Source organism: Skermanella aerolata KACC 11604 (assembly GCF_000936425.1).
GTDB lineage: Bacteria > Pseudomonadota > Alphaproteobacteria > Azospirillales > Azospirillaceae > Skermanella > Skermanella aerolata.
Genome location: NZ_AVFK01000045.1, coordinates 1 through 50787, shown reverse-complemented (window position 1 = coordinate 50787; position 50787 = coordinate 1). Strand labels below are relative to the sequence as shown.

General features: G+C 60.6%; 49 protein-coding genes and 2 pseudogenes. 28 read left to right on the top strand and 23 right to left on the bottom strand.

The window, feature by feature from the left end:
- Positions 1-11: 11 nt before the first annotated feature.
- From N826_RS46065 to N826_RS32325, 4 genes and pseudogenes are all read right to left on the bottom strand, one after another.
- Positions 12-389: a recombinase family protein gene (locus N826_RS46065; RefSeq protein ID WP_084721363.1), complete on the bottom strand. Its 378-nt coding sequence runs from the start codon at positions 387-389 to the stop codon at positions 12-14.
- Positions 390-731: 342 nt separating this feature from the next.
- Positions 732-1834, bottom strand: a pseudogene (locus N826_RS43610) (IS3 family transposase); the annotation flags it as partial.
- A 128-nt stretch (positions 1835-1962) separates the two neighbouring features.
- Complete coding sequence (locus N826_RS32330) at positions 1963-2478, bottom strand: PIN domain-containing protein (RefSeq protein ID WP_044435865.1); 516 nt, start codon at positions 2476-2478, stop codon at positions 1963-1965.
- A complete protein-coding gene (locus tag N826_RS32325; RefSeq protein WP_044435863.1) occupies positions 2466-3557 on the bottom strand; it encodes a helix-turn-helix domain-containing protein in 1092 nt (363 codons plus the stop codon). The genes N826_RS32330 and N826_RS32325 overlap by 13 nt, the downstream gene beginning before the upstream one ends.
- A 146-nt stretch (positions 3558-3703) precedes the next feature.
- Between N826_RS32325 and N826_RS42205 the strand changes: the two genes are divergently transcribed.
- The 8 genes from N826_RS42205 (at position 3704) to N826_RS32290 (ending at position 13712) form a co-directional block, all read left to right on the top strand.
- A complete protein-coding gene (locus tag N826_RS42205; protein ID WP_244619772.1) occupies positions 3704-3886 on the top strand; it encodes a DUF2188 domain-containing protein in 183 nt (60 codons plus the stop codon).
- A 23-nt stretch (positions 3887-3909) separates the two neighbouring features.
- Positions 3910-5040, top strand: coding sequence for an anti-phage 6A-MBL system MBL-fold protein (gene mblB, locus N826_RS32320; protein WP_044435862.1), 1131 nt, complete (start codon positions 3910-3912; stop codon positions 5038-5040).
- A complete protein-coding gene (gene cap2-3 / locus N826_RS32315; protein ID WP_044435860.1) occupies positions 5040-7316 on the top strand; it encodes an anti-phage 6A-MBL system cap2_3 protein in 2277 nt (758 codons plus the stop codon). Before mblB ends, cap2-3 begins: the two co-directional genes overlap by 1 nt.
- A 5-nt stretch (positions 7317-7321) precedes the next feature.
- Entirely contained in the window at positions 7322-8545 is a 1224-nt protein-coding gene (locus N826_RS32310; RefSeq protein ID WP_280178513.1) for a patatin-like phospholipase family protein, read from the top strand.
- 270 nt (positions 8546-8815) lie between these two features.
- The gene (locus N826_RS32305; protein WP_044435856.1) at positions 8816-9634 is read left to right on the top strand and encodes an IS6 family transposase; all 819 of its coding nucleotides are present in this window, start codon (positions 8816-8818) and stop codon (positions 9632-9634) included.
- 1800 nt (positions 9635-11434) lie between these two features.
- Complete coding sequence (locus tag N826_RS32300) at positions 11435-12163, top strand: XRE family transcriptional regulator (RefSeq protein ID WP_147041325.1); 729 nt, start codon at positions 11435-11437, stop codon at positions 12161-12163.
- Entirely contained in the window at positions 12163-12771 is a 609-nt protein-coding gene (locus tag N826_RS32295; protein ID WP_044435852.1) for an RES family NAD+ phosphorylase, read from the top strand. The genes N826_RS32300 and N826_RS32295 overlap by 1 nt, the downstream gene beginning before the upstream one ends.
- A 647-nt stretch (positions 12772-13418) precedes the next feature.
- Positions 13419-13712 carry a hypothetical protein gene (locus N826_RS32290; RefSeq protein ID WP_044435850.1) on the top strand — a complete coding sequence of 98 codons (294 nt, stop codon included), beginning with the start codon at positions 13419-13421 and terminating at the stop codon, positions 13710-13712.
- A gap of 927 nt (positions 13713-14639) precedes the next feature.
- Here N826_RS32290 and N826_RS32285 read toward each other — a convergent pair.
- The 4 genes and pseudogenes from N826_RS32285 to N826_RS32275 form a co-directional block, all read right to left on the bottom strand.
- Positions 14640-15670, bottom strand: a pseudogene (locus N826_RS32285) (IS3 family transposase).
- Between the two features lie 466 nt (positions 15671-16136).
- On the bottom strand, positions 16137-16508 hold the full coding sequence (locus N826_RS45485) for a recombinase family protein (protein WP_244619759.1): 372 nt from the start codon (positions 16506-16508) through the stop codon (positions 16137-16139).
- 2 nt (positions 16509-16510) lie between these two features.
- Positions 16511-17122, bottom strand: coding sequence for a DUF2513 domain-containing protein (locus N826_RS42200; protein WP_084721362.1), 612 nt, complete (start codon positions 17120-17122; stop codon positions 16511-16513).
- Positions 17119-17640: a P-loop NTPase family protein gene (locus N826_RS32275; RefSeq protein WP_044435846.1), complete on the bottom strand. Its 522-nt coding sequence runs from the start codon at positions 17638-17640 to the stop codon at positions 17119-17121. The genes N826_RS42200 and N826_RS32275 overlap by 4 nt, the downstream gene beginning before the upstream one ends.
- 156 nt (positions 17641-17796) lie before the next feature.
- On the opposite strand from N826_RS32275, the gene N826_RS32270 reads away from it, so the two are divergent.
- The 3 genes from N826_RS32270 (at position 17797) to N826_RS32265 (ending at position 19726) form a co-directional block, all read left to right on the top strand.
- The gene (locus tag N826_RS32270; protein WP_044435844.1) at positions 17797-18471 is read left to right on the top strand and encodes a GNAT family N-acetyltransferase; all 675 of its coding nucleotides are present in this window, start codon (positions 17797-17799) and stop codon (positions 18469-18471) included.
- Between the two features lie 544 nt (positions 18472-19015).
- Complete coding sequence (locus tag N826_RS43605; protein WP_157599386.1) at positions 19016-19174, top strand: hypothetical protein; 159 nt, start codon at positions 19016-19018, stop codon at positions 19172-19174.
- A gap of 72 nt (positions 19175-19246) precedes the next feature.
- The gene (locus tag N826_RS32265; protein WP_044435842.1) at positions 19247-19726 is read left to right on the top strand and encodes a VOC family protein; all 480 of its coding nucleotides are present in this window, start codon (positions 19247-19249) and stop codon (positions 19724-19726) included.
- A gap of 81 nt (positions 19727-19807) precedes the next feature.
- Here the strand turns inward: N826_RS32265 and N826_RS32260 are convergent, their stop codons facing one another.
- The 4 genes from N826_RS32260 to N826_RS43600 all read right to left on the bottom strand — a co-directional run bounded on the left by N826_RS32260 (position 19808) and on the right by N826_RS43600 (position 22088).
- A complete protein-coding gene (locus N826_RS32260) occupies positions 19808-20383 on the bottom strand; it encodes a hypothetical protein (protein ID WP_044435840.1) in 576 nt (191 codons plus the stop codon).
- A gap of 246 nt (positions 20384-20629) precedes the next feature.
- A complete protein-coding gene (locus N826_RS32255) occupies positions 20630-21073 on the bottom strand; it encodes a ComEA family DNA-binding protein (protein ID WP_044435838.1) in 444 nt (147 codons plus the stop codon).
- 348 nt (positions 21074-21421) lie between these two features.
- On the bottom strand, positions 21422-21718 hold the full coding sequence (locus N826_RS40780; RefSeq protein ID WP_052832439.1) for an IS1 transposase: 297 nt from the start codon (positions 21716-21718) through the stop codon (positions 21422-21424).
- 4 nt (positions 21719-21722) lie between these two features.
- The gene (locus N826_RS43600; RefSeq protein WP_147041249.1) at positions 21723-22088 is read right to left on the bottom strand and encodes an IS1 family transposase; all 366 of its coding nucleotides are present in this window, start codon (positions 22086-22088) and stop codon (positions 21723-21725) included.
- Between the two features lie 97 nt (positions 22089-22185).
- Between N826_RS43600 and N826_RS32240 the strand changes: the two genes are divergently transcribed.
- Positions 22186-22707, top strand: a complete 522-nt coding sequence (locus N826_RS32240; protein WP_280178508.1) for an NUDIX domain-containing protein — start codon at positions 22186-22188, stop codon at positions 22705-22707.
- Between the two features lie 662 nt (positions 22708-23369).
- Here N826_RS32240 and N826_RS32235 read toward each other — a convergent pair.
- From N826_RS32235 to N826_RS32220, 5 genes are all read right to left on the bottom strand, one after another.
- The gene (locus N826_RS32235; protein ID WP_044435836.1) at positions 23370-24464 is read right to left on the bottom strand and encodes an IS630 family transposase; all 1095 of its coding nucleotides are present in this window, start codon (positions 24462-24464) and stop codon (positions 23370-23372) included.
- A 78-nt stretch (positions 24465-24542) separates the two neighbouring features.
- The gene (locus N826_RS43590; protein WP_157599385.1) at positions 24543-24680 is read right to left on the bottom strand and encodes a hypothetical protein; all 138 of its coding nucleotides are present in this window, start codon (positions 24678-24680) and stop codon (positions 24543-24545) included.
- A 157-nt stretch (positions 24681-24837) separates the two neighbouring features.
- The gene (locus N826_RS32230) at positions 24838-25266 is read right to left on the bottom strand and encodes a hypothetical protein (protein WP_044435835.1); all 429 of its coding nucleotides are present in this window, start codon (positions 25264-25266) and stop codon (positions 24838-24840) included.
- A 335-nt stretch (positions 25267-25601) separates the two neighbouring features.
- Positions 25602-26165: a DUF3102 domain-containing protein gene (locus N826_RS32225; RefSeq protein ID WP_052832435.1), complete on the bottom strand. Its 564-nt coding sequence runs from the start codon at positions 26163-26165 to the stop codon at positions 25602-25604.
- Positions 26162-26788 carry a ParA family protein gene (locus N826_RS32220; protein WP_044435834.1) on the bottom strand — a complete coding sequence of 209 codons (627 nt, stop codon included), beginning with the start codon at positions 26786-26788 and terminating at the stop codon, positions 26162-26164. The genes N826_RS32225 and N826_RS32220 overlap by 4 nt, the downstream gene beginning before the upstream one ends.
- A 165-nt stretch (positions 26789-26953) precedes the next feature.
- On the opposite strand from N826_RS32220, the gene N826_RS45480 reads away from it, so the two are divergent.
- Positions 26954-27052 carry a DDE-type integrase/transposase/recombinase gene (locus N826_RS45480; protein ID WP_373866660.1) on the top strand — a complete coding sequence of 33 codons (99 nt, stop codon included), beginning with the start codon at positions 26954-26956 and terminating at the stop codon, positions 27050-27052.
- A gap of 774 nt (positions 27053-27826) precedes the next feature.
- Entirely contained in the window at positions 27827-28819 is a 993-nt protein-coding gene (locus tag N826_RS32210) for a hypothetical protein (protein WP_044435832.1), read from the top strand.
- Between the two features lie 180 nt (positions 28820-28999).
- On the opposite strand, the gene N826_RS32205 is transcribed toward N826_RS32210, so the two are convergent.
- Positions 29000-29203, bottom strand: a complete 204-nt coding sequence (locus N826_RS32205; RefSeq protein ID WP_157599384.1) for a hypothetical protein — start codon at positions 29201-29203, stop codon at positions 29000-29002.
- On the opposite strand from N826_RS32205, the gene N826_RS32200 reads away from it, so the two are divergent.
- A complete protein-coding gene (locus N826_RS32200; protein WP_282183080.1) occupies positions 29143-29880 on the top strand; it encodes a reverse transcriptase domain-containing protein in 738 nt (245 codons plus the stop codon). The genes N826_RS32205 and N826_RS32200 overlap by 61 nt on opposite strands.
- Positions 29881-30594: 714 nt before the next feature.
- Here N826_RS32200 and N826_RS43580 read toward each other — a convergent pair.
- Entirely contained in the window at positions 30595-30765 is a 171-nt protein-coding gene (locus N826_RS43580; RefSeq protein WP_157599383.1) for a hypothetical protein, read from the bottom strand.
- A gap of 353 nt (positions 30766-31118) precedes the next feature.
- Here N826_RS43580 and N826_RS32190 point away from each other — a divergent pair, with 353 nt between their 5' ends.
- The 8 genes from N826_RS32190 (at position 31119) to N826_RS32155 (ending at position 39974) form a co-directional block, all read left to right on the top strand.
- Entirely contained in the window at positions 31119-32567 is a 1449-nt protein-coding gene (locus N826_RS32190) for a DUF6880 family protein (RefSeq protein ID WP_044435830.1), read from the top strand.
- A gap of 171 nt (positions 32568-32738) precedes the next feature.
- Positions 32739-33635 (top strand): LysR substrate-binding domain-containing protein, encoded by an 897-nt coding sequence (locus tag N826_RS32185; protein ID WP_211099438.1) that lies wholly within the window; start codon positions 32739-32741, stop codon positions 33633-33635.
- 373 nt (positions 33636-34008) lie between these two features.
- Positions 34009-35400: an NAD(P)H-dependent oxidoreductase gene (locus tag N826_RS32180; protein WP_244619765.1), complete on the top strand. Its 1392-nt coding sequence runs from the start codon at positions 34009-34011 to the stop codon at positions 35398-35400.
- A 78-nt stretch (positions 35401-35478) separates the two neighbouring features.
- Complete coding sequence (locus N826_RS32175) at positions 35479-36498, top strand: DctP family TRAP transporter solute-binding subunit (RefSeq protein WP_063772349.1); 1020 nt, start codon at positions 35479-35481, stop codon at positions 36496-36498.
- On the top strand, positions 36495-37064 hold the full coding sequence (locus N826_RS40775) for a TRAP transporter small permease (protein WP_052832431.1): 570 nt from the start codon (positions 36495-36497) through the stop codon (positions 37062-37064). The genes N826_RS32175 and N826_RS40775 overlap by 4 nt, the downstream gene beginning before the upstream one ends.
- The gene (locus N826_RS32165) at positions 37061-38332 is read left to right on the top strand and encodes a TRAP transporter large permease (protein ID WP_044435827.1); all 1272 of its coding nucleotides are present in this window, start codon (positions 37061-37063) and stop codon (positions 38330-38332) included. Before N826_RS40775 ends, N826_RS32165 begins: the two co-directional genes overlap by 4 nt.
- A gap of 6 nt (positions 38333-38338) precedes the next feature.
- Positions 38339-39244, top strand: a complete 906-nt coding sequence (locus tag N826_RS46060; protein ID WP_211099440.1) for a DDE-type integrase/transposase/recombinase — start codon at positions 38339-38341, stop codon at positions 39242-39244.
- A 508-nt stretch (positions 39245-39752) separates the two neighbouring features.
- The gene (locus tag N826_RS32155) at positions 39753-39974 is read left to right on the top strand and encodes a CDGSH iron-sulfur domain-containing protein (protein ID WP_044435826.1); all 222 of its coding nucleotides are present in this window, start codon (positions 39753-39755) and stop codon (positions 39972-39974) included.
- Between the two features lie 207 nt (positions 39975-40181).
- On the opposite strand, the gene N826_RS32150 is transcribed toward N826_RS32155, so the two are convergent.
- Complete coding sequence (locus tag N826_RS32150) at positions 40182-41081, bottom strand: LysR family transcriptional regulator (RefSeq protein WP_044435824.1); 900 nt, start codon at positions 41079-41081, stop codon at positions 40182-40184.
- Positions 41082-41407: 326 nt separating this feature from the next.
- Between N826_RS32150 and acnA the strand changes: the two genes are divergently transcribed.
- From acnA to N826_RS42185, 5 genes are all read left to right on the top strand, one after another.
- Complete coding sequence (gene acnA, locus N826_RS32145) at positions 41408-44047, top strand: aconitate hydratase AcnA (protein WP_044435823.1); 2640 nt, start codon at positions 41408-41410, stop codon at positions 44045-44047.
- 94 nt (positions 44048-44141) lie between these two features.
- Positions 44142-45122, top strand: a complete 981-nt coding sequence (locus N826_RS32140; RefSeq protein ID WP_063772348.1) for a Bug family tripartite tricarboxylate transporter substrate binding protein — start codon at positions 44142-44144, stop codon at positions 45120-45122.
- Between the two features lie 105 nt (positions 45123-45227).
- Positions 45228-46532, top strand: coding sequence for a lactonase family protein (locus tag N826_RS32135; protein WP_244619769.1), 1305 nt, complete (start codon positions 45228-45230; stop codon positions 46530-46532).
- Between the two features lie 598 nt (positions 46533-47130).
- Positions 47131-47403, top strand: coding sequence for a type II toxin-antitoxin system HicA family toxin (locus tag N826_RS42190; protein ID WP_308518335.1), 273 nt, complete (start codon positions 47131-47133; stop codon positions 47401-47403).
- Positions 47400-47720 (top strand): type II toxin-antitoxin system HicB family antitoxin, encoded by a 321-nt coding sequence (locus N826_RS42185; protein ID WP_244619768.1) that lies wholly within the window; start codon positions 47400-47402, stop codon positions 47718-47720. The genes N826_RS42190 and N826_RS42185 overlap by 4 nt, the downstream gene beginning before the upstream one ends.
- A 293-nt stretch (positions 47721-48013) precedes the next feature.
- Here the strand turns inward: N826_RS42185 and N826_RS45815 are convergent, their stop codons facing one another.
- From N826_RS45815 to N826_RS32125, 3 genes are all read right to left on the bottom strand, one after another.
- Positions 48014-48148 carry a hypothetical protein gene (locus N826_RS45815; protein ID WP_280178511.1) on the bottom strand — a complete coding sequence of 45 codons (135 nt, stop codon included), beginning with the start codon at positions 48146-48148 and terminating at the stop codon, positions 48014-48016.
- Positions 48149-48325: 177 nt separating this feature from the next.
- Positions 48326-50101, bottom strand: a complete 1776-nt coding sequence (locus N826_RS32130; RefSeq protein ID WP_044435820.1) for a type IV secretory system conjugative DNA transfer family protein — start codon at positions 50099-50101, stop codon at positions 48326-48328.
- Positions 50098-50787, bottom strand: a 690-nt coding sequence (locus N826_RS32125) for an ATPase, T2SS/T4P/T4SS family (protein WP_169789449.1), incomplete at its 5' end; no start/stop codon positions are given. The genes N826_RS32130 and N826_RS32125, both read right to left, overlap by 4 nt.

Genomic DNA, 50787 nt, shown 5'->3' with positions numbered 1-50787 from the left:
ATCCGCTGTCCTCAACAAACCATCAAGGCGGCCTTCGTCGGAGGCTTACCGCTAACCAAGTCACGCAGCCGATCCAAGGCGGGGCGTTCGAGAGTCGTGCCGCTGTAACCGTCGTCGATACAAATCATGTCGGATGGTAACGACAAACCGCGCTGTTCGGCCGCTCGGCGCAGGGCGTCTACTTGGCTCTCGATTGTCTGCTCTTTTTCCTGCCGCTCTGACGACACCCGCGCATACGCTGCTGCGAGGCTCAAAGGTCGCTTCCTGTCCGACGCGCCGGTACCGGTGTTGATACCTCGGCCGCCTGGTTGCGCGAAGTCTTCAACCTCCTGGACTGCTGACCCAGAAGGTCGAGGGCCTGCCAGATCCGTTGCTTGGCTTCTCGGCATGGGACTCGCTCCCCGATAATATTCACCGCCTGTAGCGGTGCATCTTCAGCCGCTCGGCAAGCGCCGCTGATTTTAGACGACATGGGCTTTTCCTTCGCACGTCCACGTGCGCAAAGAGAACCGCAGTCAGTCTATGCTAATCACATTGACCTGTGACTTCAGGGTTGATGTGATTGGCATCGCGGTGGCAGTGGTCGTGTGACCTCGAAGCACAGCCGGTTTTCGATTATGACCATACCCGTAGGTGAGCATTTCCCCGGTTCCCGATCTTGCTCGGGAAGCGGGGGAAGCGGAACCGTTCGGCGCAGCCGATCGTCCCGATGTCCACGGGCATTGGATCTCGTAGATCTGCCGGGGCGTCCGGTAGCCGTGCGCCTGATGAAGGCGTTCCTCGTTGTAAAAATGCAGCCAATCCCCAATGCCCGCCTTGGCCTCAGTAATCGAAGCGTAGGCGTGCAAGTACACGTTCTCATACTTCAAGCTTCTCCACAGCCGCTCAACAAAAATGTTGTCCATGCACCGGCCCTTACCGTCCATGCTGATCTTGATACCGTGGGCCTTCAGCACGCCGGTGAAGTCAGTGCTGGTGAATTGACTGCCCTGATCGGTATTGAAGATTTCCGGTCGCCCGAACCGCCGCAACGCTTCTTCCAAAGCATCGACGCAGAAGTCGGCGTGCAGTGTGTTCGAAATCCTCCAGGCCAGCACTGCCCGCGAGTGCCAGTCCATGATCGCCACCAGGTAGATGAAGCCCTTGGCCATCGGAATGTAGGTCACGTCGCTGCACCAGACCTGGTTGGCCCGGTCGATCGTCAGGCCGCCGAGCAGGTAGGGGTATTTGGCGTGCTCGGGCGCCACCTTGCTGGTGTTGGGGCGCTGGTAGATAGCGACCAGTCCCATCAACCGCATCAGGCGCTGAACCCGCTTGCGATTGACGGGGAAGCCCTGGGTGGCCAGCCACGCCGCCATGCGGCGCGACCCGTAGAAGGGCCGCGCCAGGTACTGGCGGTCGATCAGCTCCATCAGCCGGAGATCGTCCGCGCTGACCGGAGCCGGACGGCGGTAGACAGAGGCCCGGCTGACATCCAGCAGGTGGCACTGTCGGCTGACGGACAAGGTGGGATGCGCGCGGTCGATCATCGCGCGACGCTCGGCCCGGCCTACTTGCCGAGCCTCCTGGCCAAAAAATCATTCTCGACCTTCAGCTGGCCGATCTGGCGGTAGAGTTCGCCGACCTGGACTTCGCTGATCTTGTCGTCCCGCTCGCTGCCGTTCTCGAACACGCCGGCCGCGCCGTCGAGCAGCGCCTTCTTCCAGGCGTGGATCTGGCTGGGATGGACACCATACTCGCCGGCCAGTTCGCCAACCGTGCGATCGCCCTTGAGCGCTGCCAAGGCCACCTTTGCCTTAAACGTCGCGCTGTGCTTCTGCCGAGATTGCTTCATGACTGCTCCTGTTTCTGAGCCGTTTATAGAAGCAGGACTCTCGCATCGTCACCTGTCTCAGATCCGGGGTCCATCTCAAGCACCGCCTGCGAACAGACACTTGCAAGTAAACCGCTGTTTCGCAAGGTCTAGCTCATCAGCCGGCGAAGCGCCCGCAGGCGCTTGTCGATCTCCTCGGCGGGCAGGAAAACCGCCGGATCGCCGCGCCAGGTTTCGAGCGCGCTGACGAGCAGCTCTAGTGGTCGCCATCCAGCGTCCTGCAGAAGATCGATAATCCACAAGACACCATGGACCTCGATACCCATCTCGCCGGCGCTTTTGCGCAAGAGCTGATCCCCTGTCAGCAGAACCGCATTGTCGTGCCGCGCCGTCGCGACCAGGCAAAAACAGTCATTCGCGGACAGTCGGCCGCGCTGTGCCTTGATCGCCAGCGCCTCGCTCACGGCGTCGGGCGGCAGGTCGAAAGTTTCGACCCCGCTGTCATCCAGCAGCTGCCACTCTTGTGCCGTGAACTCTAGCAGTTCGGAAGCGCGCACTGGATAGGGAACCACGAAACGGTGCGGCAACGACAGGGCGGCATGCAGAAGGCGCGCCTTGCGCAGGTCGATCAGGCAACAGGCATCGTTGACGATTACGCATGCCACTGCTCGCGAGGCCCCCTGATCCCCCTTTCGATCTCCGGAAGCGGTTTTCCGAGAAGCTGCGCCGCGCGCACGGGTGAAATTAACTGCTCAGCAAGCGCGCGGTAAACCAGACCCTCGAAACGCGCTGGCCGCTCGAACGCGCCCAACCCTTCGCCATCCTCGATCGGCTCCGGCTCCTCAAACCGCCACCTGTTCGCATAGGTGCGGAAAGCATAGGAGGTCACGGCTTCGGGAAGAATACCGACATCACGCAGGCGCACCAGAATTGCTGCCGCCGAGACGCCGTAGAACTTCTTGAGCTGCATGATTTCGCGGTAAGCGACGCCATGTCGCCGTGATCCGACTTCCTGCTTTAGATGTTTGCCTGGGACGAGGAAGGCACCGGCGAAACGATTCATTGCGGTTTCCAGCTTGATGGCGGTGCCCGCCACGCCCTTTATGACGCGGTGCGCCAATTCGTGCGCTAGGGTAAATCGCTTGCGCTCGATATTGATATGCAGCGCAATGACGATCGCATGGATGGATGAGCGGTTGCTAGTACGCCGCACCTCACAGGTGAGCCCGGATATCTTCTCCGGGAAATCCGCTTCAATGACCTTGATGCCAATTTCTTCCAGTAACCCAGTCATGCTCGGAATGGGATCGAATCCGAGATGCCATTTCTCGCGAAGCATGTCGGCCAACTGCTCCGCCTCTTCATAGCTCGCGACGCGATCGCAGCGGACGGCTGCGAAAGGATCATCCACTGGCGGCAGGTCGAGAATGTCTTCCACCGCGAGGTAGTTTTCGAGCGCCTCGGTCACGATCACCTCTACGCAGGCGCGGTCGCGTGCGGAAGCGCCTGAGTGTTTGCGGAACTCAATGCCCGCCAGCTCCTCGACTTCGCCGCTCATCAGGAAGTCGAGCGACACGCCGAGCGCCTTACCGAGCCCGACAAGGACGCGCGAACTCGGCATCATCTCTCCCGACTCGTACTTGCTGATCGCCTGCGCACTCACTGGCGGGTCCATGATCTCGGCAAGCGCCCGCAGCGAAAGGCCCGCCTTTTTCCGCGCGATCTTCAGCCTCTCCCCCAACATGGCGGTCGCTCCTTTCTTTAGCGGTTGACAAACCGCATTTTTATAAGCAACTTGTAAACATGAGGTTGATAAAAGTCAAACCTTTTTGGACGGAAGGACGGCGAAATGTCCAACAAAAATAAGTATGTTGCTGCGCATCAAGGTGGATGGATCGTGAAGGGCGCGGGCAGTGCCAAAGCTACGTCTGTCCACCGCGCCAGCAAGAAGCCATTGATACCGTACGCGGCATCACCATCAACCATGGCAGCAAAATGCTGATCCATGGTCGCAATGGGCAGATTCGCGAACACAACACCTACGGCAACGCCTCTTACCCGCCCAAGGGTTGAGCCTTTGAGGAAAGGAGACCATCATGGTCGCGCAAGCTCACTTTTTTCCGCTGGGTAACGCCGACACGCTGCGACTCGACATCGCCGACGGGCGCAAGGTGCTCATCGATTATGCCGACATGCGCTGCGCCGACGACGAGGATGATATGCGCTGCGATCTCCCACGGGAGCTTCGCCGCGACCTCGCCAAGGTCCGTCGCAACTATTTCGATGCCGTCTGCATCACCCATCTCGACGAGGACCACTGCAAGGGCTTCGGCGAATTTTTCTGGCTTGAACACGCCGGCAAGTATCAGGACCAGGAGCGCATTCGCATCCGCGAGCTGTGGGTGCCAGCGGCTGCCATCCTTGAAGACAACCTCGGTGGCGATGCCTGGCTGGTGCGGGCCGAGGCTCGGCACAGGCTCAAGGAAGGCAAGGGCGTATTGGTGTTCTCCCGTCCCGAAGCGCTCAGGGCTTGGATGGCGGAGAACGGCATCGACTTCGAAAGCCGCCGGCACCTCATGGTGGACGCCGGCAAACTCGTGCCCGGCTATACGAAGGAGGGGCAGGCGCAGGCCGAATTCTTCGTCCACAGCCCCTTTGGCTGGCGGCAGGACGAGAACACAGTGATCGATCGCAACCAGGATTCGATCGCCATGCAGGTCACGTTCCGGGAAGGCGGCAACGACACCTATGCGCTGCTCGGTTCCGATCTCGACCATGAAAGCATCTCGGCAATCGTGCAGGTGACCCGGAATAGGAGCAATGACGACCGGCTACTCTGGGACCTGATGAAGCTCTTCCACCACTGCTCCTACCTATCGCTCTGTCCGGATCGCGGGACCGACGAGACGAAGGCCGTACCTGACGTGAAATGGCTCTTCGAAAAACAGGGGCGCAACGGTGCAACGATTGTTTCCCCAAGCTGGCCGATCCCAACCAAGGGCTCCAAGGAGGACAATGACGTGCAGCCACCGCACCGGCAGGCAGCCAATCACCATCGCCGCGTCGTGAAGGGGCTCAACGGTCAGTTCACCGTCACAATGGAGAACCCTTCGAAAGCACGGCCGTTGACTTTCGGCTACGAGATCACCGCCTTTGGCCTCGCGCCAATCATCTTGGCACCGATGGTCAGTGCCTCCGCTGCCGCCGAAACTCCGCGGGCTGGCTGATGAGCGTCAGCGCTTGGCTCGAGGAGTTCAACGAGACGCTTGACGTTTCCGGCTTCCGCCATGCGCCGGCCAGAAGCGTCGTTCCTTATGTCCAGCGATACGCCGCGCAGGCTGGCGCCTTTGTCGAAGGTCGCCGCGACGGCGAGCGCGAACTCGTCATTCTCGATTTGCGGACAGGCGCGCCGCAGCGGCCCTTTTACCCGATCAAACCCGCCGAGCGCATCGGCATTCTTTTCGTGCGGGAGGATGTCCAGCCATTCGTCACCATGCTGCGCGACGACTTCCCCGATACCGAGCACCAGCTGCTCGTCCCGGAAGGTGTTCCGGCGACCATTTGCATCGATGACCGGCCGTGGGGCGAGGCGCGTCTCACCTGGACGCCGGCGGAGTTGATCGAACGTATCCTTTCCTGGTTCCACCGCGCGGGACGTGGCGAACTGCACGATGCGCGCCAGCCCATCGATCCTGTGATGATAGGATCGCATCTCAGCTTTTACATCGCCCGGTCTGTCCTCAACGAGGCGGATCAGGACCTGATCGCCTTCCACCGCGAGAATGACGGCAGGATGCTGCGGGTCGAACGGGCGCAGCCTAGCCGCTATCCCGACAATGCCGAGCCTTTTTCGGTTGTCACCTACCGCGTTCCGCCCGGCAATATGAAGCGCCTCAAGTATGCGCCGGACAACCTTGCGCGGCTCAGCGCCATGCTGGAGGAGCGCGGCATCCAATTGTTCCATGACCTGAAACAGCGCCTGCTCGCCTGGGTCGATCAGGGCGAAGGCGCGACCTGGCGGCTCCATGGCCGCTTCGCCATCATCGTGGAAATGCCAGTCGTCTCCCCGCGCGGGGAGCAGCAGGACGGCATCGATCACCGCGCCTTCGTCACAGGGAAGACGGCCGGCGACATTGCCGTCGGGCTTGGCGTCGCGCAGCCGTCTGGCGGGCACGGCAAGGTTGGGTATGTGAGGACCATCGGTGCAGGCGCACCGGATGAGGCTGCCATCGCCGATATCGAGATTTTCTGCGCCGAGGTCAACCTTGCTTTCGAGCCCGACCTTGCGGCGCGGCTTGCCGGCCGAGGTGCGCCGGACGGGCGCGCGGCCGTTCTTATCGGGGCGGGGGCGATCGGCTCTCACGTTGCCGACTCGCTTGCCCGCGAAGGGCGGTTTCGGTGGACGATCACCGACGATGATCGCCTGTTACCGCATAATCTCGCGCGGCACGTGGCGACCGGCACCCGCGTGATGGATCCAAAGGCCGAGGTGCTCGCTCAGCACCTGAACAGCATCAATCACGTCGCACACTGCGCGAGGCCCATCGTCGCCAATCTGTTCGAAAGCAGCGAGAAGGGCGAAGAAATCGAAAAGGCGGTTGCCGAGGCCGATATCATTATCGACGCGACCGCCTCGGTGGCTGCCGCAAGATACCTTTCAGATCACCCGGCGGCGGCACGGCGCGCCAGCGTCTTCTTCAATCCTGCGGGCGAAGGGGCGGTGCTGCTGGCGGAGCCAGCCGGGCGGACGTTGACCCTGCGCGATCTCGAAGCGCAGTATTTTGGCTTGGTGCTGCGCACCGAGCATCTGCGGGATCATCTCGGCCGCCGCGCCGAGACGGTGGCCTATACTGGCGCCTGCCGCGCCATCACCAATCGGATTCCGCAATCCTGCGCTTCCATCCTCAGTGGCCTTGCCGCGTTGGGGCTCTCGGCGGCGCTGGATGGCGAGGATGCCGCGATCACCGTCTGGAGCCTTGCGCCCGATGGCGCCGTGAGCGTGGAAGCGGCGACGCCCGAAGCGGTAACCGCGTTCCGCGCCGGAGACTGGCAGATCGCATTTGATGCCGGACTGATTCGGCGCGTTCACGTGATGCGCGATGCTAAGCTCCCCGCCGAGACGGGCGGCATTCTCTTAGGCCTTGTCGACATTCCGGCCCGGCGTATTCATCTCGTCGATGCCACGCCTGCGCCGCATGACAGCTGCGAGGAGCTAAGCGGCTTCGTGCGTGGGATCGAAGGCGTTTCGGCGATCATGGATGAGGTGCGCCTGCGCACGGCCGGACAGATTCGCTATGTCGGCGAATGGCATTCCCACCCGCCGCACAGTTCCGCCCGCCCTAGCGCCGTGGATGGCGTGCAGATCGATTGGCTCGCGGCGCTCCTGGATATGGATACGATGCCCGCCCTGATGCTGATCGCCGGCGAGGGCGAGACGGCCATCATTTTCGCGGACCAGAAGGCGGATGCGCTGCCGCAGGAGCCAAGCGTGAGAGGAGCATAACGGATTTGCATGAGCTTAGAGTAGGAATTGCGCTCTCGGGCGGCGGCGCGCGCGCCATGGCGTTTCATCTCGGCTGCCTGCGGACCTTGCAGGAGCTCGGTATTCTAGACCAAGTCAGAGTGCTCTCAACCGTCTCGGGCGGCAGTGTCATCGGCGGGCTTTATGCCGCGCATGACGGCTCGTTCGAGCAGTTCGAGGCGCAGGTCCGGGCCGTCCTGCGGCAGGGTCTTGCCCGTCCAACTCTCCGCGCAGCGTTCACCACCAGCGAAGGCCTCAAGGCGCTCGCCTGCTGGGCACTCCTTGGCACCGCCAACCTGCTGCTGATCGCCCTGAAATGGTCGTTCTGGCTCGGCAGCTTTCTTCTGCCGGCTCGCCTGCGCCCGAACTGGCGGATTGCGGACTGGCATCTGCCATTCCGGCGATTTGCCAGCCGGACCACCATCTTCCGACGGGCGGTGGACGATGCGCTCTTCAAGGGTAAGCGGGTTGGCGACCTGAAGGACCGAACGCCCCTGCTGATCGTCAATGCCGCGGAGCTGCGCACCGGGTCAGCCTTCTATTTCACGCCGCGCGAGTCCGGTTCCTGGCGCCTGGGGCGGCTTGCGCAGCCGGACATCAGCCTTGCGCATGTGGTGACCGCATCGGCCGCCTACCCGATGTTCCTGCCGGCCTTGGACGAGGTGCTTCCCTTCGACAAGCGTGACGGGTCCCGGCGGATCGAACGGGTCATTCTCACCGATGGCGGCGTGTACGACAATCTCGGCCTCGCCCCGCTCTGGCCGGACCGCGACCCGACTGTCAGCCTTAATGTCCAGGAGATTGACACCATCATCTGTTGCCGTGCCGGGTACGGGCTGCGTCACGATCCACCTAGTCAGTTTCTAATCGCTCGCCTGCAGAGCGCTATCGCCTGCATCCACGACCGGGCGCAGAACGCTGGTATCAAACGGCTGTTCGAGTTGCAGGCAGCCGGCAAGCTGCGCAGGGTCCTGCTCCCCTATCTCGGCCAGGACGACAGGCAGCTGAAATACCCGCCTGCCGATCTGGTAACGCGGGAGGAAGCCTACGCCTATCCTACGGATTTCTCCGCCATGAGCGAGGACTGGATCGACCGCCTGAGCCGGCGCGGTGCGCAGCTCACCAGGGCGCTGATCGCCGAGCACGTTCCTGAATGGATGCAACCGCCGGTTTCGCCAATGACAACGAAGGACGGCTCCTGTGCCGGATGATGATGACGGCCGGGAAAGATCACGCATGATTTTGGTGCGCAAACTGGCATAACAGCGGAGTCCATCGGGGGGACGTCCCCACCAGTTGTCAAAGAGCTGAATAAGGCTGATGGTATCGAGAAACAGTGGGTTTCCGGTGAACCGTGCCGCACCCGGCCGTCATCGCCCCAATGCCGTCACCTTGGTTCTGTCAGATCTCGGGGCAGCTTGCCGAGAGCGCTTCCAGCGGATAGGTTCCCGAGCCCATTTTGAGAGATCAAGAGAGCCGCCATGAACTGCCCGCACTGCCACTCGTCGGCGACTACGGAGCGGGAGGGGCGAACGGTTCATGGCTTCCGGCGGTTTCGGTGCCGGGATTGTGGGCGGCGGTTCAACGAGCGGACCGGCACGGCGCTGAACCGGGTCCAGGTCCCGACGGACATCGTGTTTCTCGTGGTCTTCTGGAGATTGCGTTACAAGCTGAGCCTGCGTGATCTGGCGGAGATGTTCCTGATCCGGGGCATCGTGTTCACCCACGAGGCGGTGCGAGATTGGGAAGCCAAACTGGTGCCGATGTTGGCCGAGGGTCTACGCAAGCGCCGGGCCGGTAAAGCCGGCCGGTGCTGGCACGTCGACGAGACGTATCTCAAGATTGCCGGTAAATGGTGCTATCTCTACCGGGCGATCGATCGCGACGGTAACCTGGTCGACGTCTACCTCAGCAAAAGCCGCGACATGGCAGCGGCCAAGGCTTTCCTTCGCTCCGCCAGGTCGGTCACCCAGGTCGAGCCCGAGCAGGTCACAACCGACGGCCATACCAGCTATCCCAGGGCTATTGCCGAGGAACTCGGCACGGACGTCGATCACCGCACCAGTCAGTACAAAAACAACGTGATCGAGCAGAGTCACCGGAGCATAAAAGTACGCTATCGACCGATGCGCGGCTTCAAGAATTTTGATGCGGCTCATCGCTTCTGCCGCGCCTTCGACGAGGTCCGCAACTTCCTGCGATCGGCCAGCTACATCAACCAGAACGTCTCCCTCGCCCGCCGCCGGACCATTCAAGTGCAGCGGGTGGCCGCGTTGCGGGATCTGATCTCCGTCGCCTGATACAGCTTCTGGTAGTCAGACGTCTGTTCAATGCTCAACTTGCCCCGAAGGCTGACAGATCCCTGTGCCAGAAGAGGTCGGCGGAGCTTTCGGAGGTTGAAGTTGGTCAGGATGGAACGCGAATTTTCGCCGAGCCAGGCGAAATTCCGGTGATCGTGGAGGGATGTTCCGCTGATCCGGGTGGAAATGCTCGGTTTTCCGGTGAACCAGGAAAAGCGACAGCCGTTGTCAGCTTTCCTGAATCACCGGACACAAAAGCTTGATAAAACAATGTGGTCCGTTTTCCTGGATCAGCGGAATTCTACCAGGATCGCCGGAAATCTGTCCAGGTTCGGCGGACCGCGTGGCATGGGCTTTCCCCGTAGAGGTGCTGGCGTGGGGCAGGACTGGGTCGAATCATCAGTCGGCCAGCGATAAGGCTTGGCGGGAAGTGGAGCGCCGGGAGCGCATCATCCGGCCCCTGGCGCAGAGGACGCGATATCGTACTTGCCGGACGGAATGGCGGTGGCCGACGAGCGGCTTCTGCGCCAGAAGAGGTCGGCGGGGCTTTCGGGGGTTGAAGTTGGCCAGGACGGGACGGGAATTTCCGCCGAGCCAAGCAAAATTCCGGTGATCCTGGAGGGATGTTCCGCTAATTCGGGCAAAAATGCTCGAGTTTCCGGTGAACCAGGAAAAGCGACAGCCGTGCCACCATCGCCCATTCCCGCTGCTCCTCATAACTTCCGATAATGTAACGTTATCGGAAGTTATGACACCAGTGGGCGCAATCAGCGGTGTGTCAATGTAAGATTGACTTAACTTGGATGAGCTTCAGTATCCTGCTGTTCAAATTGGACTATCCGCTGACGCAAGCGCTCAACCTCGGCTTGGAGTTGGCCGATTAGTTCGTCGCGCTGATCAATTTCCCTGGTCATCTGCCTGATCCGCTCGTGAGCGGTCCGTAGATCGCGCTCTGTTTCGACAAGTCGTTCATTCACCATTGATTGTCACCGATGCTAAATCGCCGGGATAGGTTGAACACATACAACATCAGGACAGCACCATGACGTTTGCCGAGGCTATCGCCACCGAGACCCGAGGCAAAACCCAGCGCGATCCCGATGAGTGAACGCCGGAGACTGCGCCGATAACACAGGCACAAAAGGATTAGCAGTGCGACCCGCCATTGCGTCGTTCAGTCGCCACTGACAGTCTGATCATCAAGCATCAGAAGGAGGCAATTAAGTTCAAAACAATATTTAAGGTCGTCTCGATTGTGCGCGACGTGGTTCAAGTGGTGAAGGGCATCATGGCAGCTATTAGAATCTACAAGACCGTTATGGCTTAGCCTTACTCTAAGCGCGAGGATCTGAAACTCGGCTTACGGCCAAGCAGGCGCGCTTACGACAAGGGCTTTCTATCTGAGTCCTCATTTACGCCTGCCGTTATATTCCGCCATTTATTTCCATATGACGAGTTCGGCGGTCGGTTTCAAGGGCGATTGCCTTGTGATTCCAACGGCCCCCGTACCGCGCGAACTTATTCCGGCGTTTGGGGCCGGTTTCTTCCCCCATTGACACAAAATCTGGTGCGGCGAGCGGTTGAGAGAAATGGATGCAGACTGGCTCAGCGTATAGTCCTGCCCATTCTATGGTATCCCCCTCTACGATGATGAAGGGCGCTGCCGAGGTGAGCAAGGCGGGATGATATGAACCTATTCACCAATGGTAATCATCTCCGCAGGTGTATCATTCCTTAACCAACTTAACGGACTTGACGCCCTTGCCAAATTTAGCCACCTTCCACAGGAAGGAGGCAGCGATGATCAGCATGAAGAACTTGCAGAGAACGAGTAAAGGCGGACGGACTAGGCGAGTCGGAGGTTCGCTCGTGCTTAAAAGCGCGACTGGTCGGATGCGCGAGCAAAACCTTGCTGTAACGCTCGCCCCCGATGTGCTAAAAACGTTGTCGCCGAAGGTCGACACTGTCCAGAAGATCGCCGAGGTGCTCGGCCGAGTCATCCGTCGTAGCGAGAAAAGCGGTCAAGCTGATGGCTTCACCTTCAAGGTCGATGCCGCCGGCAATTACAAGATTGAACCGCTCGCAGGCATCGAGCAGGTTCAGACAGCCTCGGATGACACGGATCAGATCGAGCGGGCTTTCGACGCCGCGCGCGCGCGCGGCCGCATTCGCGCGGCGCAAATCCTCGACCAGGAGGATATGTTAAACGCCGATGCTTTCGCTGAGCGTCTCGGGGTGTCGCGCGTCACTGTCAATGCCCGGAGACAGAAGCATGAGCTTCTTGGGCTTGATGGTGCCAAGCGCGGCTATCGCTTTCCAGCTTGGCAGGTCGACGAAGATGGCAAGGCATTCGAGGCGCTGCCGCGGCTGTTCGAGATCCTCGGATCCAGCCCTTGGGGCGTCTACCGGTTCCTGACACAGCGCCACAATGCACTGCGTGGGTCAACCGCGAAGGACGCTCTGCGAAGGGGTGATACTGTCCGCGTCCTTGATGTGGCGGAGAGTCTTGCTCGCGGCGACTTCGCTTAGTGGCTGGTCCGGCGCCGACTACAGCTTTTGCCGGAGGGAAGCTCGATATTGAGACGATCACTACTGGCCACTCGTTCGGGCGCATCCACCGCTGCGCCTATCCAGAACCGCTTGGCTTCGGTAAAAATGCCTCTCGCTTCAGCGATCCGCGGCGGCGCGCGCCGGATAATCGCTTCGGGGTGCTTTATCTCGGCTCTTCGCTGAAAGTCTGCTTCGTCGAGACGATCCTGCGTGATGCCCGCGACGGTGTGGTCGGCGACGTTGAAATCGAGGAGGTCGAGATCGATGATCGGCTCTATTCGCAGGTTCAGACCGCGACTCCCTTGCGCTTGGTCAATCTACGCGGTGATGGCCCGTTGCGGATGGGCATTCCCTCCGACGTCGTTCGCGGGCGAACACAGTGGCTAGCCCGCAAATGGTCGCTTGCGATCTACTCACATCCCGCTGCCGTCGATGGAATCATCTATCCATCGCGCCTGAACGGTGAAGTCAATATCGCCGTATACGATCGGGCGGTGTCAAAGCTGATGTCTTCTTCGACAGGCGATCTGCGACGTGCAAGTGGCATCGATCAGGTGCTCGAAGACTTTCTTGTGGCGCTCATCTGACCCCATGCCGGCCAGGTTCCGAGCCCAGAACCATGCTCGTTGTCCGGCACTGTCCTGCTCGCCTAAGGCAGGATGCACAGAGTCTATCTAGACGCCACCGTCATGACGATTGCCAGACTCGTCATGACGACCGTGTCCACATCAGGGACACGCGGAGGGACACGGCAAAAGCCAACGCCGACACGGAGAAGGTCGGGCTATGTCTGCACGATTGTGGAGACGTTCCTTTATCTGGCTGGCTGGACGATTGCACTACTCACAATAATCACAACTGAGAACATTTCGCAACTGCCATGAAGAAGCCAATGGACGGCACGACCAAGCGCTGCCAAGCAGATATTCAGCCCATCGGCTTGATGATCATCACGACAACTTTTCTCGCCTTTATGAAACTGACCTGAAGGAGCTGTTATGGATTTCGGTGGCGGTCTTGTTATCCCATGGCCCGGCATCATCGTCGGAGTCATTTGCGTGTTTATACTCGTTGTAGTGGCATCTTGAAGATAGCCGGTGCCCCATGGAAAAAGCCGGCCTTGGTCACCCAGGGTCGGCTTCAACATTTTAACTTTGGGGTAACCGGCCATCGGCATGATCCACCAAACCATGCCGAAGCCCCCATGCACGTCTGAACTCTGACCAGCCAAGTTATGACACTTTCGTCACAGGTCGATGAACTGAACCTGATGTCGGAGTGCGGCACCTACGCCAGCAACGAGAACCTTGTCGCTCAGAAAAAGCTCGACCTGCAGGTTCTCGCTTCCTGCGGTCCGGATGCCCTGCGCGCCATCCTGGCCGAACTGCCGCTTTACATCAGCAAGGAACACCTGAAGCTGATCACCGTGATCTGGCTGCGGCTGATCGATCCCGAAGTTCAGATCGGCTTGGCGCCCAGGCGATCTGTCCGGTATCGGCCGTTTTCGGACAAATGTGACTTTCATTAAAGGCGGCACGGTTTCATGTGAATACTTGACTAGCAGTTTTGAAATTATAAAAAAATTATAAAATTATGTTATCAATTACTAGTGTTTCGTTGTCGTTTTGTTAAGAAAATATTATCAAAAAATGTATAATATGCAACTAAAGTGTTGTACAGGAGAAATTTCTATGACATCAACCTGAGTGACCTCAGCCTCTGCAGTGAAGCGTTTCAATCGCTTGTTATTTCTCGATCCGTAATCTGACCGGCTGCATCTACCATGGAAACTCGAACCCGTCGTGTTATCAACGATCTTAGGCTGATTGCTTTTGCTACCTCAGACTTAAACAAGCGGGAGAAGGTGCTGAAGATCATCGATCGCATCTCCAATCAAGAGGCATGGCCGAACGAGGATGAAATCATAAGCCTCCGCTTGAGTTACCTCACAAGATAGGTATCGTCAGTTCTACCACTTACCTAAAGTTGGTTGTTGGCTGATGAAACAGCCCTGCTGTACAACTGAAATGAATGGCGGTTGAATCACAGAGACGCCAATCATGCACAACCAAATCCGCCGAGCTATTGAGGATCTAACTTGGTTGAGTCAGATGGTGAGTGGATATGAAAGAGATCGTGTTCTTAGTACGATCGACCACTTCAGGGCCATTCTTGAAGAAGAAAGAATATCATCTTCCTGTGAAGGACTATCAGGAGACACCCTTGAGATCCCAGCCATAAGCTGGAAGGATCTGTGAGGAAATCAAACTATTGGGCTTGACGAGCTGTGGTTGCAACCTTCGACAGATCTGAGCAGCAGGGCTAACTCTTAGATCTGCGCAACCTGCCGCCGCGCAGCGGAGTCATAGGCCAGTAGCCCTCGACAATAGCAATCCGTAACGTAGGCAACTAAATGTGACCTTGCCCCCGTGCAGCGCCTCCCATAGCGCCTGAGTTATGCCGCCAACGTTTCCTGCTGGCGACGCCAATTTTCCTCGAACGCCATTGGGCTTGTGTAGCCTAAGGTAGAATGCATTCTGTTCCGACTGTAGAAAATCAGCCAGTCAACAACCTCATCTTTGGCTTGGCGCCGTGTTTCAAAACGCATGTCGTGAAGTCGCTCGACCTTCAACGAGCCGAAAAGCGTTTCCGTCACCGCATTGTCCCAGCAATTGCCCCTGCGGCTCATCGATCCGCGCATGCCGTAGCGGCGCAAGGTTGCCTGGAAATCGGTACTGGCATATTGCGAGCCTTGATCCGAATGGAAGATCAAACCTTTCGCCGGCTGCCGCCGGAACCATGCCATGGTCAGGGCGTCGATCACGAGGTGTCGTGTCATGCGCTCGCCCATCGCCCAGCCGACCACCTGCCGGCTGAACAGGTCGATGACGACGGCCAGGTACAACCAGCCTTCCTGCGTAGCAATATACGTGATGTCGCCGGTCCACACCAGATTCGGGTGCTCCGGCTGGAAGTTACGGTTCAGCAGGTTGTCCGAGACCGGCAAGCCATGATTGCTGTCGGTCGTCGCTTTGTATTTCCGTTTTGACCGCGCCCGAATGGCGTTGTCGTGCATCATCTTGCGCACCCGTTCCTTACCGACCCGAAGACCTCGTTGCCGCAACTCGCGCCAGATCCGCGGCCACCCATAGGCGCCCCTGGTTTCGGCATGGATCGCCTTGATGTGGGTCAGCAGGGCCATGTCACTGACACGTCCCGCGTCTTTGTCGGGCATTTTCTCGCGGCCCAGGTATTGATGAAATCCTCTGGCACTGACATCCAGGACAGAGTTTGTTCTGCGCTGACTGCCGGTGTAGCAGAACTTTTCAATCCGCCATTACCCGCCGCCTTGATCCAGTTATGCAGCGTCTGCTCCGACAGGCCGAGATTCCTGGCGACCGTCGCCACCCGCTCGCCACCGGTGACCAGACGAACGGCTTCTTCCTTGAACTCCAGCGTGTAGCGCGCCCGTGTTGATTTCGTCATTCCGCCTCCATCCTCTCGCCGATCTTACCCGGCTATGGGAGGCGCTGCACGGGGGCAAGGTCACACGTATCAATAAGGGTGTAGAACACTCAAAAGCCCTTAGCTAAGTCCGCTCAATGATGCTTTGTAGCACAATGCCTATAGTTGATGCCCAACCTTACTGCAATCAATGATTCTCCTGCTGCAACTTTGCCTTTAGCCTGCCAGCAGCTTCCGCAATGTCTCAGGATGCCATGCCCGACCACGTAGCGGCGGCACTCCTTCGGCCGTCAACGCGGCCGCGATGGCCCGTAGGGTCATGCCTTCGCCTTTCAGCCTTTGGATGATGGGAAGGGCCTTCTCGCGCGTCGGCGCGGCCTCTGCCGCCAGCACGGCCCGACCGAGCGCGGCGGCTGCTGCCGGGTTGGGATTACCAAGCTGAACACCTCGCGCCTTCGCGGCGGCTAAGGCAGCCGTGGTGCGAAGGCTAAATCTGATCCCGCTCATGTTCCGCGAAAGCGGCCAGCATGTGCATCAGGAGCTTGGTAGCATGGGGATTGTCCACGACGACGAACTCCGCACCGCTTTCCATCAGTCGGGAGATGAAAGCCACGTTGCGCGCCAGCCGGTCGAGCTTGGCAATCACCAGCATGGCCTTCTGACGGCGGCAGAGATCAAGCGCAGCGGCGAGCTGGGGCCGGTCATTCTTCCGACCGCTTTCTACTTCGGTGAACTCCGCGACCAGTTCACCCCTGCCCGCCACGAAGCCTGCCACGGCGGAGCGTTGAGCGTCGAGGCCAAGGCCGCTTTTGCCGTGGCGGTCGGTTGAAACACGGGAATAAGCGACGAAGGCAACCACGCTTATACCGGAATCCCAAGCTTCTCTTTCGCATAGTATTTTATTAGACTTCCCAATACATCCGCACTTAGGCCACCTGTAACACCAAGAACTTTTTCTTTTGATTTATTCCACAAATTTTCATCTTTGGCGTTTTCTAAGAATTCATGACCTTTCCATGTTAAACCAAACGGGTAAACCTTATAGATGCGATCAGGGTTTGAACTACTTCGTTGAGGTTCGAAATCTATAAATCCAGCTTGAGCTATCAAAACTAAATGATAAGCAATTTCATCCTCGCTATAGCCATCAATCGTGACGTTCTGATCCACCGAAAAAGACTGCTTATCTTCGAAGTAGAAAAGCAGTTTCCTTACTAAATCCATATCTCTTTTCATGCTTGCCACTCCCTTCTCTTGGTTGGCCACTTTAAGCCGTCTTTGCGCTTTGTCCACTCTCAAACGGTGGTTTGAGAGTTGACAGAAGGTTCTGCCGTGGATAAGCAGGTCGGGATCCGATCGGGCAGGTAGCCGCCATGATCCTGCGGGCCTCGCGCTTAAGCGCATGATTGCTGGCTGAAGAGCAATTGGCGGGACCACAGGACGTCGCCGTTGATGCGCCGGATCGCCCTTCATGCAGCGGTGAGCCTTTCCCGCCTCATTCCGGTGAGATAGCCAGCGACGGCGGATGGGTTCCTCAGAATGACCACTGTGCCTGTGAAGCCATCAAGAGCCTTCAGCACTTGCGGTCTGCGGTCACGCTGATAGTTGTAGACATACTTCAGGAAGGACCAGTCAAAGCGCTCTAAACAGCCCTTGGCCATGTCATCGCGCGTGCGGCCGATATGACGCAGCGTTCGACAGAGCACCCGCCAGAGACACAACGTCGTTGGCATGTCGAGGAAAACGACGGTATCCGCACGACTGAGCCGCCCGGCAAGGGTGGCGCTGTAATTCCCGTCCATGATCCAGCGAGGCTGGGCCACAAGTGAGGCAATCTCAGCGGCCCATAAGGCCTTGTCAGGTTCCGTCCAGTCCGGACGCCAGTAATGCTGGTCGAGATGAACAGCCGGCAAGCCCGTGATCCTGGCCAGCTCGCGTGCAACCGTGCTCTTGCCGGAGCCGGAGCAACCGATAACGAGTACGCGATGCAAAATGCTCCTCCCATGAATTGTGCTCCCGATTTTCGGTCTGGACGTTCTGCTTTTCCACGGAGTAACCTTATCGAAACTTCGGGTGACCGCTGATGTCTGTAGTGCTCCGCTTCGTTATGCCTGGCCCAGCACACACCTGACCGAGCGTAAGGAACCATGTCCGAGAACCTTCAAAATTGGCAGCCCCGCCCGCGTCCTGAGCGCGTGGTGCTGGAGGGGTATTACGTGAGGCTCGAACCGCTGAGCGCCGCCGCGCACGGCCATGGCCTCTTTACGGCCTCAGCCGTACCGGACGCCGAGGCCAAGTTTGCCTGGCTTTACGAGTATCCCCCGACCAACCGCGAAGACTTTCTGGCCTGGGTCGATCAAGCCGGGCGCGGCACAGACCCCCTGTTCTTCGCTGTCATCGACAAGGTCAGCGGACAGGCGGCGGGAAGGCAGTCTCTGATGCGGATCGACCCAGCCAACGGGGTGATCGAGATTGGCAATATCTACTGGGGACCGCTGATCTCGCGCAGGCCTGCCGCGACCGAAGCGCAGTTCCTGTTCATGAAGTACGTCTTCGAAGAGCTGGGCTACCGCCGCTATGAGTGGAAGTGCAACAACCGCAACGAACCTTCAAAGCGTGCCGCGACTCGGTTTGGCTTTCAGCCAGAGGGAGTTTTCCGCCAGCACCTCATCGTCAAGGGCGAGAACCGCGATACGGCATGGTTCTCGATTATCGACAAGGAGTGGCCAGTCCTCCGAACTGCCTATGAACAATGGCTGGACCCCTCCAATTTCGATATTAACAGAATGCAAAAGCGCCGGCTGGAAACGTATTGGGCTTAAGGGGCGTTTTGCCTGTCATTACAACGCGCTCGCGTGCCGCGCTGCCGCATGGCCCTCATGTGAAGGCATGACGGCCATGCGGCTCCTGTGACACAAACCCTGGTACCGCACAGGCGGTTATGGCCAAGCACCCGCACCAGATGCACCGCCAGCCACCGAACAAAGAAAGCGAAGCAGGAAGCAGGAAGCAGGAAGCAGGAAGCAGGAAGTCCCTCGCCGGGGAGGCATTCCCTCCGCTCCCTTGGGAGCAAAGGGAAGCCGACAGGGTGTTCTTCGGGTGTGGGCGTCAAGTGGCATCCACCCGCCTTCAGCCGGTTCAGCACCTCTGACTCCCGGCGGCACGGCGACCGGCTTGCAGGCGGCTCCCTGCGATGCCTCTTGACGACGATCGCGGACGAATTGGTCGGCCGCTCGATGGCGGCCTCGCCCGGCCATCGGCGCTTCGGATCAGGCGGTACGGCGCTAGGGTGTGTGGACAAGCCGTCGCCCGGCGGGCGCCTGGGTCCGAAGTGGCCGCTTTTCGCCAGGAGTCGACATTGGGCCGATGAACCATTTCGACCCAGAGCGGATCGTCGGCCTGATTGCGTCACTGCCCGCATCTGGTTTTGGAAGCGGCAACTCTCATACCGCTACAACCTTTCAGGTATTGCTGGCGGAACGTCAGATGGCGCGAGTGCATTCTCTCGTCGTGGTGTACCGTTGAGGCTGACATGAAACGCCTCCGAGGGCATAGGAGACCGGGCCAGAGTTGGCTTCAAAAGCGAGAGGACAGGCAATGACAGTTGCCAAGAACACGATCTGCCTATGGTACGACAAGGACGCCGAGGCCGCTGCCCGCTTCTACGCCGAGACATTTCCTGACAGCTCGGTGAGTGCCGTCCACCGTGCTCCCAGCGACTACCCATCCGGTAAGGAGGGCGACGTGCTGACAGTCGAGTTCACCGTCGCCGGCATCCCCTGTCTCGGCCTCAATGGCGGGCCCGCGTTCAAACATAACGAAGCCTTCTCATTCCAGATCGCGACTGACGATCAGGAAGAGACTGACCGCTACTGGAACGCCATCGTCGGCAATGGTGGCCAGGAAAGTGCATGCGGTTGGTGCAGGGACAAATGGGGCGTTTCCTGGCAAATCACGCCGCGCGTGCTGACCGAGGCGCTGGCGCTCGGCGGCGATGAAGCCAAACGCGCGTTTGATGCGATGATGGATATGACGAAAATTGACGTCGCCGCGATCGAGGCGGCTCGGCGCGGCTGACAGTCCTGGATTTACTCATCCCACCCTTTGATGAAGCGGTGAGGGTCCGCTTTGGGTAGCAAGCGGACGTCGCGGGTCGACCTACCACGCCGAACCCATGGGAACCTGCTCCCGCGCCGCTTTCTGAAACAGCAATGCTGATCCGACCCACAGCGCGGTGAAGAACCCGGTCAGGGGCAGGACATCCCCTGGCCAGCCTGGCCCCGTGGAGCCCAATCCAGCGATCAGCGCGATCACGGCGACCAGCGTTTGAGCGAGCGCGGTCGCGAGCAACGCGCGGGCCATTCCCTGCGGCCGGAGGCGTGCGATGACGGCACCGACAATGCCGACAGCGAGCACTCCGCCGAACATCAGGTTGGCGGAGTTGTCCTCAGTCCCGATGATGCCAACGGCAAGGTTCATCCAGATAAGGATGAAAGCCGCCGCGACCGCAACACCGACGGCAGTCCGGTACGCGCTGTTGCCCGTCATCCTCGCCGCCAGCTCGCAGGTGCCGCAGGCGACGGCCAGCATCGCGCCGAAGGCAGTGAAATCGGTCTCATCCCAGTTCACTTCATTCGTGAACCGCATCGCGACCAAAGGCAGCAGCAACAGGAACGCCGCAATCCTCCAACGGCTCTCGCGCCGTCTGCCTTCGTTTGCCGTGTTTCCTGCCATTGTCCTGGCTCTGCACCTCAGGGAGGCTTCAACCTACCATAGGCAATGAGCGAATTCCGCGGCTTTGTGAGCAATGGCACCTGGCCGCTGGTTAAGGCTCATTGCCAACACTCGCAGTCGCAAGACCATCCTGTCGGTTTCCTTTCGATCCCATCAAAGGGGATGCCCCCCGCAAGCGGACGATCAGCCGGAAAGTCCGTCCAGACAGGCGAAGCGCCGTCACTCCGATACTGGCGCCGCCGCCTGTCACAAAGCCAGGCGACTGCGGAGCGTGACCAGAACCTCCGCCGGCACGATGCCCTGGGAGGCGAGATCCTCTACCGACCGGAACGGCCGACTGGCTATGATCCGCTTGGCCCGACCCCGGCCGATATGCTTCAGAGATACCAACTCATCGAATTTGGCCTTGTTGATGTCGATCGTGCCGGACGAACTCCGAGCCTCGGCGCTGGTCACATCCGGAGAACCCGCACCCGCGATGGATGCGGTTCCCCCGCCACCCGATTCCCCACCGCTCGGCTGTGGCATCTCGGAACGGCTTTGTTCTTCCCGGGCCTTGCCTGACTGCTGATCCGATGCATCGGTTTCCGGGCGATCAGCACCTGCGAGGGCATCCACGGCCATCGCCGCTATTCCGACGACGACCTTCGCCGCATCGGCCGCTGTTTCGGTGACGCTCTTCTTGTCCATCGTCCGGTCTCCCTGGGGGCTGCGGAGTTACAACCGCAGTCACGCTTCCAAGTTCCGAAAAGTTCATCCACCGGTTTTTCTGCCACTTGAATTGGTTGTTGGGCAACCTTGAGGGCGTGTCAGCTTCGTAGGGCTGCTGAGGATGGTAACGCCGCCATGTACCTCGATAATCCTGGCTTCTCCGGTCCTATCAGAGCTCTCACCGGCGAGGTCGACTTGGACAAGGCATGGAACATCCCGGTCGCCCTGCATGGCAATCCGAGATTTGTCGGCCAGATGTTCCTTGAACAGTGGTGGAGCGTCGCCCGTCACACCCGCTGTGAGGGTTTAACGGCCTAATGTTGCATTTTAGTTGATTGCGAAGAACTTGCCGGTCTGAATGGGTAGCTTGTACATTTCAGGAGCAGCCTCCTTGTTGACGTGCAGTTGGGCAAACAGGGCGACCCGGCGCTCGATCATGGCAAGAGACTTGGAGACGACGATGGAGCGCCGCCGCAGAGCCGCTGTCCAATGCCACTGCTGGCCGTTGTTGCGTTCTAAGGCGACCGTCTCGCCCTTGCCAGCGCGCGAAACGCTCGAACAGTCGCCGGAAGGTCCGCTCGTCACGGTCACCGCATTCCCAGTCAACCAGCCGTCCAGTCGCACGATTTTAGGCTTTCCAGATCCAGACCTTGTTGTCCTTGCGCTGCAGGCAATGCCATATCTCATCGAGCTCGATCACCACCGCATCTTCCGGCGGCGGCTTGGCGCAGCAGCGATCAACATAGCTGCACACCCAGCGCAGCACCGACTGCGCCGTGGTGCCGAGCAGGTGGGCCACAGCATTGAACGACAGACCGTAGCCGTACAGGCTGACAGCGGCGCGTTTGGTTGGTTCGGGCGTATCGTGCCCTTCAAGACGAGTGAACTGGTAGCGGCACCGTTTGCACCGCCACAGCTGCTTGCCTGCGACGATGCCGTACCAGATTAGGCTGCGACTACCGCACCGGGGACAGTGAGAAAGAGGGGGGACCATCAAGACCTAAGACTGTGAATTCTTCCAGGTTATGTAAAATCCGTCATTAGTCCGTTAAACCCTCTTCAATAGCTGGCTCCGGGTCAACCGCTACACGCTGTCGTTCGAAAAATTCGATGGCGTCATGTCCGCGCCGGTCGTGCGAGAGATCGTCGACCGCGGCCATGCCGTGGCCGTGCTGCCCTATGATCCTGCCACCGGGAAGGTTCTGCTGGTCCGGCAGTTCCTAGCGGGCGCCTACGCCGCCGGCGTCGATCCTTGGCCGCTTCAGACCATCGCGGGGATGATCGACACCAGCGAGAGCGCGTCCGATACGGCCCTGAGGGAAGCCGAGGAGGAAACCGGGCTGAAGATCCCGGCAGGATTGCTGCGTCCTGGTCCGGTTTACCTGGTTTCTCCCGGTGCCTTCACCGAGATCGTTCACGTCTTTCATGTGGAAATCGACCTTTCGGACGCCGGAGGCGTCCATGGCCTCGCGTCCGAGAGCGAGGACATCCGGAGCGAGATCCTTTATCTCGATGATGCACTTGCCGAACTCCGAAACGGCTCCGTACCGCCCAACCTGACGCTGGTCGCCCTGCTCGACCTCAAGCTTCACCTTCTTTCCCAGGTGGTCTGACCAGCTCTCCTCAAACAGATAGATCCTCATCCGAAATCGGAACTTACGATGCGGACACAATTCTTTGGATCATCGGGACACCCTCACGCGGATGGTGCACAGCCACCATAACCATGCCTGGCGTGAACCGCAAAGGGACCGGGATCTTTGGGTCGTGCGCAAGGGCGCGACGCCCGTCGTCCCCGGTCAGCGGGGTTTCGGCAGCGGCTCGGTGGGGACGATGTGGTGATCCTCGACGGAGTGGAAACTCCCGAAACGAGAACTTCGCTCCACTCGCCTGTCCATGGCACAGGGTGCCGGCTTGGCTGTCGGGAAAGCGAAGTGCCGGTTCGCCCGCGCGGAGATGGACGCCTGACGCGTGGCGTGGTCGCCGCAGGCGGCGGGTATCGTCCAGGATCTCGCCCGTGCTGGTTCGTTCCGACTGGACAAGACCCTGCAAACGATCCAGTTGGAACGAAGCGGCAACAAATGACCGGCTGGTCTCGGATCTCCACAGACATATCCCCCAAGTCTGTGGGTAAGTGCTCCAGCATCCTGTCGGGATCGGCCGCGCTGATGTTTCGTAACATCCCATCGGCAGCGTCCGCAGCGTCTCGCCCTTATGGTGATGAGGGCTCAACGACGGAGTGGTGTTGTGTCCTAGTGTCCCGTTTCAGAAGTTTCTAATCACATTTGGATTGGACATCGATGGTCCGGCGGCAGAACCGTTCGATACAGGCAAGAATATCGTCGGCGGACTTGGTCCACCGAAAGGGCTTGGGATCAGCATTGCGGTCGTCAATGTAGGCGGTGATCGATGCCTCCAAGTCTTGGGTTGAGCGGTGCACGCCGCGCCGGATCTGCTGGTCGGTGAGGAGCCCGAAGAACCGTTCGACCTGATTGATCCAGGATGCCGAAGTCGGGGTGTAATGGACATGCCAGCGTGGCCGCTTGGCGAACCAATCGCGGATCAGCTTGGTCTTGTGGGAGGAAGCGTTGTCCATCACGACGTGGATGTCCAGGTCGGTCGGCACGTTACGCTCAACTTCGTCCAGGAACTTGCGGAACTCCGCTGCCCGATGACGCGGCATGCACCGGCCAATCACCGTCCCTGCCTTCACTTCTAGTGCGGCGAACAAGGACGTGGTGCCGTGGCGCTCGTAGTCGTGAGTGCGCCGCTCGATCTGCCCTGGGCTCAGAGGAAGCAGTGGCTGGGTTCGGTCAAGGGCCTGGATCTGCGTCTTTTCATCCACGCACAGCACCAGGGCACGCTCCGGCGGGGCCAGGTAAAGGCCGACGATGTCTCTGACCTTCTCGACGAACAGCGGGTCGGTGGAGAGCTTGAAGGTCTCGCTGCGGTGGGGCTGCAGGGAGAAGGCCCGCCAGATGCGATGCACGCTGGAGGCCGACAGGCCGGAAGCCCTGGCCAGTGAGCGCGTGCTCCAGTGAGTGGCGGTGGGCGGCAGTGCCTCCAAGGTCGTCGTCACCACCTCGGTGACCTTGTCGTCGCCGATCTTCCGTGGCGCGCCCGGACGGGGTTCCTCCGCCAGGCCGTCCAGCCGCCGCTCGGCAAAACGCTTGCGCCATGTCGCCACCGTCAGGCGGGTGATGTTGAGCCGGTCGGCAATGGCAACGTTGCTCAGACCCTCCGCCGAGAGCAGAACAATCTGTGCCCGCATCGCATCCGCCCGGGCGGTCTTCCGGCGGCGCGCCCGCGCCTCCAGTTCGTTCCGCTCTGCCTCGTTCAGGTCAATGTGAACCGCGGCTCCCCAGGCCATGCCAACCTCCCAAATCCCGGTATTGGGAAAGTGAACCACGGTACCAGAATTATGTATAGCTATTTCTGAAACGGGACACTAGGGAAACGACATCACTGCACCGAGCCCAAGGGAATTGGCGCCGCCCGGCGACACCGTGACGAACACGCAGGTTCCGCCGCGAAGCTCGGGGCGTATGGTCGCGATCCGCTTGTTCAGGTCGCTCTCGCTGGACATTGGTCCACTCAGGCAAAGTGATCGCCGCTGGGCTCCACAGGCAGAATAGGGGAACTTGGTTTAATGCATTCCGATGATCCCGGCTGCCCACTGATGTCGGCGGGGGCATATGGCACTGCCGGGCCGGAAACGGGGAACCGTTCACCTCGTCGAAGCATTACTTGCGATAGTGTGCTGGTGGCTGCGGGTTACTCGCGGGATTGGTGGCGTGCTTCGACAGTCGCGAGATCAACCTGCCGCCCACCAGTGGCTGCAAATCTGCTTCAAGAGCGTCAGCTTTATCCTTGCTGTACACTTCACAGCCCTGGACATACAGGGTGAAGGATTTAAGCTGCTTCGCCTTCTTCACAGGATCTTCGATCGTCGCTTTTGTCCATTGATAAAGCGGATAGCTCTCGATCCCGTGCCGCTCAGCTACGGCAACGTAGTTGGCAAAGGCGTCGAACTGGCACTTCGCGATCGCGCAGTGCCTGACGAGAATGTCCATCAAGGGCCCAAGTGCGGGGTTGCCAGAATCGCGCCGTGCGATTTCCGCAGGCTCGGCAGCCAAATCAATCCGCACTTGGTATTGCCACTGATCGCTCATGCTTCAGCTCCTTCGGGATCAAGCCGCACCAGAAACCCTGCTACTCAAAAACCCCTGGTCAATCAGACTGCGCGCCGAACGCGAATGTCTTCTTGATTCGAAACTGGCAATGGCGTGTTGCCCCAAGTGGCAACGGTGTCGTCCGTGATCCAGACGATCAGACGCTGTCCCGCGGACACAGTGCCTTGTTGTACTCTGATCAGAGTGATCCAAAAGCTAACGCCGTTCACGCCTGACCAGGAAGCTACAAGGGAGCGGTCTGCTATCTGAGCTGGTGGATCTACAACGTTCAAAGCTTACTGCCGTGACCAACACCGGAGTTGGTGTTCAAACCTTTAAATTCGTGAATTGGCATCTTTCATTTGTCGCCTGATTTTCAGCAATTCCACCAACAGGCGGCGTCGGCGCTCTATCAGTTTGGCCATGTCGACATGTGGGACAGATGAGGACGACTTATGCAGGCGTTTCAATTCCGTCAGCTCCCGTCTAGTGATGCTGGGCCGGATCATCGCTTTCTGCTTTGCTTCCTCCAGTATAGGTTTAGGAAGGGTAGCGATCTGGTAGACCGTCGCATATGAGTCGGGGAGTTGTTCCCGGGGGATGATTCCACTATCAACGAATTCAGCTGCCGTGCGGAGCTGCCGAGCGATGGACGGTGAAAACGGGAGTTGCTCAACGACCATCTGTTCATACTCGCCGTGGGGCAGGGCATCCTTGGCAGCGTTCAGCCATCGACCGATGGACACGAAGTGCTGCTGGGCGTTGTTCCAAAGGCGATGAATTTCAGAAACCGCACTCTCACGGCTCTTGAACACCACTTTGCCATTCTCTGAAAATTCTTCACCGTAGCGGGCACCGGGTTTGTCCAGCTTAACGGTTTGGATTTCACCGATCTTCATGCGCTGATCCCCAGCCGTTGGGAGACGAAGGCCCAGAGCGTCCAGACAGCGTCTGCCGTCTTAGCGCCCCGCAGTTCGAGCACACCGATGCCGGCGTCATAGGTTCGAGGCACCTCGGCAAGGTCTGGAATCACGGGGCCAACATCAATCGCCGCCGATAATGCGCGGTGAGCAACGATGGTTTCAGTAAGCCTGGGCTTGGCAGCATTCAGGACGATGCCTTGGCGAGCGGATGTCGCGCGCAGTGCATCGAGCGTTTCCTTCAGGCTGTCCATATCTTCGCCGCTGGCACCGGTCGGCAGCAGGACGAAGTCGGCTGCGTCAACCATGGCGCGCAGACCCCGAGGGTTGTCTTCCACGGAGGCAGGTGTGTCGACAATCATCAAGTCGTAACTGTCATCATCCTCAAACCCTTCAGTAACGTCTTTGAAGGGATAGAAGATGTGCTGGATCAGAGGGAGACTTTCGGGTCGCCGCTCGCACCAGCGGGTGAGGGTACGCTGGCGATCGGTGTCAACCACGATCACGCGCAAACCTGACAGTACCCCAGCAACAGCGAGATTGCGGACTACAGTCGTTTTGCCTACGCCTCCCTTTGGCCCGAGCACCAGCAGTTGCTTCATGAGTTCTTCCTAGATCGAAACCGTTGACGGTGTCAACGGTTTGTTGACGAGCAACTATCCCCGCTGAGAGTCGTGCTGGCAAGCTTAGAATTTGCGTTGGAATATCGAACCAGCCCTCGGCAACGATATCAAACGGCCGGTGGACAGTTCAAAACCGAGCACCCTATGCGGTGCAAGCCCAATTCGTGCTGGCATCTTGATGAGACGCTGGTGCGCATCAATGACAGGCAGATTTACCTGTGGCGGGCAGTCGATGATTTATGAGGGCGAGGTGCTGGAGGTCCTGATCCAAGAACCGAGTCTATTTTGAAAAGTTGGCAAAGCACGATCCGTATAAGTTGCATACCATGATCCAATTACTTCTTCTAATCATTAACATCTTGGTACACTTGACTAGGGGATCGAATGGCTTGAGGCAGCCATCGATGATTTGAAAGACTGGAGCGAGCGCCAGGACGGGCGGACGGATCGAATCGTCAACGTCGTCAAGTGCGACTACCAGCAGCGATGCGAGACGAAGGCTGACATTGTCGATGTGCCGACTGATCATCAAGAGCAGCTTGGGTGTCATCGAAGGGATTGCTGGCTCATAAACGCGTGGTGAACCAGCTGGAAGTCAGGGGCCGACGCTGAAGTTATCCACAGCTACACCTCTTTTTCAGTCTATAGACTGTCTATTCAGAGAGTCTTTGCGAAAATCCTCTCTCAAGATCAATGATTTACAGGGTGGAAATGACCCGTTGATTCCCAATTGTGACCCGTTCTCTCCCAAACCTGACCCGTTGATTCCCAATTATGACCCGTCAATTCCGGTGAAACGTCGGTTATCCACAGCGGCTTCACCCTCGAAGCAGAAGTGACCCGTTCTCTCCGTCGTAGACTGCATGGACCTATGATCAATACCGGATTTTTGACAAGTGACCCGTCGATTCCCGCTAGTCACCCGTCTATTCCCGGTGTTACGGTAGCTTCGCTATGCTGATCCGGGCCGATTTGCATGGCGTGCCGGAATCAACGGGTCACTTTCGCGGGGGCTAGATGCCACGGGACACTCTGACGGAGCGTGAGCGCAAGCGGCTCGACCGCTTCGAGAAGATGCAGCAGAACCGTCGGGGCCGCTCCTCCCCTTCAGTTATGCCGTCCAAGCTCGCCCGCACCGCCGCCTTTGCTCCGCGCAAAAAAAACCTGATCACAGACAGCAATTTCAAGCGAGTCTACGAGTTCCGGCCGCACACGGTCGTTGAGGTCAGCGGGCGCGAGCTGGGTTCCCAGCACCGCGACGCTTTGTACGCCCTGTTCAAGCTCAGAGCCAAGCGTACCGAGGAGCCGAACCCACTCTACAATCCCAACATCAGTCAGGTCGGCCTGAAGGCTCCGAAGCCGACGTTGGTCTACTATCATACCATCACGACATGGCGGGAGATCCTGAAAGCTTCTGGCCGCTCGGCGCATGTCAACAACCTCGGCACAGTGCTGCGCACCTTCGAGGAGATGCGCAAGGTCAATTTCCGCGTTTATACCGGCACGTTCGATCAGTATCAGGCCGCCTCGACGCGCGGGCGGCTGGCCGGCCCCGGCTTCAGCGACAACCTGCTCAACGAGATCGAGTGGAGCGGGGTTGAGCTGGATTCGCCCGTTCGCGTGCGCTACGGCGCCTGGGTGAAGGAGATGTTCGAAGCCAAAACGCTCGTCTCGGTGGATTCGGAGGTCTATTTCAAGCTCAAGTCCGACTATGCGAAGAGCCTGTGGCCAGCCATCGATTCCCAGAACAACTATACTTGGATAGACGTTGACGCCGTGGCCGAACTGTCGGGCCTGGACTATGCGGCACTTACCACCCGGCAGAAGGTCAAACTGCGCGAGGAAACTCGGCAGGCTTTCGATGACATGGTGGCCGCCAGCGGGCTCTCGTCATGGCACTGCGAGCAGATCGGCTCAGGCCGGGTGAAATCCTACCGCTACCACTATGTCCATGCAGCTCCACGCCAAGGCGTGCTCGAACTGGATGCACCCGCCGATCCGTTGTTTTAGGCGGGAATCGACGGGTCACTTTCGATGGAGGGATGATCCCATGATGCGTAGGAAAAAGGCGGCATGGTGTCCTCAATCTGGATCTCCGACGTTCCGCTGCGCATTGCCAGCGTGTGAGGGTTCTGTCAGTTTTCGGGGCAAGTTGAGCAAGGGAAAGGCTGATGTTTACCAGAAGCTGTATCAAGCGACGGAGATTAGGTCTCGCAGCGCGGCCACGCGCTGCACGTGAATGGTCCGGCGGTGGGCGAGGGAGACGTTCTGGTTGATGTAGCTGGCCGATCGCAGGAAGTTGCGGACCTCGTCGAAGGCGCGGCAGAAGCGATGTGCCGCATCGAAGGGTTCCGTCAGGTCTCGCGCCAAATCCTGAGCGGCGGCACAGGTCATCCCTGGTGCGGAGCGCCTTAGTCAGGCGACAACGAGAGGCAACCGGCGACATGATCATCGTGCGCTACGCCGACGATATCGTGGTCGGCTTCGAACACGAGGCAGACGCCCGGCGCTTCTGGGAGGCCATGCGCGAGAGGTTACAGGAGTTCGCGTTGTCGCTGCATCCGGACAAGACCCGCCTGCTTGAGTTCGGCCACTTCGCGGCGGCCAACCGAAAGCGGCGCGGGCTCGGCAAACCGGAAACCTTCACCATCCTGGGCTTTACGTTCATCTGCGGCAGGACGCGCCGGGGAGACTTCCAAATCCATCGAAAGACCCGCCGCGACCGAATGCAGGCGAAGCTCACGGAGATCAAGGAGGAACTGCGACGGCGGATGCACCAGTCCATTCCCCGACAGGGAAGGTGGCTGAGGCAGGTCGTCATCGGCTACAATAACTACCATGCCGTGCCGACCAACAGCCGTGCTCTGGAGGCGTTCCGCTACCACGTCATCGACCTCTGGCGACGCACGCTGCGGCGACGAAGCCAGAAGGACGGCTCGACGTGGGAGAGGATCGCCAGGATCGCCCACGACTGGCTCCCCAAACCGCGCATCCTTTACCCTTGGCCGCAGCAACGCTTTGCCGTCAGACACCCGAGGTGGGAGCCGTATGCGGGAATGCGTGCGCCGTGAAAAACGGCGGGTCGAATCCCTGCCGCAGGCAGGAGAAGCTGGGAGAGATGCTTCTGGGTCAATCGTCTAACCTTATGGCGAAAGTCTATGGGGGACAAGAGCATGACGATGAAGCGGGGGTTCGGGCGAACATGCCAGACCCAATGCCCCGCAAGGCCCGTGCGATATGGCTAAGGATGGATTGCTTGAACCCCAGTCACCAGCGATGGAAACGCACATTCCGCGCCACGGCATGTAAGGGCGCGGTCGGCAGGATAGGGCGGTTTCACTTTCGCTGCCCAAAACTCCCCCTGCCGAGCGACGGCCAGCGAGGTCGTTCAAGGGGACGAACAGGGGGCCTAAGTCGCGCTATCACGTTCGACCCGCACGGACACGGGATCGCCTTCGGGCCGCGAGGCCCATGGCGACGGAGCGGTCGTAGTAGTCCGAGGACGGGAAAGCCGTCCACATGGCGAAGGGCCGCAGGTGCCTCGATAGTCAAAGCTGGGAGGTAGCCGTAATGGCGACAGCCGAAACAGTGATGACCGTCTACTCTGATCGTGGCAAGCGGACGAGGACGAGGCACTGGAAAGCTGGATGAGACCGAAAGACTCACGTCCAGTTTGGGGAGAGGGCGCCGGAAAAGTGCCTGATGGTAACTCGCCGACGCCCTACTCTACCGCACGTACGGATCTGTGCGGGGGGTGCGCAGTAATGCGCATTCCTACCGCAATTCTACGTTTCATCGACATACCAGCTGCGGCCAGCCTTGCCCCTGCGGCGCTGGCGCAATGCATCGGTGAGCAGCGACGCCAGCCTGGCTTCCCAGTCGCGGATCGCTTCATGGCTGAACACCAGGCCGCGCAGCAGCAGGATCTCCGCCAGGTCGCGCAGGCTGAGTTTCATCCGCAACCTCCACAGCACGATCAGAAAAACTACGTCGATTGGCAGTTGAAGCCGGTTCAGCACCGAGCCGGTCCGCTCATTGAAGCCCCGCCCGCAGCCCCGGCACCGGAAACGCCGATAGCCATGTGCCGTCCGGTCCGAGCGCTCCGTCGTCCTGGCCGAGCAGCAATGCGGGCACGGCATTCTTCATCTCCCTTCATCAGAAGGGCTCGTCTACCCCAATCCTCCGCCCGACGGCAAGCTGGCGCGAAACCTGACGGAACCCTACCTTGGACACCGCGATCCAAAGCACACCGTCCACTACACCCGGATCGCAGGCAGCCGGTTCGAAGACATCTGGAGACGATGACGGAATGGCGTCGAAGAAGACCCTCAACCTGGACAATCTTGCGGCGCTGGGCCCGGAACGCCTTGCCGCCATCCTTATCGAGGTCGCGGCCGGCAATGCTGAAATCAAACGGCGTCTGCGCCTGGAGCTGGCCGAGCAGACCGGCGGTGGCGACGCTCTCGCCGCCGAAGTCGGTAAGCGCCTCACTGCCCTGCGGAACGCCCGATCCTTTGTCGACTGGCAGAAGCGCCGGGAATTCCTGAAGGATCTTGATCAGCAGCGGGTGATGATCGCCGAGCGGATTGCCCAGACCCGACCGGACCTGGCACTGGACCTGATGTGGCGGTTCATGGACCTCGCCGAGCCGGTCTTCAATCGCGTCGATGACAGCAACGGCTCGGTCGGGGACGTCTTCCACACGGCCTGCGACAATCTTGCGGCCATTGCCGAGATGGCGCGGCCTGATCCGGCCAGCTTGGCGGATCGCGTCTTCACGGCACTCTCGAAGAACGACTATGGCCTGTTCGACAATCTGGTGCAGGTGATCTTTCCGGCGCTCGGCGAGACGGGGGTCGACCGTCTCCGGACAAGACTGACCGAGGCGCTGACCTCCCGGCCTGGTGGAGGGAATAAACGGGACCGTTACGCCGATGCCTTCCGTCGGGCTCTGCAGGCACTGGCGGACAGCGAGGGCGATGTCGATGCCTATATAGCGCTGATCCCATTGGAAGATCTGGATCGTCCCTACATCGGCGCGGCGGTTGGCCGCCGTCTTCTGGCTGCCGGTCGGGCGAATGAAGCCTTTGCCGCCTTGGAACGGGCCAAGCCGACACCGCCGGCGGACCGATCGCGCCAATATGACGAATTATATGAATTAGGATACCTGCGCGGTCATGATGATGTCTGGGAGGAGGTCTACATCGATGCACTGGACGCGAATGGCCAGGGAGAGCGCGCCCAGCAGCTTCGCCGGGCGGCGTTCGAGGAGCGACTTTCCTCCGGGAGCCTGCGTGCCTACCTAAAGAAGCTGCCGGGTTTCAAAGACGTCGAGGCCGAGGACTGGGCCATGCAGCACGCCCTCGGCTTCAGAAGCTTCCCGGCGGCGCTGTACTTTTTCCATCAATGGCCGGATCCGGCCCACGCTGCTCAGCTTGTGCTCGAGCGTGCTTCCGAGATCGACGGCAACGCCTACTATCTGCTGGATCCGGTGGCGCGCCAGATCGAGGGCCGGCACCCGCTGGCCGCGACCCTGCTGCGGCGGGCCATGATCGACGACACGCTCGACGGTGCGAAATCGTCCCGCTACAAGCATGCCGCTCGGCACCTTCTCGAATGCCAGTCCCTCGCCACGCTGATCCGGGACTATGGCACGTTCGAAACCGACGAGGCCTTCACCAGCCGCCTTCATGCCAGCCACGCTCGAAAGTCCGGCTTCTGGAAGCAGGTTGCCGAGGTGTCCGGAACGCAGCCCTGATTAAGTTTGGCCATTTTGCACAGCTACGTGGTCACTGGGCCTACCAGAAGGGGATCAAGGTCACCGCCGCTGAGATGGCCGCCCTCAACATTGAGCGCTGTCGAGGTTCGATAACTTTGACGTTGGCAAATCAGATGTGAGTTTTCAATGCTTCCATTTCGCGCGATCAGCATGTTTCACGCAGCCGTGAGGGCTGGCAGCGTTTCCGGCGCGGCCCAGGAACTGGGCGTGACGCCATCGGCGATCAGTCAGCAGATCCACTCGCTGGAACTCTTTCTCGGAACTGCCCTGCTGGTCAAGGTGGGACGCCAGATCAAGCTGACCGAAGCCGGTGAGCGCTACTTCGAGATGATTTCCGGTGGAGTCGAGCAGATCGTCGAGGCGACCCACCGGTTGCGCGGCTATCGGGCCGTGACGGTACTGACCGTCCGCGCCGCCCCCAGCCTTTCCAGCAAGTGGCTGCTCCCCCGGCTCGGCAACTTCATCAGGAGCCATCCTCAGCTCGACGTGCGGATAGATGGAACCAATGAGCCGACCAACTTCGACCGGGAAGATGTCGATATCGATCTGCGCCACGGCGAGGGAAAATGGCCGGGACTCTTCGTCGAGGGGCTGGCCGAAGAGCACTTTTTTCCGGTCTGCTCCCCTGTCTATGCGGCAGCGGGAAGCCTGACGCCCTCGGACTTCCCCAAGCATCGTCTGATCCATTCCGTCAAGTCCATGGTCCAATGGACACACTGGTTCGACACTCTCGGCATCATCGCCGACCGCCGCTGGGATCGTGTGTTGTTCGACCGCTCCCATATGGTCGTCGATGCCACGGTAGGCGGCCTTGGCATCGCGCTCGAGAGCAACCTGCTGATGTGGCAGGAGCTATGCGATGGACGTCTGATCTGTCCCATCGTCAATCCACCGCCGATCACAGCCGTCACGCAGTGGATCGTCTGCCCCCACGATCGTCTTCGCCTGTCGAAGGTGCGAGCCTTCGTCGAGTGGATCCAGGTGGAACGCGACGCATGGCTTGCCGACGTTGCCATGAACAGGCGCGTGGAAGCTTGCCAAACCTGAACGATGGTCCCGGATCGTTTAGCTGGCCTAACAAACGACACTGGACATCTAAATTGTCGTAGGCATGCAAACTCACGTAACATCCTCGCAAGACACAGCTTGACCGGAATAGGTGGCTGAAAAGAATGTGACCCGGAAATTCGGGCCAGAGGGAGAAACGCCAAGAACTCATGCCAAGGCCAGCCGTTAGAGAATTTGCGTGACAAGCGCATTGTCTGTACGTCGCCACCTCATATCATAACACCTTCAATCGCACCGGCCTGAAGTCTGGACTGCCGCCGTGTAGCGGAGCCGTGCCATGCACGGTTACACGCCCGAATAATGTCTAATCCCAGCCGAATCTACCAAAAATAGCGCCGGAGCCGTATTGCCGGTGCGGCTGCAAACCTCCTTGGAAGGACAAAAGATGAACCTCTCGACCAAACTCCTCGAACGCGCTGCCAGCAGCGGGCCGGTGCGGGTCGGCCTTATTGGAGCCGGCAAATTCGGTTCGATGGTGCTTTCCCAGGCCCAGAAGATCAAGGAGCTGCACGTGGTGGGTGTCGTGGACCTGAATGTGGGGAGAGCGCGCGAGGCGATGCAGCGGGTCGGCTGGCCCCAGGAACGCTACGCGGCCACAAGCATGGGCGAAGCGGTCAGGAAGGGGACGACCTGCGTAACCGACGACGCAGCCGCTCTGATGGGCTGCGAGGAAGTCGAGTGCATCATCGAGGCGACCGGGCATCCGATCGCCGGCGTCCGCCATGCCAACGCGGCGATCGACCACGGCAAGCACATCGTGATGGTCAATGTCGAGGCTGATGTGCTCTGCGGGCCTCTGCTGGCCGAGCGCGCACGGTCAAAAGGACTGGTATACTCGATGGCCTATGGCGACCAGCCGGCGCTGATCTGCGAACTTGTCGATTGGGTCCATGCCTGCGGCTTCGAACTGACGAGTGCGGGCAAAGGCATGAATTTCGAGCCGCGCTATCGCTACTCGACGCCCGACACCGTTTGGAGTTTCTTCGGATGGACCGAAGAGGAGGTGGCCAAGGGCGACTTCAATCCGAAAATGTATAACTCGTTCACCGACGGTACCAAGGCGGCCATCGAGATGGCGGCTGTCGCGAACGGCACCGGCCTGGATTGCCCCGACGATGGTCTGGCATTTCCTCCCGCCGGCCTTCACGACCTTGCCCGGGTCTTCCGCCCCGCGGCCGATGGCGGACGCCTTGCCCGTAGTGGTCTCGTCGACATTGCCGCGAGCCAGGAACCGGACGGACGCGAGGTGCTGAACAACATCCGTTACGGCGTCTTCGTGACCTTCAAGGCGCATAACGAATACTCCCGCGCCTGCTTCAAGCAATACGGGCTCCTGACCGATCCGTCCGGATGGTACGCATCGATGTGGCGCCCCTTCCACATCATCGGTCTGGAGACCTCGGTCAGCGTTTTGTCGGCCGTGTTGCGGGGTGAAGCAACCGGCTCATCCAAGGAGTTCCGCGGCGATGCCGTGGCAACGGCCAAGCGCGATCTGAAGGCCGGCGAAATGCTCGACGGCGAGGGCGGCTATGCCGTGTGGGCCAACGCCATTCCTGCAACGCGCAGCCTGGAATCTGCCGCCCTGCCGATTGGCCTGGCCCACAATGTCAGGCTGAAGCGCCCGGTGGCGAAGGACACCATCGTCAGCTTCGATGACGTCGAACTCGTCAACGACCTTGATGTCGTCGAACTCCGCCGGCTGATGGAAACCCAGTTCGGCAAGCAGCGCAACGAGGCGGCTTAACGCCTATCATCCCATCGCATGATGGTTTTTGCTGAAACTGCGGTGCCGGACACAAGGCGCCAGGAACGGGAGGAAAGAATGAACAGGTCCGCTCAAGGATTGAACCGCCGGTCAGTGCTGGCTCTGGGTGCGGGGGCAGCATCTCTGGCCTTCGTCCGGCCGGCGCGCGCCGCGACAACAATCAGGCTGGCTGTCGCAGATCCTGCAACATCGTCGGTGGGTCAGGCCGCGACGCGGTTCGCGGAACTCGTCCGGGAAGCAACCGGCGGTGCTGTCGAGATCATGGTTTTCCCGGACGGCGTCCTGTTCGGCAACGATCAGAACGCCGCGATCAACCAGCTCGGCAGCGGAGCGCTTGACGGGCTTATCCTGGCCAGCAGCGTCTACGCCTCCTTCGAGCCGCGCATGAACGCGGTCAGCCTGCCCTATCTGTTCTCCGACTACGATCAGCTCACCGGCTATCTCCGTGGGACGCCCGGCCGGGAGCTGCTCGGATCGCTCGACCGCTTCAACGTCGTCGGGCTCGGCATGATGCTCAGAACCTTCCGCAACACGACCACTCGGGACCGGGCGATCACAAAGGTCGAGGATTTCCAGGGACTGAAGCTGCGCGTTCCCAACAATCAGCTTTTCGTCCGCCTGTTCAAGACGCTCAACGCCAACCCCACGCCGATGGCCTTTTCCGAGGTCTATACCGCTTTGCAGCTCGGCGCCATCGATGGTCAGGAAAATCCGGTCGAGGTTCCGCTCAATAACCGCTTCTACGAGGTGCAGAAGCACCTGAACCTGACCCGTCACGTGGCGGACTCCTATCTCCTCGGCCTCAGCCGCACGGCATGGCGCCGCATCCCGGAGAACCAGCAGGAGAATGTCCGCGCGGCCGCCGCGAAAATGGCCGAGGAGCACGACGCGAAGGAAGTCCAGCAGGAAACCGCCATCATCGCCTCTCTCAAGGAAAAAGGCATGACAGTGAATGAGCTCGGGTCGGGCGAAAGCGTCAAACTCCAGCAGATCGCTGCGGGCCTCTATCCTGATTTCTCCGGCATGATCGGCAAGGAGTTCATCGCTAAAAGCTTGGCGTTCGTGGACAAGTCATGACCAGCGTCGGTCATCAACAGATGCAAACTCAGCGATCGAGCGTCGATCACCTGATCTGGCGGGCGGTTGACGGCCTAATTTTCGTGATCGTTCTCGGGCTCCTCGTCACGGTCTCGTGCCAGGCCTTCAGCCGCCTGATCGGGTTTTCCGTGCCATGGACCGAGGAGCTTTCCCGCTTTCTGTTCATCTGGACGGCGTTCCTGGGCATGGCAACCGGATTCCGGCGCGGCGAGCATCCCAGCATCACCGTCCTGACCGATGCCCTGCCCGGCTGGATGAGGTCGCTCTCGACCCACCTGACCGCCGTCTCGACCACCGTTCTTTTCGCCATCATCGGCTGGCATGCCGTGGGGCTACTCATGCAGCAGATGAGGTTCGGCGAGACCTCCCCCGTGCTCGGGATCGGCATGTGGGTCGCCACCGTGCCGGTAATCCTGGGTTCCGTCCTGGCCATCATCGGCTGTCTGGTCCAAGTTTACCGCAAGCTCGATCTTCGTCAAGGCGCGGCCGGCACCCATCCCGGTGTCATCGACCGCGCCATCATCAACCGGGGAGACGGTCCATGAGTCTACTCCTGCTCACGATCTTCCTCGGGCTGTCGTTCCTCGGGGTCCCTCTCGCCGTATCACTCGGCCTCGGTGCCGCGACAACGCTTTGGTACTACGAACTGCCGCTCTCGATGGTCACGCAGTCGATGGCGACTTCGATCAATTCCTTTCTGCTGATCGCCGTGCCCCTGTTCGTTCTGGCCGGCCACATCATGGAGCGCGGTGGTCTCTCCGAGCGGATCTTCAGTGCTGCGGAAGCCTGCGTCGGGCGCTTCAGGGGTGGCCTCGGCCACGTCAATATTCTGTCCAGCTTCGTCTTCGGCGGGATATCAGGTTCCTCAGTCGCCGACATCGCCAGCATCGGCCGCATCACGATCGGCGCGATGACGACCAGGAACTATCCCCGCCCCTACTCCGCGGCGCTGACCCTGATCACCTCCACACTGGCGACCCTGGTTCCGCCCAGCATTCTCATGATCGTCGCGGCCGCGGCGGCCGGTCAGTCGGTTGGTCAGGCGCTGGCTGGGGGGCTCGGGCCGGGTATCCTGCTTGCCGCAGCGCTCTTCGTCTACAATGCGATGATCTCGAAGGCCAAGGGCTACGGCACGGTTCTTCCGTTCAACGCAGGGGCGAGCCTACGCGCAATCGGCCGCTCGCTGCCCTCGGTCGGTGCCCCGGTCATCATTCTGACCGCGATGTTCACGGGCATCGTCACTCCGACCGAGGCGGCGGCACTGGCAGTCCTCTACACGCTGGCCGTCGGACTGCTGGCCCACCGCGAGATCGCCCTGACGGACCTGCCCGAGCTGTTCATCAGCGCCGGCCGGACTGCCGGAACGGTCCTGCTGATCCTGATGGTCGCCAGCACGGCCACATACGTCTTCACGATCGATCAGCTTCCCTCCAAAGCCTCTTCTTCGATTATGGCGCTGACATCGGACCCGAAGGTCGTGCTTCTGCTGATGGGCCTTATCTTCCTGGCTGTCGGTATGCTGATGGATATCGTGGCGGCAGCCCTCATGCTGATCCCGATCCTGATGCCCACCGCCGTCAAGGTCGGCGTGGATCCGCTGCACTTCATCGTCTTCATGGTGGCGGCTTTGGCCATGGGCCTCGCGACACCTCCCGTGGGCACCTGCCTCTTCGCCACAGCGCAGGTATCAGGCGTTCCTATCGAGCGTCTTTCACTGGCGAGCGTACCCTTCTACGTGGTCAATATCGTCGTTCTCATACTCGTGGCACTGCTTCCCCAGGTGGTCCTCTGGCCGGCACGGTTCCTCACATGAGGATGACTGGTCAAGTACCGATCATCGGCTGAGACCAGGGAGAAACCGTCGCGTTCGGATGCCCCATCCGGCAGCGGACGCTACGGTTCGTTTTCATTAAGATATCCGGTCGAGCCAGAGCGGGTCACCACCGACGGACACACCAGCTATCCCAGGGCCATCGCCGACGAACTCGGCACGGACGTCGATCACCGCACCAGTCAGTATAAAAACAACGTGATCGAACAGAATCACCGGGGCATAAAGGGACGCTACCGGTCGATGCGCGGCTTCAAGAATTTCGATGCGGCTCATCGCTTCTGCCGCGCCTTCGACGAGGTCCGCAAAGCTGGCGGTCAGGATGGTAATGATCTGGCCCTTCGAAATGCACACGCCCAGGCCTTTCAACTGGGCGAGCAGACGCTCCACCGTCACCTGTCCCTGGACGTGCTGCATCGGGACATAGCGCACGATCCCGGGGCCAAAGTGGCCACTCACCTCAGGCGGCAGCGGTGCAACGATCTCCTGACCCTCCGGTGTCACCCAGCGCTCGCGGCGGAAGCGGATGACCTGCGGCGTCAGGATCAGATCCTGCACGGTGAAGGGCTCGAAGCCGCGGCGCCGCGAGCCGGCCGGGGCCTCGACCACAAGGGTTCGCTCCTCGGTCACCGGCGGGGTGCGCCGACCACTCTGCCGCTTGCGCCGCTGCCGGCGTGCTTCCTTGGTCCTGACCCGTTTATCCGGTTTCGTTGCCTTGTCCATGCCGCCCGGCGCCAGCTTCGGTTTCTTCGGCAGATCCTTCAGCCGGGCGTTCTCCGCGCGCAGCTGCCGGTTCTCCTCGCGCAGCGCTGTCACTTCGACCAAAAGCTGAACCACCAGCTTCTTCAGCTCGTCGAGGGACAGGGCGTCCAGGTCTGGAAGCGGCGGAACTGACATGCCGTTAGCCAACCATGCCGATCCTCATCAAGGGAAGCCCTCACGTCAGATCGTCACACCTATCAACCGGGGAAACTGACCAAGTCCGTCCGCAACTTCCTGCGATCGGCCAGCTACATCAACCAGAACGTCTCCCTCGCCCGCCGCCGGACCATTCACGTGCAGCGCGTGGCCGCGCTGCGGGACCTGATCTCCGCCGCCTGATACAGCTACTGGTAAGCATCAGTCTGCCTCTTGCTCAACTTGCCCCGAAAGCTGACAGAACCGACGCATGAGCGCGCCGGATATCCGCCTCCCTCGCCGCCGAGTGACCGACTCCGGCCTCCCGTCGGGCCGCATCGAGTAATCCTGTCGTGAATTCGGACGTGATCGCGCGTAGAACGGACTGGGCAGAAGTATCATATCATCCGTCCTTATCGCCCTGGCGGCGACGGCGCGTTAAGAAGCTCCGGAGCGGACCGGGCTTGCGCTCGGGATATGATCGCCAGAGAGCGGAGGGCTGCTGATGGCCGAGGTAACGATCGAAGCGACGCTGAACGGGCCTTATCTGGTCACTGGCTCGATTGAACTGCACGATGCCGACGGCAAGGTTTTGCCCACCAAGAGCAAGGTCTGGCTCTGCCGCTGCGGCGCATCGACAAAGAAGCCGTTCTGCGACGGCACCCACTCCAAGATCGGCTTTCAGGCCGCCGCGAAAGCCGTGCCTGGGTCGGCCGAGGAAGGCTAATCGTCGGTGCCATATCGCCACCGTGCACCTTGGAACAGACTGGTAGGAAGTGTTCCACAGTGCTGCCTTATGATCTACCTCTGACACAAAGCCGACATGCGGTGCTGGCTGCCGATGTGCCCGACAGGCCTCCGGTTGATCAACATGGGCCATCAGCAGTCGTTTCTGGCCCAGTCCCGAATTCGGTCGCTCGACAGTCCCGGGGTGTCAGGCCAGGGTCTCCACCGCCGCGGACAGATGCTGGATGAGCTGGCGGGCACTGACGGGCAACGCAGCCAGCTCCCGCACGCACAGGAACAGACGTCGCTCAGCCCACTCCTCTGCCAAGGGGATCGCTCGGAGTTTGCCGGACATAAGTTGATGCTCGATCGCCATGACCGGCAATATGCCGATACCGAGGTTCTCTTCGATCATTCGGCACATTCCATCGAAGCTGCGCACCTGGATCCGCAGCCTGATCGGACTGCCCGTTTCCATGCATGCCCGCATGATGACCGCCATAAGCGAGCTGTCGGGGTGTGGGCCGATGAAATCGTAGCTCAGTGCCTCCGTCAATTTCGCCGATGGCAAGTCGGCCATGGGGTGTCCGTCGGGAACCACCAGAACCAGACGGTCGACATGGTACGGCAGTTGTTCGAGTCCGTCGGCCGGAGTGTTCTCGGTGATGATGCCGATGTCCGCCGACCGGTCCGCCACCGCGCGGACAATCGCCGGACCGACATGCTCTTCCAGATCGATCTTGATCATCGGGTAGCGCGATAGAAATCCACTCAGTTCCCGTGGCAGGAACTCAGAGATCGCCGATGCGATGGCGTGCATCCGCACGTGTCCCTTCACACCGGCGGTAAAGTCACTCAGTTCTCCTTCCATCCGTGCAAGGGTTTGCAGCACCTGACGGGCATAGTGCAGGAAGGTTTGACCGGCTGGGGTCAGCGTAACGCCACGGGCATGGCGGAGAAGCAAAGCGACACCGATGCTTGCTTCCAAGTCGGCGATCCTTTTGCTCGCGGCCGAAAGCACGATGTTTTCACGCTCTGCCGCTCGCGTGATGTTCAGCTCATCTCCAACGGCAACGAAGAGCTTGAGGCTGATCAGGTCGAAGCGCATGCGCCTTCACTATCCGTTTCGCCTGCCTGTTTTCTGCTAAGAGCACTGGAATGAACATCCTAAAGCGGAAGAAGACTGCAAAACACCAGTTTTAGCTTTGGCACCCGAACGGTTTCTGAAGCGCCTGGTACGCCAGGCTTCGCGGATGGCGAAGTCTCGGTTGGCGAAGGACCAATTGTCCGTTTGATGCGCCCTTCTTATCGTACGGCAACAAATTCGTTCCGCACTGCGAAAGGCTTCCTCGGCTGGTGGCTCATGCCCCTGTCGCCACCCGCCCGCACGCGCCGCAGGATCATAACGCCAGGGAGAACCGCGTTGAGCACGGTATGTCCATGATCCACCAGCGTCCTATCGACATTCTGACCGGCACGTTCGGCACAGTGCGGCATATCGACGTGCGAACCGCGGCCGGTGGCGACTTGTCGCGCATGCCCTTATGTCACCGCGTCCTGCTGGAGAACGTACTGCGTCAGCCCGACGCGGACGTCGCCGAGGCCGGACGGCGCGCGCTGCTCGACTGGCTCGATCCGGGACGTAGCGAGGCCGAGATCCCCTTTGCTCCCAGCCGCATCCTCATGCACGACACGACCTGCGGCCCAGCGCTGGTTGACATCGCGGCAATGCGCGACGCCCTGGCCGAGGCGGGTGGCGACCCGGCGCGGCTGAACCCGGCCTGCCCAGTTGCTACGTCGACCGACCATTCGGTGGCGGTGGACGTCTCGGCCCGGCCGGATGCGCTGCGCCACAACATGACCCGGGAGATGGAGCGGAACGCCGAGCGCTACCGCTTCATGAAGTGGGCGGCCAACACGGTGCGTGGCTTCCGCGTCTTCCCGCCCGGCACCGGCATCATGCACACCATCAACATGGAGCGCCTCGCCACCGTAGTCAGCGTGGAGGAACGGGACGGAGTCCGCTGGGCCGTTCCCGATACGCTGGTCGGCACGGACAGCCACACGCCGATGATCAACAGCCTCGGCGTGCTCGGCTGGGGCGTCGGCGGCATCGAGGCCGAGGCCGTCATGTTCGGCGTACCGCTGGCCTTGCGGGTTCCCGAAGTGATCGGCGTTCGCCTCGAGGGGCGGCTTGCCAAGGGATGCCTCGCCACCGACCTGGCGCTTGTCGTGACGGAGCGGCTGCGCAAGCTGGGAGTCGCGGGAGAGTTCGTCGAGTTCTTCGGTCCCGGTGTCGCCAGCCTGTCGGTCGGCGAACGTTCGGTCGTCGCCAACATGGCCCCGGAATACGGTGCCAGCACGGGGTTCTTTCCCATCGATCGACGGACACTGGTGTACCTGCGCGATACCGGCCGCGACAGGACGCAGTGTGATCTGGTCGCGGCTTATGCCCAAGCCATCGGCCTATGGTACGAGCCCGAGGCCATGCCGCGCTATACCGAAACGATCGCGATCGACCTGCCATCGCTGGGACCTTCGCTTGCCGGGCCTCGGCGTCCGCATGACCGACTGGCGCCGGAGCAGGTACCGGCGGTCATGGCGCCGCTCACAGCCGGCGCCAAACCGCCAGCCACCGAACCGCGAGATGGAGCGGACGACGTGCCGGACGATGCCGTTGCCATCGCCGCCATCACCTCCTGCACCAATACCACCGACCTCGGTCTGCTGATCGCCGCCGGCCTGCTGGCGCGCAAGGCGCGGAAGTTCGGACTTCGTCCGCCCGCCTGGGTGAAGACCTCGCTGACAGCGGGATCGCCGGCGACGGAGCGCCGTCTGGCCCGGGTAGGGCTGCTGGACGACCTGGAGACTCTGGGCTTCGGGATCGCCGCCTATGGATGTGCTACCTGCATCGGCAACTCCGGACCCTTGCTGCCCGTTGTCGCCGAAGCAATGGAGCGTCGGGGCATCAAGCCGACCGTCGTCCTGTCGGGCAACCGCAATTTCCCCGGACGCGTTCACCCGCAACTGACCTCCGCCCTGCTGATGTCGCCGCCGCTGGTGATCGCATGGGCGTTGAACGGCAGAGCTGTCCTGGACGTGACCCGTGATTCTCTTGGAACCGGTCCGAATGGGGAGGCCATTCACCTTGCCGATATCTGGCCGACATCGGAGGAGGTCGAGGCGGTGCTTGCCAGGGCTATCGACCCCGACGATGTCGCAGCCTCTTATGAGACCGCCGAGTCCTCGCCTGCGTGGCGAGAATTGCCAGCACCGGACACCGAGCGATTTCCCTGGGATGCGGATTCCACGTATCTGCGCCGCCCGCCATTTGTGAACTTCGGGCCGAGCGAGCCATCGGCCCCAGTCTTCCGTGCGCATCCTTTGATGGTCTTGGAAGATGATATCACAACCGATCATATCTCTCCCGCCAGCGCTATTCCGGCAGGCAGTGACGCCGGCCGGCACTTGATTGCCCAGGGAGCGAACCCGCGCGACCTGAACGTCTATGCCTCGCGCCGCGGCAATTGGGAAGTGATGCTGCGCGGGCTGTTCACGAACAGGACCGTCGTCAACTCTCTGTGCCCGGACAGCCCGCCGGGGCATACCGTCTTCGCCCCGACAGGCGAGGTTCTGCCCGTTTGGATTGCCGCCGAACGCTATGCGCAGGCTGGCCTGCCGACCGTGCTGATCGCCGGGGAACGCTACGGCATGGGGTCGTCACGGGACTGGGCTGCCAAGGGCACGCACCTGCTCGGTGTCCGGGCAGTGCTGGCGCAAAGCTTCGAACGCATTCACCGGTCGAACCTCGTCGGCATGGGCATCCTGCCGCTCCGCATGCCATCCGCCTGGCGTCCCGATGCGCTGAAACTCGTCCCGGGTGACGAGGTGGAAGTCCACGCCGAGCCACAGGCGCTGGCGCCACGGGGGTCCATCCGGGTCGTCCTGCGGCGCGCATCGGGTACTGTTGAGAGTTGCGAAGCGACCGCCCTGCTCGACACCGAACTCGACATCGCGCTGATCCGGGCCGGCGGCGTGATCCCGATGATTCTCCAGCGCGCTTTGGCGGCCTGACGTCACCGCGGAACCCGGTTCAAGGACCCGTCGCACCGGCACCCGCCGGACGGGTTCGCATTTGACAAACTAAAAGACGGTGAGGGAGGAAGGTATGTTCTCGTATTCCAAACGTATGCTTGCAGGACTGCTGGGCGGAGCCGTGCTTTCGGCGATGGCCGTGACGGCTGTCCCGGGCGCGGCCCAGACCAGGAACCTGGAATTGATCGCCCCGGCGAGCGCCGGTGGTGGCTGGGACCAGACCGCGCGCGCCATGCAGGCGGTACTTCAGCAAGCCGGCCTCGCAACGAGCGTGCAGGTGCAGAACATCGCCGGTGCCGGCGGCACCGTGGGGCTTGCCCAGTTCGTGACGTCCAAGAAGCGTCGGGGCGATGCGATCCTGGTCGCCGGGCAGACGCTGCAAGGCGCCATCATCACCAATAAGTCGCCCGTCACCCTCAACGAGATCACCCCTCTGGCCCGGTTGGTGGGAGAATATGAAGTCATTTTCGTTCCGGCAGCCTCACCGATCCAGTCGATGACAGAGCTTGTCGCCAAGCTGAAGGGCGATCCCGGCTCGGTATCCTGGGCCGGTGGCTCTATCGCCAGCACGGACCAGATCCTCGCCGGCCTCATCGCGAAGGCTGTCGGGACCGATCCGGCCAAGGTGAATTACATCGCTCATTCCGGCGGTGGCGAAGCGGTCAGCGCGATCCTTGGCGGGCATGTGACGGTCGGCATCGGTGGATATGGGGAATATCAATCGCTCATAAACGATGGCAAAGTCAGGGCGCTCGCCATTTCCTCTGATGAGAGGTTGCCGGACGTCAGCATCCCGACCCTCAAGGAGCAGGGCATCGACGTCTCCTTCTTCAACTGGCGAGGATTGATGGCACCTCCCGGAATCCGTGACGCGGACCTGAAAGTGCTGGCGGACGCCATCGCCAAAATGGTCGCGAGCCCGGCTTGGAAGGAAACGGTGGCCAAGCGACAGTGGACCGACCTTTACCAACCGGCGCCTGAGTTCGCCGCTTTCATCAAGGACGATCGCGCCAGGATGGAAGGTATTCTCACGGATCTCGGCTTGGTGAAATAAGCCAGCGGTCGATCCGCGGCGGTCCATAGGGCGCGCCGCGGATCACTGTTTCACCCTTTGCACCGATCCGCACCAAGCCAATCGCTGTTTCCCTGGAGAAACCCAATGCAGCATGAGCTGCCGTCCGCGTCTGCGGATGATCAACGGACGGCGGACACCGACACCATGTTGTCGCGCCGTCGCTTCTGCAACAGAATGGTAGGCCTGATTGCCGGTTCCACCTGCATCGGCGCGGTGTCGGTACAGGGAAGCCGGGCACAGCCGACCGGCTCAGAAATCGTCGGACGACAGGAAGAGCCAAGGGTTATGCCCGACTCCGCCACTCCCTATTTTGCCTATGTCGGTTCGCGAACGACGCGTGAGCGCAACGCACGGGGCGATGGCCTCAGCGTGTATCGGGTCGATCCGAAAGCGGCGGCCTGGACGCCCGTGCAAGTCCTTGACGATCTCGTCAATCCCTCGTTCCTCAGCTTCGACCGGCAGCGCCGGTTCCTCTACGCGGTGCACGGGGACGGAAGCGAGATCAGCGCATTTCGCATCGATCCGAAATCCGGAGAACTTACGATCCTGAACCGGGAGTCAACAGGTGGGAAGAACCCCGTCCACCTGTGCGTTGATCCCACCAATCGCTTCGCGGTCGTCGTCAACCACGTCACGTCGTCGCTGGCCGTTCTGCCGATCAAGGAGAATGGTGCCCTGGGCAGGATGAGCGATCTGGTGACCCTCACGGGAAAGATCGGTCCGCACCGGGTGGAGCAGCCGTTTTCTAAGCCGCACCAGGCCCAGTATGATCCGACCGACCGCTTCATCGCTGTTCCTGATAAGGGACTGGACCGGACCTTCATCTTTCGCCTTGATGCGGAAACCGGCAAACTTTCGGCCGTGGAAGGAGCTGTGGCCGAAGCACGGGAGGGTGCCGGGCCGCGCCATATCGCCTTCCACCCGTCAAACCGCTTTGCCTATGTTATCAACGAACTTGACTCGACGGTCATGGCCTGCCGCTTTGATGCCGGCACCGGAGGCCTCGCGCCCTTCCAGGTGCTCACCGCGTTGCCGGACAGCTTCGTCGGGAACAGCCGGGCCGCGGAGATCGCCGTGTCGGCGACTAGCCGTTTCGTCTACGCCTCCAACCGCGGCTACGACAGCATCGCGGTGTTCGCGGTGGACGGGCTCACCGGTCGGCTGGCCGCGACCGGCTGGCATCTTACCGGCGGGCGGACTCCGCGGTTCTTTGCCCCCAGCCCAGTGGAGGACCTTCTGTTCGTCGCCAACGAGGACAGCGACGACATCGTCGGCTTCGGCGTCGATCCGCACACGGGCAGTCTGGCCTCAGTAGGGACGGTGGCCCGCACGGGCAGTCCTGTTTGCATCCTCTTCAATCCCGCGGGCGAGGAGCAGACTGCGCGGTAAGGGGCAGGGCGGAAGGGCGGCGGCTCCCTTCTGGTAAATCAACCTTACTGCCTGGAACCGAATTGGCACTTCTGTTCCACGACCACGGCCTAGGGCCGGATTGACGGCACGGTGAATCAAGCACTTAACCAACCACGCCAGTCCGCTCTGACTGGCTTTTGGAACAGAAGTGATACAATCTGTTCCGCACCATGAATCTCCATGACACCCAGGGCAGGCGCCTCTACCTGACTGCCGCCGACTTCCACGACTAGCTGGCATCCCTGGCATCCCTCGTAGCTTCGGCCTGACCGAAGCCGGCGAGAAATGTCCCCGGCTGAATGCCGCCATCCCCTCCGGGCAAGTCACAGCGGCTCTGTGTCGAGATGACGTCGGTCCATTGCCGTGTCTACTGATCAGCGTTCGACCCGGTCGGTGAAGACGATCTGACAAGGATCGAGCATCTGGTTCCGCCTGGGGCACTAGGCGAGGACGTGACGAAGTCAGCGGCAAGGGGAACTCGCCCAACGTCCAGGCGCCATGTGCCATTTCGATGCCTCCCCAGGTCAACCATATGCCAATAACTATGATGTGAATCCGCTGGCAAGATGATAGCGAAATGCGCTATCGTACCTATATGAACAATGGGCACCGCAAAACGCTCTCAAATATCTTCGAACGACCTACTAGATCTGACATTCGGTGGGCGGAAATCGAAGCCTTGGTGGAGGCACTGGACGGGAAGGTAGTGGAGCGAGCCGGGAGTCGGGTAGCGTTCGAGCTAAACGGGCGAACGGCGATCTTTCACCGACCCCATCCGCAACCGCACACAAAAAAGGGAGCCATAGATGCGGTGAGGCAGTTCTTGAGAAACGCGGGAGTGAAGCCATGATCGAGTACAAGGGTTACGTTTCTGGACCAATAGACTTCGATCCGGAAGATGGAACATTTTCCGGAACCGTGGCTGGACTGGCTGATGTGATTCATTTTGAAGGATCAACGCGCGAAGAACTTTTATCCAGCTTCCAGGGAAGTATCGATGATTATCTCGCCTACTGTCAGGAAGTTGGCAAAACTCCAGACCGGCCATTCAGCGGGAAGATGCTTGTGCGAGCAACTCCTGAACAGCATCGAAAGGCATTTCTGCGGGCTGAGGCGGAGGGCATTAGTCTGAGTGCATGGGTGTCCAGGACAATCGACGCAGCCTGATGGTCGAGCGGCCAGCGAGCCGCGACCAGATCGCCAGCTTTCCAACGTCAAGGCCTTTCACAGGGACCCATCTGGCAGCCCGGTCATCATGGCCCCTGGAACGTCATGTCGAGCCGGGCGAAGGTGGGTGGAAGGGGCTTGAAGCCCACACCCGCAAGAAACCCTATCAGCATGTTCCTGGGTGATCTTCTATGGATCACCCAGGAACTGCCACCCGGCGAGGGTATCTTCTTATACTGTAACGATGCTCTCGCGATACTAATCTGGTATGTTTTTCACGCCGTTTCGGTGGGTCATACCCCATCCCGCGCCAGCTTCCGGGCAACCGCGATCTTGTCCACGACAGCCGCGTCAGCCTGCTCCATGACAATCGGCGGCATAGTCGCCGCCATCACCAGAACGGGCGTCACCAACCACCCCATGCGCATGCCGTCGCCCTCGCCTCAAAGATGCGCAGCCAGTATGATGACCAACCGCAAATTACTGAGCAGCCGCATGGGGCAATGTGCTTGAGGATGTAACAACCAGTGTTGAAGCACTGCAGCGTTTTCGTCGGCGGCGGTAAGAGCAATGTATCGCAAGTTCTGGACCGCGCCGCGTAGTTGTCATGCTGCTTTACCCGGCTTTTCCGTCGGGAACTTGACTGATCCGTCGTCGCGGTCGAGCGTGTAAGCCACGGCCGGCGGCTCGACCGGCGTCTGCTCCAGGTTCATGAAGTTCGTATCGGCGTACCAGCAGTTCCGCTTGAGCCGAAACGCGGGCGCTCCCTTGCGGAACATGATCTCTTCATCGTCGGGAAGTTCGTTGACTTCCTGGGGGAGCAGGAGCGCACGCTTCGCCTGACCGGTGTTTTGGTTCTGCTCCCTGGCACGGAACCACCCGAAGAACCGCGGCGCCGACCGGCTGACGTTCTCGACGGTGTCGTACCCGGTGCGCTCGCTGACTTCCTTGGTCAGCAGTTCGTCGCTGGTGCCGAAAACGATTTCTGCGCCGAGGTTTCCCAATAGCGACGCCAGCCCGTCTTCCTTATATTCGTCACGCAGATCGGTCTTGGTCTGGACGACGAAGCTGAAGTGCAGCCCGAAGCCCCGCGCGAAGCCGTTCGCCTTGGCGATCGGCCGCATTGGGGGGAGAGCGGTCAACTCGTCCATCAGGACGTGGCACCGGTGGGTGATGGTGCTGTCGTGATCCGGGTGGGAGTCCATGCAGGCGTCGAAGAGCTGGAGGAAGAACAGGCGCAGCAGGAAGCCCAGTTGCTCCAAGTCGGACGGCATCACGCCGATGTAGATGGTCATCTTGCGTCGGCGCAGGTCGCGCAGGTCAAAATCGCTGCGGGATGTTGCCGCCACGACCTTCGGATTGAACCAGATCCCCATGGTGCTGGTGACCTGCTTGCGGATGCCCTGAACCATGTCCTCGTTGCCCCGTAGATAATCGGACAGCAGGTTGACGCAGTCCTGGGTGTAGGGCCGGTCCGTGGCCCGGCGCTCCTCGACCATGCGGGCGATCGTCTCCACGCTGTCGCCGCGCGTGAAAAATCGGAAGATCGAGGCTGGGGTCAGGTCGATTCCCGGCGTCTCGCAGATCAGGGTCGCGATGCCGGTCCATGCGGTCCGCGCGCTGTCCTGCCAGAACTTGTTCTTGTTGGCCGTGCCGACTTCGGGAAACAGGTTGAAGGCCCGGCGCTGGATCCTGGACAGGTAATCCGACTGTGACTCATCGATGCCGCCGACTGGATTCCAGCAGTGGGTGGCGCCGTCTTCGGCCAGGGGCGAGAACAGAAAAACTTCCTGGCCGAGGGTGTTCTCCCGATGCGCCGCTGTCCTCGTGTAGTTCTCGCGCTTGATGTCGAGCACGACCAGGCTGTCGGCGTAGTTGAAGCAGTTCGGAACGACGTAGGCGACGCCCTTGCCGCTGCCGGTCCTGGCATAGAGCAGGGCGTGCTCCGGACCGGGAAGGCAGACGTAACGCTTGCCCATTCCCAGAAATCCGGCGGTGCGGCCGAGCAGGATGCAATCGGGCCGGGGGCGGAACGAGTAGATCAGCCCCGATTTCCTGCCCTGCCTCGGTGTTGCGTATTTCGCGGAGCCGAACAGGGCGCGGCCGTCACGACCGGGAGGGACACCGTCTTCGCCGAGGATGCGATAGATGGACAGGCCGGCGGTGATAAGGCCGGCGGCGGCTCCGTAGAGCAGCCATTCGTTGACCCATGACTGAGTGTAGGCATCCGGCATGGTGGCGAAGAGATAGCCCCACCACTCGGCGGTGGGAATGCCGGCTTGCCGGATCGTGCCGAGGCCGAAAAGGGTGACGGTGGAGGCGGTGAAAGTAAATCCCGCCAGGGCGATGACGGGGGACAGAACCAGTTTCAGCCGTCTCATGCCGCAGCCTCCGCATGCCGGAACCACACCTCGGAAACCGCGAAGCGTCCCTCGGGCCGGTGGAAATGAACCACGACGTCGATCAGGCTTTTCAGCGACGCCTCGATGTCGGTCAACTCGACGCTGGAGGCGGCCGGCGCCTGCTTGACCATCAGCGCCAGCGTCGGGAAGACCTCGCGCGTGTTGGAGGCGTGGCAGGTGGTCAGGCCGGGGTGTCCGGAGCGCCGCGCCCGCAGAAACGAGAAGGCTTCGGCGCCGCGCAGTTCCTGGAGCAGCAACCAGCGCATGGCCAGCCGCAGCGATGCCTCGACCAGATCGTTCGGCGTGACGTTGGCGGCTCCCTGGCCGCCCTTGCTGTAGAACAGGTCGGTGCGGTTTCGGTGGGGCAGGGCGCTCCATTCGTCGCTGTCCTGAACCGTGACGAGCCGGTCGTCCAGCGGGATCTCGTTGGCCAACCCCATGCCGAAGAAGGTCTTGCCGGACCCGACTTCGCCGCACAGGACATGCGTCATGCGGGTTTTCATGGTGGCGCGCAGGAAGGCGGTCCATGCGCGATGGCGTTCATCGGGACCGATGGCGCGGCATGCCTCGTGGTAGAGAGCGACGAGGGCTTCGGCGTCGCGCGACACGCCATCCCGCAGCGGCTCGACACCGGAGAAGATACCGCCGGCGGCGAGCTGGTCGAG

What these genes read in the sequence shown, in the direction of transcription:
- N826_RS46065 (WP_084721363.1), bottom strand. Translation starts at nt 389, where the DNA reads ATGCCGAGAAGCCAAGCAACGGATCTGGCAGGCCCTCGACCTTCTGGG.
- N826_RS32325 (WP_044435863.1), bottom strand. Translation starts at nt 3,557, where the DNA reads ATGTTGGGGGAGAGGCTGAAGATCGCGCGGAAAAAGGCGGGCCTTTCG.
- N826_RS42205 (WP_244619772.1), top strand. Translation starts at nt 3,704, where the DNA reads ATGGATCGTGAAGGGCGCGGGCAGTGCCAAAGCTACGTCTGTCCACCG.
- mblB (WP_044435862.1), top strand. Translation starts at nt 3,910, where the DNA reads ATGGTCGCGCAAGCTCACTTTTTTCCGCTGGGTAACGCCGACACGCTG.
- cap2-3 (WP_044435860.1), top strand. Translation starts at nt 5,040, where the DNA reads ATGAGCGTCAGCGCTTGGCTCGAGGAGTTCAACGAGACGCTTGACGTT.
- N826_RS32305 (WP_044435856.1), top strand. Translation starts at nt 8,816, where the DNA reads ATGAACTGCCCGCACTGCCACTCGTCGGCGACTACGGAGCGGGAGGGG.
- N826_RS32300 (WP_147041325.1), top strand. Translation starts at nt 11,435, where the DNA reads ATGATCAGCATGAAGAACTTGCAGAGAACGAGTAAAGGCGGACGGACT.
- N826_RS32290 (WP_044435850.1), top strand. Translation starts at nt 13,419, where the DNA reads ATGACACTTTCGTCACAGGTCGATGAACTGAACCTGATGTCGGAGTGC.
- N826_RS42200 (WP_084721362.1), bottom strand. Translation starts at nt 17,122, where the DNA reads ATGAAGGGCGATCCGGCGCATCAACGGCGACGTCCTGTGGTCCCGCCA.
- N826_RS32270 (WP_044435844.1), top strand. Translation starts at nt 17,797, where the DNA reads ATGTCCGAGAACCTTCAAAATTGGCAGCCCCGCCCGCGTCCTGAGCGC.
- N826_RS43605 (WP_157599386.1), top strand. Translation starts at nt 19,016, where the DNA reads ATGAACCATTTCGACCCAGAGCGGATCGTCGGCCTGATTGCGTCACTG.
- N826_RS32265 (WP_044435842.1), top strand. Translation starts at nt 19,247, where the DNA reads ATGACAGTTGCCAAGAACACGATCTGCCTATGGTACGACAAGGACGCC.
- N826_RS32260 (WP_044435840.1), bottom strand. Translation starts at nt 20,383, where the DNA reads ATGGCAGGAAACACGGCAAACGAAGGCAGACGGCGCGAGAGCCGTTGG.
- N826_RS32255 (WP_044435838.1), bottom strand. Translation starts at nt 21,073, where the DNA reads ATGGACAAGAAGAGCGTCACCGAAACAGCGGCCGATGCGGCGAAGGTC.
- N826_RS43600 (WP_147041249.1), bottom strand. Translation starts at nt 22,088, where the DNA reads ATGGTCCCCCCTCTTTCTCACTGTCCCCGGTGCGGTAGTCGCAGCCTA.
- N826_RS32235 (WP_044435836.1), bottom strand. Translation starts at nt 24,464, where the DNA reads ATGGCCTGGGGAGCCGCGGTTCACATTGACCTGAACGAGGCAGAGCGG.
- N826_RS43590 (WP_157599385.1), bottom strand. Translation starts at nt 24,680, where the DNA reads ATGTCCAGCGAGAGCGACCTGAACAAGCGGATCGCGACCATACGCCCC.
- N826_RS32230 (WP_044435835.1), bottom strand. Translation starts at nt 25,266, where the DNA reads ATGAGCGATCAGTGGCAATACCAAGTGCGGATTGATTTGGCTGCCGAG.
- N826_RS32225 (WP_052832435.1), bottom strand. Translation starts at nt 26,165, where the DNA reads ATGAAGATCGGTGAAATCCAAACCGTTAAGCTGGACAAACCCGGTGCC.
- N826_RS32220 (WP_044435834.1), bottom strand. Translation starts at nt 26,788, where the DNA reads ATGAAGCAACTGCTGGTGCTCGGGCCAAAGGGAGGCGTAGGCAAAACG.
- N826_RS45480 (WP_373866660.1), top strand. Translation starts at nt 26,954, where the DNA reads ATGCGGTGCAAGCCCAATTCGTGCTGGCATCTTGATGAGACGCTGGTG.
- N826_RS32210 (WP_044435832.1), top strand. Translation starts at nt 27,827, where the DNA reads ATGCCACGGGACACTCTGACGGAGCGTGAGCGCAAGCGGCTCGACCGC.
- N826_RS32205 (WP_157599384.1), bottom strand. Translation starts at nt 29,203, where the DNA reads ATGACCTGTGCCGCCGCTCAGGATTTGGCGCGAGACCTGACGGAACCC.
- N826_RS43580 (WP_157599383.1), bottom strand. Translation starts at nt 30,765, where the DNA reads ATGAAACTCAGCCTGCGCGACCTGGCGGAGATCCTGCTGCTGCGCGGC.
- N826_RS32190 (WP_044435830.1), top strand. Translation starts at nt 31,119, where the DNA reads ATGGCGTCGAAGAAGACCCTCAACCTGGACAATCTTGCGGCGCTGGGC.
- N826_RS32185 (WP_211099438.1), top strand. Translation starts at nt 32,739, where the DNA reads ATGTTTCACGCAGCCGTGAGGGCTGGCAGCGTTTCCGGCGCGGCCCAG.
- N826_RS32175 (WP_063772349.1), top strand. Translation starts at nt 35,479, where the DNA reads ATGAACAGGTCCGCTCAAGGATTGAACCGCCGGTCAGTGCTGGCTCTG.
- N826_RS40775 (WP_052832431.1), top strand. Translation starts at nt 36,495, where the DNA reads ATGACCAGCGTCGGTCATCAACAGATGCAAACTCAGCGATCGAGCGTC.
- N826_RS32165 (WP_044435827.1), top strand. Translation starts at nt 37,061, where the DNA reads ATGAGTCTACTCCTGCTCACGATCTTCCTCGGGCTGTCGTTCCTCGGG.
- N826_RS32155 (WP_044435826.1), top strand. Translation starts at nt 39,753, where the DNA reads ATGGCCGAGGTAACGATCGAAGCGACGCTGAACGGGCCTTATCTGGTC.
- N826_RS32150 (WP_044435824.1), bottom strand. Translation starts at nt 41,081, where the DNA reads ATGCGCTTCGACCTGATCAGCCTCAAGCTCTTCGTTGCCGTTGGAGAT.
- acnA (WP_044435823.1), top strand. Translation starts at nt 41,408, where the DNA reads ATGTCCATGATCCACCAGCGTCCTATCGACATTCTGACCGGCACGTTC.
- N826_RS32140 (WP_063772348.1), top strand. Translation starts at nt 44,142, where the DNA reads ATGTTCTCGTATTCCAAACGTATGCTTGCAGGACTGCTGGGCGGAGCC.
- N826_RS32135 (WP_244619769.1), top strand. Translation starts at nt 45,228, where the DNA reads ATGCAGCATGAGCTGCCGTCCGCGTCTGCGGATGATCAACGGACGGCG.
- N826_RS42190 (WP_308518335.1), top strand. Translation starts at nt 47,131, where the DNA reads ATGCGCTATCGTACCTATATGAACAATGGGCACCGCAAAACGCTCTCA.
- N826_RS42185 (WP_244619768.1), top strand. Translation starts at nt 47,400, where the DNA reads ATGATCGAGTACAAGGGTTACGTTTCTGGACCAATAGACTTCGATCCG.
- N826_RS45815 (WP_280178511.1), bottom strand. Translation starts at nt 48,148, where the DNA reads ATGCGCATGGGGTGGTTGGTGACGCCCGTTCTGGTGATGGCGGCGACT.
- N826_RS32130 (WP_044435820.1), bottom strand. Translation starts at nt 50,101, where the DNA reads ATGAGACGGCTGAAACTGGTTCTGTCCCCCGTCATCGCCCTGGCGGGA.